Here is a 57,671-nt window from a genome sequence, read left to right as displayed (position 1 = left end):
ATGATAAAACAGTTGGTTCATCTTCCTGAAAAGTGATGCGAGTTTCCGTAAAGTGATATTTCTTTAATTGAATAATTACAAATTTTCTTGATATCTGCCATGGTTACTCATAAGAGTGGATAGTATAATCCAAAAGGAATTGCTGAATTTCGCTATCTTTCATAATGAAGGTAGTCGAGTCAGCAATTCATACCAGCATGATTGAAAGCGCTTGCGAAAATAAAAGAAAGGGGAACCGAAATGGCAGTTAGAAAAGTATTGTTTTTATTGCTATGCAGCATGTTGATCATTTTCGCGGCGGCATGCAGCAGCGGAAGCAACGGAACCGGAGCTGATAACGTCACGGATGTAGAAGGAGGAGGTAATGAAGCAGGAAACACCAATTTAGGCGAGGATGAACTCGAACAGACTAATCCAAACGCGACACCAGAGATGGATTTTGATTTAGGCGGCAGGGTAATTACATGGGTAAGCAGCTATGACGAAACGATCAAGGATGATACTCCTGATGGTGCCAAAAGATTGGCGAATTTGGAGGCGTTGAAGGAGGAGCACAATTTTGAACTGGAATTTGTTACAATCGATCTTGGTGAGTATCAGGAAAAAGTGACGGCATCGCTTATGGCTGGTCAGCCAGTCGGTGATATTATTCGCTTGTCTCGGGGACAGATGATCCCATCGCTGACCAAGCTGGATTTGTTTTGGCCTGTTGACGAATATGTAGCTAATACAAATGTGTTTCTTCAACAAGATACCTTTGAATACTCCTATTACGAGGGAAGAGGATACGGGTTCAAATCAGGGATAAATTCTTCGGCTCGGGGTGTTATCTACAACCGCACTCTCATGAATCAGCTAGGGATGAAACCATTGCAGGAATATGTAGACGAGGATAACTGGAACTGGGAAACCTTTTTACAGGTTGCCAAAGAAGCGAATTGGGATACCAATAATGATGGAAAGCTGGACACATGGGGTCTTGCATCTGCTCCATTCAATTTCATTTTGGCTTCCAATACCGGTGCCAATTTTGTAATTGACGGCCAGTCTGGGCTCGAGGATCCCAAAACATTAGAAGTTCTGGAATTTATGTCAAGGCTTGCGACAGAGCAAGTAGTGAGGCCGACAGAAGGCGGAGATTGGACGGAGCCTAAGCAATTCTTTACGCAAGGAAATACGCTTATGTTCTTTGGAGCAGATTATGACATGGATTCATTGAATATTGACATGGCTGATTATGATCTCGGTTTCCTCCCGACTCCTAAAGGCCCGAGCGCGACGATGTATCATGGCTTCGTAACCTCGCCGAGCTATCTGACAATTCCGAAGACCGTAGAAGATCCAGATAAAATTTTGTATCTGTATGAGAAGATTTTCGATATTGAGTCCGTATATGAATATCCGCATCAGGCAGGGTTTGAAAAACGCTTTGCAACGGAAGAGGATGTCAACAATGCAAGAGAAACAGTCAAAAACGTTAGATTTCTTGAGATTATCGACGGATACCCGAACATGCCTTATTATGAAATAGTGGAAGAGATTAATGAAGGAGTTTCTGTTTCTACTGTTATAGAGAAATATAAAGCCCAAATGGATAGTTCGATAGCCGAGCTTTGGGCGGATTAGTTGGACGCAACGAAGCAGCCAGTTCCCATCTGTAATGATAATGGGACTGGCTGCTTTTTTATTTTTTAAAAGCAAAAAACCTCAACCATAAGGTGAGGTTCAATTCATCAGCTATTAAGCTTGAGCGCTAAGTGCGTTAAGTTTTTTAGCAAGACGAGATTTTTTGCGGGCAGCCGCATTTTTATGAATTAGGCCCTTAGTTACAGCCTTGTCCAACTTTTTCGAAGCAGTGATCAAAGCAACTTTAGCTGCTTCAACATCAGCGTTTGCAATCGCTTGGTCAGCAGTTTTAACAGCAGTACGAAGAGCGGAACGTTGAGAAGCGTTCAACGCACGACGTTTCTCGTTTGTTTTCACACGTTTAATCGCGGATTTAATGTTTGGCATGAAATTCACCTCCTAAACTAGTCAAAGCGTTTCTTTTTCCAGAAACCTTATCAACACAACTTAAAATATATTATCATGCGACTTGGCAAAATGCAAGAGCAGAGCGGGCTAATATCATAATTTCAAGGTGCATGAATTGCAAGTTTTGAGCGAACACTATGCATGCTATGGGTTGACAGCCTGTGCTTTCGAGCTTGTTCGAAAGCAATGATGCTACAAAACGTTTTAGGAGGAACAGCAGATGAGTGAGCTTGATTTATCATTATACCAGGTAAGAACAGATCTTGCCCTGGAAGCAGTGGAAATGGCGACAGAGCTTGGTTCAACGCCGATCGAAGGTGTAGCGAAGGATGTAATCGAGGATCAAGGAATAACGATTACACGCCTGCATGTACAAAATGCTCTAGGCTCGCAAGCGATCGGCAAAATGATCGGCCACTATATTACGATCGAGGTACCGGAGCTGCGCAATGGCGACACCAATTTGCAGGATCGAGTTGCTACACATATGGCAAAAGAATTTGAACAGTTTTTAGTTCGTTTAAACATAGCGAAGGATGCAAAAATATTAATTGTTGGACTTGGAAACTGGAATGTAACCCCCGATGCGCTTGGTCCAATTGTTGTAGAAAACGTTATGGTGACACGCCACTTTTTTGAGCTTATGCCAAATGATGTTGCGCCAGGCTATCGTCCAGTAAGTGCAGTTTCACCAGGAGTGCTTGGCATTACTGGCATAGAATCAAGTGAAATTGTAAAAGGGATTGTTGACCAATCGAAGCCTGATTTGGTCATCGCTATCGATGCGCTTGCCTCCAAATCGATTGAACGGGTCAATACGACGATTCAAATAGCCGATACGGGCATCCATCCAGGCTCCGGCATTGGCAACAAGCGTAAAGGCTTAACCTTTGAAAGCTTGGGTATTCCGACTATTGCAATCGGCGTGCCAACAGTCGTGTATGCTTCGACGATTGTCAATAATACGATTGATCTGATGCGCAGTCATTTGGCCAAGCAAAATGGCGACAATGATAAAATTTTCGGCCTGCTTAATCAAATGAATGAGCAGGAGCGCTTAATGTTTGTAAAAGAGGTACTCGAGCCAGTAGGGCATAATTTGCTTGTCACACCGAAGGAAATTGACGAGTTTATTGAAGATATCGGCAATATTATTGCAAGTGGCTTGAACGCTGCTCTGCATGAAGCGATTGATACGAATAATGTAGCGGCCTATACCCACTAAATATCGCTTTGCAAATTTGCTTCGCTATTTAAGCCCAATTATTTTGAGGATGTACTTCAGAAGGTTGGGCTTAAAGGCGATTGTGATCCTCGCTGTCCTCTCTTGTGCTGGAGACAAATCTATCATTTTTGCAAAATCTATGTTCTATTGCTGCTGGCAGCTTCATAGAGTAGAAGTAGATTGATAGTCTACAACGCCAGAGAGGGAGTAGAGATAATGGAACGTAGAGTAAAGCTGAATGTAGCAATTGAACAGTGGAAGGAAACAGAGGATTGGATCGAATTTAAAGCGCAGGCAAAGCAATATATAATGCTGATGCTGTTGTCTGTAGCATTTATTGTCATAATCGGACTGGGCGCTCAGCTGCGCCAATCGATATTGGAGGAGCATCCGCTGCAGCAGGCGGCCACAGTCGAAGTAAAGCAAGATACGCTGCAGGCTATTTTGGCAGAGGAGATGTCCTATTATCAAGCCAATCAGCAAATCAACAGCTTTACACTGAAAAATTTCAGCATTTGGCTGCTTGAGAAAATAACAAATGCTTCCTTGCTCGATCCTGCAAGCATTGTTGCAAGCGAGATGCTGTACAGCTCAGTGAAGGAGCAATCGACACTTATTCACGGCGGCACAGGCTCCGACCCTTCAGTTGGGCCGCAGGATACCCATCGATACGGCTACGAGCCTACTGATGGCGAATATGTGGATGATTTACTGGCACAAGCGGAAAAGCTTGATCCAGAAAGCTCAAGTGCTGCTGTACCAGACGATGAGAACTCCGGGGAAGATACGGCAGGAACGGATACGCAAGCAAATGCTGCCAGTCAGGACAAGCCTGTTGCATTTATATATCATACGCATAATCGCGAATCATGGAACAGTGTAGAATCGAGCTCTGATGCGCAATCGAGCAACAAAAACATTACGCTGGTCGGTCAGCGGCTGGCAGAGGAACTGGAAAAGCTAGGTTTGGGCGCGATGGTTTCTGATACTGACTACCCGACTGCGGTACCGGATTATGAGTGGGAATACAGCTACAAATATTCGCGCAAAACGGTGAAGGAAGCGATCGCGAGCAATGATGGACTACAGTACATATTTGATTTGCATCGTGACTCACAGGCTCGTAAATATACAACCGCAGAAATTAATGGAGAAAGCTATGCACAGGTATATTTTATTATCGGGCAGCGCAATCCGAATTGGAAGGAGAACGAAGCCTTTGCCCGCAAGCTGCATGACAAGCTGGAAGAGCAGTATCCAGGTTTATCGCGCGGTATTTGGGGGAAAAATGCGAATAGCGGAAATGCGGAATACAATCAATCGTTATCGACGCAAAGTGTATTGATTGAAGTTGGCGGTATTGATAATACGCTGGAGGAATGTTATCGGACGGCGGAGGCACTAGCCAAAGTAATAGCACAAATCCATAAAGAGGAAGCTTAAAAAGCTGGACTTTGATGACGATGCGACTTCTCTGTAGCTTAGTCGACGTCGAATCTTGAACGCTAGCGAAAACTGCGGTGCTCACGTAGCAATTGCTCTACGCTGCGCTCCTCGTTTTCTACTAGCGTCCAAGCTTCTTGGTCCTGAAAGCCCAGCTTTTTAAACCTGATTGGAATGAGGAAGTTTAAAAAGCTGGGCTTTGATGACGGTGTAATTGCTTCGAAGATTAGTCGACGGCGAATATGTCACGCTACCGAAAGCTGTGGTGCTCACGTAGCTATTGCTCTACGCTGCGCTCCTCGCTTTCTAGTATCGTGCCATCTTCTTGGTCCTGAAAGCCCAGCTTTTTAAACCTGATTGAAATGAGGAAGCTTAAAAAGCTGGACTTTGATGACGATGTAGTTGCGCTGTAGCGTATTCGACGGTGAATGTTGTAGGTTGATTTTTTCAAAGAAGGGATGTAATTGCTATGTTTCGGAGCAAAGCTTGGAAATGGCTTGTGCTCGGCAGTGCCATTACGATTATTGTGCTCTATATGATGGAGCTGACAACAGCGGGCATTGAGCGGGTATATGGGCCGCTGGAGCAAGGTGGGGAGACTGCTCAGCGTCAATCGCTTGACAATGTTGAACCGCCAGGCTTAATCCCAATCAATGGGCAAGAGGAGGAGCAGGAGGAGCTTGGTCAAGCAGATGAGCTTTCAAGCGGCTCGGATTCGACAGACTTCGCTGTTGATCAGGAAATCGCTGCGCTTGAAGCGGAAATTGCTGAGCTGAAGCGTCTTGCACTGTTGAAGGAAAAGGAAGAGCTGCAGCAAAAGCTTCTATTGAATGAGGAGCATACTGGCAAGCCTGCAGTGAATCGGATCGCAGATTCTACCTCGGAGGTGCTGCAAAGCGCTTCCTCAAGCGGCATTCAATTTATAGCCAAGCTGTTTAACAATGTAATCAATTAGCAGCATAAGTGGCATGCGCTTCCTCAAGCGGCGTGCCGCTTTTCATTTCTCCATTGATGTGAATTGCGCTTACTGTTATAATAGGTTGATTGATTTTATTCATGGAATGTGTGGGGGTTTGGCATGACCGACGTTCGCGAAAGACAGAAGAAAATAAGAAATTTTTCGATTATTGCTCATATCGACCATGGAAAGTCTACGTTGGCAGATCGAATTATTGAGCTGACAGGAGCACTTAGCTCGCGTGAAATGCAGTCTCAGGTTCTGGACAAAATGGATTTGGAACGAGAGCGCGGCATTACGATTAAATTGCAATCCGTTCGCTTGTCTTACCGGGCAAAGGATGGAGAGGAATATTTCCTTAACTTGATTGATACTCCAGGACATGTCGATTTTACATACGAGGTTTCTCGAAGCCTGGCAGCCTGCGAGGGGGCGCTGCTCGTTGTAGATGCTGCACAAGGGATCGAAGCCCAAACATTGGCTAACGTCTATTTGGCGCTTGATAACAATTTGGAAATTTTGCCTGTTATTAATAAAATCGATTTGCCGAGCGCTGAACCAGAACGGGTAAAGCAGGAAATCGAGGATGTAATCGGGCTCGATGCAAGTGACGCGGTACATGCTTCGGCGAAAGCCGGCATCGGCATCGAAGAAATTCTTGAGCAGGTTGTGGCGAAGGTGCCTGCTCCTGAGGGAGATCCGGACGCTCCGCTGCAAGCGTTAATTTTCGATTCGCATTATGATGCTTACAAGGGCGTTATTGTTTATGTGCGCGTCGTTAACGGATCGATCAAGGCAGGGCAAAATATTCGCTTTATGGCAACCGATGCTGAATTTGAAGTAATAGAGGTCGGCTGCTTTACGCCGAAAACGACTATTATTGACGAGCTGCGCGTAGGCGATGTTGGCTTTGTCGTGGCAGGCATTAAAAACGTGAAGGATACACGTGTCGGGGATACGATTACAGATGCAAAACGTCCTGCCAGCGAGGCTTTGCCTGGCTATCGCAGAATTAACCCGATGGTATACTGCGGCTTGTATCCGATCGAATCACAGGATTACAACGATTTGCGTGAAGCATTGGAGAAGCTGGAGCTAAACGATGCCTCGCTGCGCTATGAGCCTGAGAGCTCCACTGCGCTCGGATTTGGCTTCCGCTGCGGATTTTTAGGGTTGCTGCATATGGAGGTTATCCAGGAACGGATTGAACGGGAGTTCAACATTCCGTTAATTACGACGGCACCGAGTGTTATTTATCGCGTTACAATGACGAACGGCACTGTTATTGAAATCGACAACCCGTCCAATTATCCGGAATCCAGCAAGCTAGATTATGTTGAGGAGCCGTATGTGAAGGCAAGCATAATTGTGCCGAACGATTACGTTGGTGCAATTATGGAGCTATGCCAAAACAAGCGTGGCGAATTCGTCAACATGGAGTATTTGGATGAAAATCGTGTTACGATTACGTACAATTTGCCGCTTGCGGAAATTGTTTATGATTTCTTCGACCAGCTTAAATCAAGCACGAAGGGGTATGCTTCCTTTGATTACGAGCTAATTGGCTATCGCCGCTCAAATTTGGTGAAGATGGATATTATGCTGAACGGCGAGCAGGTTGATGCGTTGTCTGTTATCGTGCATAAGGATCGCGCCTACACGCGCGGACGCATCATCTGCGAAAAGCTGAAAGGACTAATTCCACGCCAAATGTTCGAGGTGCCGGTTCAAGCTTCAATCGGTACAAAAATTATTGCGCGTGAAACGGTTAAAGCGATGCGTAAAAACGTACTTGCCAAATGCTACGGCGGTGATATTAGCCGTAAGCGCAAGCTGCTTGAAAAGCAAAAAGAAGGCAAGAAGCGGATGAAGCAGGTAGGAAGCGTTGAGGTGCCGCAGGAAGCATTTATGGCGGTGCTGAAAATCGACGAGGATTAATTGCGCTCCCTACGCTTTATCGAGGAAGTCAATAAGTTGAGGCTTGCTTCGTCGTCGATTGCATATCGAAGACGGAGCAAGCTTTTTTTACACGATGCATATAGCCATCGTAACCTTCTATAATGAAAGGAGGATATGAATGCAGCAAGCACCTGAGGCATTATATATTCATATCCCGTTTTGCACGAACAAGTGTCACTATTGTGATTTTACTTCATATATATTGAAGGGACAGCCCGTTGACGCTTATTTGGATGCGCTCGAGCTGGAAATGCAGCGTACGGTTGAGCAATGCCCGCCTGCAACCATTAAGACGGTGTTTGTCGGCGGTGGAACGCCTACGGTATTGACACCGCAGCAGATGGAGCGATTTCTCGCTTCTGTGCAGCGCTGGTTTCCGCTAGCGTCCGATGTGGAGTTTTCAATGGAGGCTAACCCTGGCACGACTGATCTTGACAAGCTGCGAGCGATGAAGCAGGGTGGAGTTAATCGCATCAGCTTTGGCGTGCAGTCCTTTGACAATGAGCTGCTCAAACGAATCGGCCGTATTCATGAGGTCGAGGATGTGTATCGCAGCCTGGACTATGCACGCACTGTCGGCTTTAGCAATTTGTCCATTGATTTAATGTTTGGTCTGCCGGGGCAAACGACTGAGCTGCTTGAGCAAAGTGTAAGCAAAGCGCTTGAGCTTGATTTGCCGCACTATTCACTGTACAGCCTGAAAATTGAGGAAAATACGCTGTTCCATAAGCTGTATGAAAGCAATCAGCTGATTTTGCCCACTGAAGAAGAAGAATACAGCATGTATATTCATTTAATGCAGCGAATCGCGGCTGCAGGCTACAAGCATTACGAAATAAGCAATTTTGCCAAGCCTGGCTTCGAAAGCCGCCATAATTCCACGTATTGGCGCAATGAGCCGTACTATGGGCTTGGTACTGGAGCGCACGGCTACGTTAATCGGCTGCGCCATATGAACATTAAAGGTGTACAGCCTTATATTGAAGCCTGCAAAACAAAGCTGCCACGGCTTGAGCAATATGAAATCAGCGAGCAGGAAGCGAAAGAGGATTATATGATGGTAGGCCTCCGTTTGCTGGACGGTGTCACCGCCTCGCGCTATAAGGAACAATTCCCTAATGCTGAATTGGAGCAGGATTTTGGGCATATTATAGACAAGCAGGTTCAACTGGGGCTTATGGAGCGTGTGAAGCAGCAGGGCGATGTTTGTTATCGCCTGACAGCACAAGGGCTGCTGCTCGGAAATGAAGTATTTGCTTCATTTTTGGCTGAATCATAAATTCCACTCAAAAAACCGCAAAAATAGGATTGCAAATTAAGCCGGATTGATGTATATTCATTCATATTGATTGAATAATTATGAATGGATCGCTCACTCGGAGGTGAAGGCAGCTATGCAAACTCTGCATGTTTTATGTAGAAACGCTAAGGCAGATGATGTGGAATCGTTGTATAATTTAATAAATGGCTATGCCGAAAAAGGAATTATGCTGCCGCGCTCGCGAGAAGCGCTCCTGAAAAATATAGATACGTTCGTCATTGCGGAAATAGACGGCAAGTTTGTCGGCTGTGGCGCTTTGACTCGGCTCGGCGATGATTTGGTTGAAATTCGCTCGCTCGGCATGTCGGAAGGCTATAAGGGCTACGGGATTGGCGGATTGCTAGTTGAGCGACTAATTGAAAATGCGCAAAAGCAAGGCATCAGCAAAATTATGGCGCTGACCTACGCGGTTTCATTTTTCGTAAGAAACGGATTCGAAGTTGTGGAAAAAGAGATCTTTCCTGAAAAGGTTTGGACCGACTGCATGTCTTGTCCGAAGCGCCACGCCTGCGATGAAATTGCTGTTATGAAAAAAATACTATAAATTAGACGGAAAAATAGACGGATGCTTACCAAATCGACTTGACAATAATCAAGCCGATTTGGTATTTTTGTATTAATGATTAGCACTCGACTTAATTGAGTGCTAACGAAGTTGGAGAAGCTTGTAACCTTTTGAAACGGAGGATGATGAAATGCTGACAGAGAGACAAAGGTTAATATTAAAAGCGATTGTAGATGACTATATTCGATCTGCAGAACCGGTCGGATCTCGGAGCATTTCCAAGCGCGATGATATCGGCTTCAGCCCAGCAACGATTCGCAATGAAATGGCAGATCTGGAGGAACTGGGTTATTTGGAGCAGCCGCATACATCTGCTGGACGCATCCCTTCTACATTAGGCTATCGCTACTACGTCGATCATCTTATAAAACAGCAGGATGCCGACATAGAGATCGACAAGGCGACGATTCACTCGTTTTTGTTCGAGGAGCTTAATCGAATCGAGCAGGTAATTCAGCACGCAGCGCTTGTGCTATCCAACTTAACCAATTATACTTCTATTTTACTTGGTCCTGAGCTATTCAGCAATTCGTTGCAGCATTTTGGCATCGTACCATTAAATGATCATGCTGCGGTTGCTATCATCGTAACGAACACTGGTCATGTTGAAAATCGCACAATTACATTGCCAGCGGGTTTATCTATGGATCAACTTCAAAAGGTATCGAATATATTAAATGCGAAGCTGGCCGGTGTACCGCTAATTAAGCTGAAGTCTAAGCTTTATTCAGAGGTTAGCCAGGAGCTGGAGCGCTATGTTGGACATTTTGAAGGCTTGGTTCAAGTGCTTGATGATGCGCTTAAGGCTGGAGACGAGCATCGCGTATATTTAAGCGGTACGACTAATATGCTAATTCAGCCAGAGTTTAAAGATGTAGACAAGGTTAAGACGATATTGGATATGCTAGAGGAAACTCCGACGGTTATGAAGCTTTTTTCTTCCTTGCCGCATGGCATTCAAGTTCGAATCGGTGCAGAAAACGATCACCAAGCGATTGCAGACTGCAGTTTAATTACTGCGACCTATGCGCTTGACGGCAAAGTTTTAGGTACGATTGGCATTTTGGGGCCAACAAGGATGGAATATGGAAAGGTGATCCGCTATCTCGACCTGGTATCCAAAGATATGAGCACCATAATGGGTCGATGGTTTTACAAATAAGTTGCACTAATACTAGGAGGTGACAGGGTGAGTAAAAACGAGCAAAACAATGAGTTCGTGGATCAAGAGGAGCAAAATCTTGAGGAAAACGCTCATGAGGAAATGCAGGATACCGCCCAACATGATCAAGAGGATGAACAAGAGCATGCAGCTGAGCCAGAAGGCAATGAAGAGGTAGAGCAGCTAAGAAAGCAGTTGGAGGAAGCTAACAATCGACTGCTGCGCGTACAGGCTGATTATGATAATTTCAGAAGAAGAACATTGAAAGAAAAAGAAGAGCTGGCAAAGTACGCTTCTGCCAAGCTGGTTGAAAACTTGCTGCCTTCTATTGACAACTTTGATCGCGCACTAGCTGCTTCCGCTTCTACAGGTGATTATGAATCGCTTGCCAAAGGCCTGGATATGATTTTCCGCCAGCTAATGGCTACGGTAGAGGCAGAAGGCCTGAAAGCTATGACTACTGTAGGCGAGCCGTTTAATCCTGAATATCATCAAGCGGTAATGACAGTTGAAACCGATGAGTATGAAGAAGGGATTATCGTCGAGGAGCTGCAAAAAGGCTATATGCTGAAGGATAAAGTTATCCGCCCGGCAATGGTTAAAGTAAGCGGCTAAATCGTTAATTCACATATAAAAAGTTCTAGGAGGATATTTAGATGAGCAAAGTTATTGGAATTGACTTAGGTACTACTAACTCCTGCGTAGCCGTTATGGAAGGCGGCGAGGCTGTAGTTATTCCTAACCCGGAGGGAGCCCGTACAACTCCATCTGTTGTCGGATTTAAAAAGGACGGGGAGCGTATCGTTGGTGAAACAGCTAAGCGCCAAGCGATTACAAACCCTGATAGAACGATTATTTCGATTAAGCGTCATATGGGTACTAATCATAAAGAGGTAATCGACGGCAAAGAATATTCGCCGCAAGAAATTTCTGCGATCATTTTGCAAAAGCTGAAATCAGATGCGGAGGCTTATCTTGGCCAACCGGTTACTCAAGCAGTTATTACTGTACCAGCTTATTTTAATGACAGCCAGCGTCAAGCAACGAAGGATGCAGGTAAAATTGCAGGCCTTGACGTGCTTCGCATTGTCAACGAGCCAACAGCAGCAGCACTTGCATACGGCTTGGAAAAAGCAGAAGATCAAACGATTCTCGTTTATGACCTTGGCGGCGGTACATTTGACGTATCGATTCTTGAGCTTGGCGACGGCTTCTTTGAAGTCAAAGCAACAAGCGGCGACAACAAGCTTGGCGGCGACGACTTTGACCAGGTCATCATCGACTATTTGGTTGCTGAATTCAAGAAAGAAAACGGCGTGGATCTTTCCAAGGATAAAGCTGCTGTTCAGCGCTTGAAGGATGCTGCCGAGAAAGCGAAAAAAGAGCTTTCTGGCGTTTTGACAACGACTATTTCCTTGCCGTTCATTACGATGGTGGACAGCGTTCCTGCTCACTTGGAAATGAACCTGACTCGTGCGAAGTTTGAAGAGCTTTCAGCAGAGCTTGTAGAGCGCACTATGGTTCCTACACGCCAGGCGTTGAAGGATGCAGGCCTATCTACAAGTGAAATTGATAAAATCGTGCTAGTTGGTGGTTCAACTCGTATTCCTGCCGTACAGGAAGCTGTTAAAAAGCTTACTGGCAAAGAGCCGCACAAAGGCGTTAACCCGGATGAGGTTGTAGCGCTTGGTGCTGCTGTTCAAGCAGGGGTTCTAACTGGCGATGTTAAGGATGTCGTTTTGCTTGACGTAACTCCGCTATCCCTTGGTATTGAAACTGCGGGCGGCGTATTTACGAAAATGATTGAACGCAATACGACTATCCCGACAAGCAAATCACAAATTTTCTCTACCTATGCAGACAACCAGCCAGGCGTAGAAATTCATGTTTTGCAAGGTGAGCGTCCAATGGCGGCAGACAATAAAACACTCGGCCGCTTCCAGCTAAACGATATTCCGCCAGCACCGCGCGGCGTTCCGCAAATCGAAGTTAAATTCGATATTGACGCGAACGGTATCGTTAACGTATCCGCAATGGATAAAGGAACAGGCAAAAGCCAAAACATCACGATCACTTCTTCCAGCGGTCTAAGCGATGAAGAAATCGATAAAATGATGAAGGAAGCTGAGCTTTATGCTGAGCAGGATGCAAAACGTAAAGAACTGGTTGAAGCGAAAAACAACGCCGACCAGCTTGTATACCAAACTGAAAAAACATTGAAGGATCTGGAAGGCAAGGTTGACGAGGCAGAAGTAGCAAAAGCGAATGAAGCGAAGGAAAAAGTGAAGTCTGCACTTGCAACTGAAGATGTTGAACAAATCAAAGCAGCTACAGATGAGCTGATGGCGATTGTGCAGCAGCTTTCTACCAAGCTGTATGAGCAAGCTCAGCGAGATCAGTCTGGAGCTGCTGAGAATGCAGGCGGTTCTGCGAACGCAAAGGGAAATGATGATGTAGTTGACGCTGATTACGAAGTTGTAGATGATAACAACAAGTAATAGTTAGCTAAGAAGGGTCAAAGCGGGCTCGTCCCCAACTTTGACCTTTCTCATGTGTAGGTACAGATCATTCATTCCAGCAGGGGAGGTGAGATCAATTGGCTGAAAAGCGTGATTATTATGAAGTGCTTGGGGTAGGCAAGGATGCCTCTGGCGAAGATATTAAAAAGGCATACCGCAAGCTTGCGCGTCAATACCATCCTGACGTAAACAAAGCGGCTGATGCCGAGGATAAATTTAAAGAAGTAAAGGAAGCATACGATGTCTTAAGCGATGATGGCAAGCGTGCTACCTACGATCGTTACGGCCATGTTGATCCGAATCAAGGAATGGGAGGCGCAGGTGGCGCTGACTTTGGTGGATTTGGTGATATTTTTGATATGTTCTTTGGCGGCGGTGGCCGTCAGCGTGATCCGAATGCGCCGCAGCGAGGCAAGGATCTGCAATATACGATGACGATCGAGTTTAAGGAAGCGGTATTCGGCAAGGAGACCGAGGTTACCATTCCACGCGAGGAAAGCTGCGATACCTGTCATGGTACTGGAGCAAAGCCTGGGACGTCGCCTAAGGTTTGTTCAACCTGTCATGGAACAGGGCAGCAGGAGGTTGTGCAAAACACGCCATTTGGACGTATTGCCAACCGTCGTGTATGTCAAACCTGTCGCGGAACAGGTAAAATCATCGTCGACAAATGCGGCACCTGCCATGGCGACGGTCGCGTAAGAAAGCAACGTCGCATTAAAGTAAATATTCCGGCTGGTGTTGATGATGGTCAGCAAATTCGCATTAGCGGCGAAGGTGAAGGCGGAAGAAACGGCGGTCCTGCAGGCGATCTTTATATTGTGCTGCGCGTAAAATCCCATGAATACTTCGATCGCGAAGGCGATGACATTTACCTGGAGGTGCCGATCACATTTGCACAAGCAGCGTTAGGCGATGAAATCGAGGTCCCTACACTAACCGAGCGTGTGAAAATGAAAATTCCGGCCGGTACTCAAACCGGGAAATACTTCCGTCTGAAAGGCAAAGGTGTGCCTAAGCTGCGCGGCATCGGCAATGGCGACCAGCATGTTAAGGTAACCGTTGTGACGCCAACTAATTTGACTGAGGAGCAAAAAGAGCTGCTCCGTCAATTCGGTGGGCTAAGCAGCTCCACACCAGCTAATAATGAAGAGCATCACGAATCGATTTTTGAGCGCATGAAAAAAGCATTCCGTGGCGAATAATTTCATGCTGCAAACAGAGTTTGCTCGGTCAGGACAGTATCCTGCCGGGCAGGCTCTTTTTTTAGTACTGATAAGCTGTTCTGCGCCGCGTCCTGCGTACGAGCTTGCCAGTTTACGGGTATAAATGAGATGGCTTTACCTTATACTACCTAAAAAGGCTGGCCAGGAGGTGAACGTATGTACAGCGATAAAAATGAAGTGGAAAAAGTGAATTTCGGAGACCTGCCAATTGACTGGGAGGATGAGGAATTCGCAGATGAAATCTATGATGAACAGCAAGTAGATTTCTATAAGGAAAAAATGAAAAAAGGCAACCGCAAGCTCAATAAATCTAAGCATATTACGGAAGAATAGTGCACCAAGCATACGAGCGCAAGCATGGAGATTCCTTACCGCATCATTGGGCAGACCATTGAGCGGACTCCAGGCTTGCGCTTTTTGTCTATGAATTTTCTCCTTTTCTTTGTCATTAAAAGCAAGCTGTTGTACAATAGAGGTTAGGTCTGCAGCAATAGATGGAGGTAATACATAAATGAAATGGTACGAATTAACGATTGCAACGACGGAAATTGCAACTGAAATGATATCGAATTTCTTGCATGAGCATGGTGCTGGTGGCGTATCTATAGAAGAATCAGGGAACTTGAATAAGCCGAGAGACACTTCCTTCGGACAGTGGTACGATACACCGCTCAACGATATTCCTGAAGGGGAAGCGGTTATTAAAGGCTATTTCCCTGATCAAACCAATATGGAGCAGCTTATTGCTGATTTGAAGCCGCGTATAGAAGGCTTGCGCCAGTTTGATATTGATCCTGGGCAAGTACAGTATTCCTATATTGAGGTAGATGATGAGGATTGGGCAACGGCATGGAAGGCGTATTTCCACCCGATTCGCATTACGGACAAAATTACGATTAAACCGACGTGGGAGCACTATGAGCCTGCAGCAGATGAGCTCATTATTGAGCTGGACCCAGGCATGGCATTTGGCACAGGCACGCATCCGACCACCTCGCTTTGTCTAAAAACATTGGAGAAGGTCATTCAGGGCGGCGAGCAGGTTATCGACGTTGGCACAGGCTCAGGCGTACTGGCAATAGGCGCTGTTAAGCTGGGTGCTGAATCGGTATTGGCGCTTGATCTTGATCCTGTGGCGGTATCCAGTGCTACGGAAAATGTCAGCTTGAATGGCCTGTCTGAGCAGGTAGAAACCCGTTTAAGCGACCTGCTCGGCGTACTCCGTCAGAGCAGCGAGGAGCTTGATAGCCTTAAGGTTAAGCCACCTGTAGACCTCGTAGTAGCAAATATTTTGGCAGAAATTATTTTGCTATTCGTTGATGATGTGTACGAGGCATTAAAGCCAGGAGGCTTGTATATCGCGTCTGGCATATGGAAAAACAAAGAGGAAGCAGTAGAACAGGGCTTGCTCGCAGCAGGCTTTGAGATTCAAGAAAAATATTGGGATGAGGATTGGCTGGCGTTTGTTGCCCGCAAGCCAAAGGTGGATTAGATGGGATTTGATTCTTTTTTAGCATTTCCGTTAGAAGTTCTGCCGTTTATAGTCCTGGTTTTGCTTATACAATTTACGGTGCATGAATTTGCCCATGCCTATGCGGCCTATAAGTTTGGAGACGATACGGCGTACCGCGAAGGGCGCGTTAGTCTCAATCCTATGGTGCATCTTGATATATTTGGCTTTATTCTTATTTTGCTTGCAGGGTTTGGCTGGGCAAAGCCAGTGCCGGTTCGCGCGAGTCGATTTAAAAATCCGCGTGCGATGAGCGTGATCGTTTCACTAGTTGGACCATTGAGTAACTTGCTGCTCGGAATTATATCGATTTTTATTTATGCGCTGCTTATTAAAACCGAATTAATTTTTGCCGGCTCCGCTGGCGTTACAAGTGCGATCGAAGTGTTTTTCAACTATATGATTCATTTCAGCTTCTTGTTGTTTGTATTCAATTTAATTCCGCTTCCGCCGCTTGACGGCTATCGGATTGTTGCTGAATTTTTACCGCTGCAAACAAGATACAAGCTGGAGCAAAATGCGCATTGGGGAACAATTATATTCTTGTTGCTCGTATTTATTGAGCCGCTGCGCAGATATACGATCGGACCTGTCTTAACCTTCGGCTCGGATTTGTCACATCTTATATTTAACTGGGTACTGACATTATTTTATTAAACATTATCCCGTAAAACATGCTAGAATAGGTTGGTCTGCTGCTACAGGTTTTTAGACGCAGCAATTTGCTACAGAACGATTGGCTATAATGTATAGGGAATGAAGCATATGCAAAGATATTTTGTTGAACGGCATCAGTTTCAAGGTAATGAGCTGCTCATTACCGGAGACGATGCTCATCATATTGTGCGTGTGATGAGGATGAGCGAGGGAGATGAGGTCATTGCTACAGATGGTCATTCTCGCTCCGTACGCGCACGCATCGTTGAGCTCGGGAGCAAGGAAGTCAGGCTCGTAGCAGTTGAAGAACTGGATCAGCAGTCGGAAGCGAGCTGGCAGGTTACCATTGCACAGGCGCTGCCGAAGGGCGACAAGATGGAGCTGATTGTGCAGAAATGCACGGAGATTGGCGCAGCTGCCTTTATCCCATTTGAATCGGAGCGGGTCATTGTCCAATATGATCGCAAGAAGGAAGCAAAGCGCTTGGAGCGCTGGCATAAAATTGCCAAGGAAGCAGCAGAGCAAAGTCACCGCAATGCACTGCCTGCCATCCATGAGCCGCTATCCTGGAAGCAGCTGTTGGTGCAGTTATCTTCCTATAACCTGGCGCTGTTTTGCTATGAGCGAGCTGGCGATCAAGGGCACGGTGCAGGCTTGAAGGATGTGCTGACTGAGTATAAGCGCAAATGGGCTGAGGATGGCACGGATAAGCCCAAGCTGCTGCTTATTGCAGGTCCAGAGGGCGGTTTTTCCGAGCGCGAGGCACAGCAGGCCGAGGAGGCGGGAGCCAGGCTGGTTGGGCTAGGGAAACGAATTTTGCGAGCTGAAACGGCAGGAATGGTTGGACTGTCCTGCATACTATATGAATCAGGCGAGATGGGAGGCGTGTGACCAATGTCAACGGTCGCATTTTATACAGTAGGTTGCAAGGTTAATTTTTATGATACAGAAGCTATATGGCAAGTATTTAAGGAAGCCGGCTATGAGCAGGTTGATTTTGAGTCTACGGCAGCAGATGTTTATCTCATTAATACATGTACCGTTACGAATACAGGAGATAAAAAAAGCCGGCAAATTATTCGTCGTGCGATTCGCCGCAATCCAGATGCAATTGTCGCAGTTACCGGCTGCTACGCGCAAACTTCACCAGCAGAAATTATGGCGATCGAAGGGGTGGACCTTGTTATAGGCACACAGGATCGCGACAAAATTATGACGTATGTGGAGCAGATTCAAGCGGAGCGCAAGCCTGTTAATGCAGTGCGCAACATTATGAAAACACGCAGCTTTGAAGAATTGAATGTGCCAAGCTTTACTGAGCGTACGCGCGCATTTTTGAAAATTCAGGAGGGCTGCAACAATTTCTGTACATTTTGCATTATTCCATGGTCTCGCGGACTGTCGCGCAGCCGTGATCCGAAAGTCGTTGTCGAGCAAGCGCAGCAGCTTGTTGCTTCCGGCTATAAGGAAATTGTACTGACCGGCATTCATACTGGCGGTTATGGTGATGATATGGAAGACTACGATTTGACTCGCTTGCTATGGGATTTGGACAAGGTAGAGGGCTTGGAGCGGATTCGCATCAGCTCGATTGAAGCCAGTCAAATTGATGATGCGATGATCGAGGTGCTTAACAAGTCTCCGAAAATGTGCCGTCATCTTCATATTCCGCTGCAAGCCGGCGAAAATTCGGTGCTGAAGCGGATGCGCCGCAAATATACAACTGAGCAATTCGCGGAAAAAGTAAGACGAATCAAGGAAGCGATGCCTGGCGTAGCGATTACGACGGATGTTATCGTCGGCTTCCCTGGTGAAACTGATGAAATGTTCGAGGAAGGCTATCGCTTTATGCAGGAGCTGGGCTTTGCAGAAATGCATGTGTTCCCATATTCGCGTCGTACAGGCACTCCTGCTGCGCGCATGACGGATCAGGTTGATGAGGAAGTGAAGCATGAGCGTGTTCACAAGCTGATTGAGCTTTCAGAAAGCATGCAGCTAGATTACGCGCAGCGCTTTGTCGGCGAGGTGCTTGATGTTATTCCTGAGCGCGAGCAAAAAGGCAATGAAGGCAGCGGCTACATTATGGGATACTCCGACAACTATTTGAACATCGTCTTTGAAGGCTCGCCTGACTTGATCGGGCAAATTTGTCGCGTCAAAGTAACGGAAGCAGGCGTCAATGAGTGCCGCGGCCAGCTTGTTCGCGTACTGGAGGGTGGGGGTGTGGTTCCCCACAAGCAACAACTACCCTTAGCCAAATAATAGAGGATGTTTAAAAATTGGACTTTGATGACGATGTAATTGCGTTGTAGTGGATTCGACGGCGAATATGCCACGCTAGCGAAAACTGCGGTGCTCACGTAGCTTGTGCCTACGCTGCGCTCCTCGTTTTCTACTAGCGTGCCATCTTCTTGGTCCTGAAAGCCCAATTTTTAAACTCTCATTGGAAAGAGGATGTTTAAAAATTGGACTTTGATGACGATGCGACTTCGTTGTAGCGTATTCGACGGCGAATATGTCACGCTACCGAAGGCTGCGGTGCTCACGTAGGTCTTATCTACGCTGCGCTCCTCGCCTTCTAGTATCGTGCCATCTTCTTGGTCCTGAAAGCCCAATTTTTAAACTCTGATTGGAAAGAGGTGGTTTAAAAATTGGACTTTGATGACGATGCGTTGCTTCGTAGTGGATTCGACGGCGAATAAGGCCGGCTACCGAAAGCATCGGGTGCCTACCTACGCTGCGCTCCTCGCTTTCTACTAGCGTGCCATCTTCTTGGTTCTGCACAAAAAAACTACAGCGGAGGAGCAAAGCATCCGAAAAACGGGAGTGTGTCGCCTTTAACATCGTAATGTAACCTTAAAAAAATATAATAAGAGAACATTACGATTTAAAAAGCGACTGGAGGATGCTTTGCTCCGTAGCGCTGAAAAACGAGAGTATGTCGCCTTTAACATCGTAATGTAACCTTAAAAAATATAATAAAAGGAACATTACGATTTAAAAAGCGACTGGAGGATGCTTTGCTCCGTAGCGCTGAGACGCTTTGGAGTGGCTATCGCCAGGCACAGTCAAAAAAAGCAGCAACAGAGGATTCGATTGCGCTTCATGTGGAAGCAGCAGTTGAATCCTCTCCTGTTTTTTGCGCGAATATGCTAAACTTGATCTAGTCGCGTGATCCATTTGGCATAGCAGATTGGCAGGGCGATGAAGCAGCAAATGATGTTAAATAATGTTTGCGAATGGGCGATGGCTGATGGCAATGAATCTGTTGTCCATAGGACTGCGGTTGCCAGCAAGTCGATAAATGGGTAGAACAGCAGTGCGCCAAACACATTTAGCAGTAAATGGGATAAGGCAACGAGCTGCCCTCCTCTCGTGCCGCCTATGGAAGCGAGAATGGCGGTAGCGCATGTTCCGATATTGCTGCCGAGCACAATTGCGATACATAGCTCCAGAGGCAGCGAATCTATTGCTGCAATCCCCATGATCATGGCGATGACAGCCGAGCTGCTGTGAAAGCATGCTGTTAGTATCGCGCCTGTCAGCACGCCCCATAGCAGCGTTGTTTGTGATTGTGCAAGAAACCAGCTGTACATTTCGGTTTGCTTGAGGCTGGGGCCAATGCTTTGCATGGTAGAAATGCCAAGCAGCAGCAGTCCGAAGCCAAATAGTACGATCGCAATTGAGCGAAGCATAACATTGCCGCTCCAACTGCTGAATGAAGGGAATAGTCGGGATTCAATCAGCAGGCTTGATATTCCCCATAAAGCGAGAGAGAAAATTAGAATGGGCTTGGCCAAATGAAAAATGTTCAATCCGATAAGCTCGGTCGTCAGACAGCTTCCGATATTCGTGCCCAAAATAATGCCGAGCGTGCGGGAAAATGGAAGCATCCGGCTATTGACCAAACTAATCGATAATGCAGTAACTGCGGTGCTGCTTTGCAAAAAGGCGGTGCTTGCAGTGCCGAGCAGCAGACCATGCAGCGGCGTTCTTGTTGATCGCTGCAGCAAATTAAGCAGGCTTGTACCGCCCAGCCGAAACAGCGCCAGCTCCATCAGCTTCATGCCGCACATGAAAATGGCAAATCCAAGCAGGCTGGGCATTATTATGGTTGTGAACATGAGGCTTCTCTCCTCTCTAGAAAGCTCTTAACCTTATACGTATGCAACAGTGTGGACGAGCATGATACTGGGTTCACATTTATTCATAAATCGAACATTTCACGATAGAAAGAGGAACGAAGCTATGGCAAATGCAAAAGTAACATTAATAAAGTCGCGCAAAAAGCGTGTGGAGGAAGCACATCCGTGGGTGTATGCCAGCGAAATTGGTGCGATTGACCGTGATGATGTGGAGCCGGGCTCGCTTGTTGATGTCGTTACGCATAGCGGCAAATATTTAGCAACGGGCTATTGGAATCCGGCCTCGCAAATAACGATTAGAATTGTTAGCTATGAGCCAATTGAGCAAATGGATCAAGCTTTTTTTACAGAACGACTGCTGCGCTGCAAGCAGCATCGCGAGCGCTTTGTTGCTGATCAGGATTGCCGCCTTGTATACGGCGAGGCTGATTTTCTGCCGGGGCTGATCGTGGATCGCTTTGCCAATGTGCTGGTCGTTCAGCTGCTGACCCTTGGCATGGAAAAGCATAAGGAGGCGCTAATCGCGGCGCTGATTGATGTATTTCAGCCTGCTGGCATTTACGAGCGCAGCGACGTCGCGGTACGTCAGCTGGAAGGGCTGGAGCAGCGTACAGGCGTGCTATATGGCGAATGTCCGCCGCTTGTAGAAATTTGTGAAAACGGGCTGCATATGGAGGTTGACATCGTCCAGGGGCAGAAGACAGGCTATTTCTTCGATCAACGGGAAAACCGCGCAGCGATCAAGCCGCTTATGACAGGCTGGGGCGAGCGCAGCGGCATTAAGCTGGCGCCGCTTGAAGACGGGCGAATTGCTCCTGTTAATCGCAATGGCAAGGAGGTAACCTTTCCGTATTGGGATGGTGCAACTGTGTTAGAGTGCTTCGCTCATACTGGAAGCTTTACGCTCCATGCCTGTCAATATGGAGCTAAAAAAGTGACCTGCCTGGACGTTTCTGCCCATGCGATTGAAACGGCAAAGCGCAATGTGGCGCGCAATGGCTTCTCAGAGCGAGTTGAATTTGTTGTAGCGGATGCATTTCAATATTTGCGTGATCAGGTGAAGGGGCTGGAGGAGCGAAAGCTGCGGGCAACGGGCAATGCTGACACCTCGAAAAAGCTGGAGCAGGAAGGGCGAACATGGGATGTTGTCATTCTTGACCCGCCTGCCTTTGCCAAGACGAGATCGGCTGTTGATGGCGCGAAGCGCGGCTATAAGGATATTAATTTGCAAGGCTTGAAGCTGGTCAATGAGGGCGGCTACCTCGTTACGGCGAGCTGCTCGTATCATATGCGTCCAGAGCTGTTTTTGGAGGCGATTGCCGAGGCAGCCAAGGATGCAGGCAAGCTGCTGCGGCTAATTGAATGGCGCGCTGCGGGCAAGGATCACCCGCAAATTTTAGGCGTAAATGAAAGCCACTATTTGAAATTTGCTATTTTTGAAGTAACCTCCAAGCTGAAGGCATAGCTGCTGCTGCAGCTTCAATTCGCGTATGAAAGGGGAATTTGCATGACGATCAAATTTATATTGGGGCGGGCAGGCAGCGGCAAAACGCACGCATGTCTTGAACAAATTAGAAATGAGCTGCGTCAGGCGCCGATTGGCGCTCCCCTCATATTGCTAACACCTGAGCAGGCATCCTTTCAAATGGAGTATGAGCTGCTGCAGCAGAGCGAGCTAAAAGGAATGCTGCGCGCGCAAGCGCTCAGCTTTAGACGTCTTGCCTTTCGCGTTATGCAGGAAACAGGGGGCACGGCGCTAGTCCCGATCACCGATACAGGCAAGCAGATGCTGCTGTATAAGCTGGTGCATCGAATGGCCGATGAGCTGGAGCTGTTTCGTGGAAGCGAGCTGCAGTCAGGCTTTATTGAGCGCTTGAACAGCATGCTGACGGAATGGAAGCGTTACGGCGTAACCGCGGCCCAGATTGCAGAGCTGATAGATGAGCTTGGAAGCAGCGCGGGCAAGTCTGATCTGCTCGCGAAAAAGCTGCATGATCTATGTCTGCTTTATCGCATGATGGAGCAGGAGCTGGCCGATAAATATGTTGATGATGAGGATTATTTGTCATTGCTTGTGCAAGGCTTGCCAGAGGCGGCTTCCATGAAGGGCTGCAAGCTGTGGGTGGACGGCTTTCACGGTATGACGCCTACGGAATACGAGGCGCTCGCCGCGCTTATCGGATACTGTGACGAGGTGACGATCGCTTTGACGCTGGATCGACATTATGCTGCCGATGAACCGCTGGATGAGCTGAATTTGTTTTACCAAACGGCGGAAACCTACCAGCACATTTTACGGCTTGCTGAGCAGCAGAATATCGCTGTCGAGCCGCCAGTTGTGCTTGACGGACAGCTTGGCCGCTTTGCAGCTTCGCCTCAGCTTGCCTTTATTGAGCGCAATTTTGGAAAGCGCAAGCAGTATTTGCCGCAGGAAGGCGAGAACAACGCCGTTACATTGCATGCTGCTGCCAATCGCCGCGTGGAGGTCGAGGCGCTGGCTAGAGAGCTGCTGCAGCATGTGCGGCAATACGGCTACCGCTGGCGCGATATGGCGATTATGGTGCGCAATATAGCCAGCTACAGCGATTATATCGAGCTCATTTTCAAGCAGTACGAGATTCCGGTATTTATGGATCAAAAGCAAAAGACATTATATCATCCATTCGTAGAATTTATTCGCGCTGCGCTTGAAACGACGGTGCATGGCTGGCAATATGATGCTGTGTTCAGGCTGGTGAAAACCGAAATGCTGTTTCCGCACGACGGCTCAATGCCGCGGGAATGGTTTGATTTGCTGGAAAATTACGTGCTTGCTGCGGGAATTAATGGCTGGAAATGGAAGGATGAGCGCGCGTGGCGTCCGCTGGCGACGGTTTCGCTTGATGAGGAAGAGGATACAGCCTATTACATTTCCGATCAGGCCAAGGAGCAGCTGGCGATTGCGCTTGCTGCCCGCGGCATGATTGTGCCGCCGCTGGCTGCATTTGGCGAGAAGCTTGATGCTGCTGCAAGCATTAAGGATATGTGTATCGCTTTGTATGAGCTGCTGGAAGAAACAGGATCTGCCTATCGGCTTGAGCAGTGGAGTGTAAAGGAGCAGGCGCGCGGCAATCTGCTCATGGCGCGCACGCATCGCCAGCTATGGGCTAATGTGATGAGTCTGCTGGACGAGCTGGTGGAGCTTGCTGGCGATGAAGCGGCTTCGCCCGAGCTGTTTATGGGCATGCTCGAGGCGGGACTTGATTCACTGCAGCTGGCATCAATTCCGCCAAGCCTCGATGGTGTCGTCGTCGGTACGATGGAGCGCTCAAGATTAGCTAATGTAAAGGCGTTGTTCGTGCTGGGCACCTCTGACGGCGTGCTGCCGATGCGGATGAACGAAGACGGTATTCTGTCGGAAGAGGAGCGGGAGCAGTTGCAGCAGCAGGGGGTGCAGCTGGCGCCAAGTGCCAGACGCAAGCTGCTGGATGAGCGCTTTGTCATCTATCAAGTGCTGACCAAGCCGTCGGAACGGCTGTGGCTTAGCTATCCGCTTGCAGATGAGGAAGGAAAGGGCATTTTGCCATCGGAAATTATTAGACAGCTGCGCTATCAGCTGCCGCAGCTCAAGCTGCGTACAACGGCTGTTGAGCCTAAGCTGGAAATGGAGCTGAACGAGCAGCGCAGCTTCCTTGCCCATCCGAATACAGCGATGACCTACTTGATTGCCAAGCTGCGCGAATGGCAGACAGGAGCTGAGCTGCCACCCTTATGGTGGGATTTATATAACTGGTATGCAGCGCGCACGCAGTATCATCCGAAGCTGCAAGCGCTGCTCGCTTCACTTGATTACGACAATATTGAGCAGCCGCTCAAGCTGGAGACGGCTATGGGGCTTTATGGCAGCAATATGCGAATGAGTGTTTCTCGTGTGGAACGCTTCGTATCATGTCCTTTTCAGCATTTCTCGATATATGGCTTGCGCCTCAAGGAACGCAAGCAGTACAGGCTTGCAGCGCCAGATATGGGCCAGCTGTTTCATGCTGCGCTCGGTAAGCTTGCGAGTCAGCTGGGGGCCAGCTGGGGACGTTTGGCGCAGGATAAAGTAAAGGCCGAGGCAGACGCAATCGTCGAGGAGCTAATTCCAAGGCTGCAATCGGAAATATTGCTCAGCAGCGAACGCTTTAAATATATTGCGCGCAAGCTGAAGGAAATCGTCATGCAGGCTGCGGTTATTTTAGGCGAGCATGCGGCGCGAGCCGAGTTTAATCCGGTGGCGACGGAAATTGACTTTGGTCCGCAAGGACAGATGCCTGGCTTGAAGCTGAAGCTTGATAACGGTCATATGATCGAGATTGTCGGACGAATTGACCGCGTCGATTCAGCAGCGACGGACGAAGGGCTGCTGCTGCGCGTCCTCGACTACAAGTCAAGCAGCAAGGCGTTAAGGCTGTCAGAGGTAATCGAGGGCCTTTCGCTGCAAATGCTTACCTATCTCGATGTGCTGCTGACGCATGGCGAGAGCTGGCTGGGACAAAAGGTGCTTCCCGCAGGTGTGCTTTATTTTCATGTGCATAACCCGCTGCTGCAAGTGAACAACGGGATTAGTGCAGAGGAAGCGGGCCAATTGATGCTTAAGCGATACAAAATGAAGGGGCTGCTTACTGCTGATACGACGGTGGTGCGAATGATGGATACGGAGCTGGAAAGCGGCTATTCGCAAATCGTTCCTGTTGCAGTTAAAAAGGATGACAGCTTTTACTCCAATGCTTCCGTAGTCAGCCAGCAGCAGTGGGAGCAGCTTCGCAGCTATGTAAGGAGTAAAATCAAGCATATCGGCGAGCAAATTCAGGAGGGCGTCGTTTCGATAGAGCCGTACCAGCTTGGCGATCGCACCCCGTGTCAATATTGCGATTACAAAGCAGTATGCCAATTCGACCCTTCGCTGGAAGGCAACCATTATCGCAAGCTGTCCAAGGCAGAAGAAGATGAAATCTGGCAGCGGTTAGGAGAGTGAGAGGATGAGTGGGCAACAAGTAGCGGCTCCCAAGTGGAGCGAGGAGCAGCTGGATGCGATTGTATCAGGCGGCTCTAATGTACTGGTCGCTGCTGCCGCGGGCTCTGGCAAAACGGCAGTTCTTGTTGAGCGAATTATAAGGAAAATCGCCAGTGACACGGATGTTGACCGTTTGCTTGTCGCAACCTTTACCAATGCCGCAGCTGCGGAAATGAAGGATAGAATCAAGGTCGCCTTGGAGCGCAAGCTGGAGGAGCAGCCCGATTCCGAGCATTTGCGCAAGCAGCTGGCACTTATGGGCAAGGCTTCGATTACAACGCTGCATTCCTTCTGTATGGATGTGATCCGCAAATACTACTCTGTGATCGGCCTTGATCCCGGATTTCGCATTGCTAATGAAACAGAAATCGAATTGATCCGTAATGATGTTTTAATGGAGCTTTTTGAGTCAAGATATGCAGATCTGGAGCAGCACGGCGATTTTATTAAGCTGGTTAACGCATTTGGCGGGGAACAGGGCGATGATCCTGTATTCAAACTGGTTGAGCGGCTGTACTTATTTTCGCGCTCGCACCCTTGGCCAAAGGCTTGGCTGGAGCAAATGGCTGCTGCCTTCAAGGTGGCCAGCGTAGATGAGCTGGAGCAGTCGCCGTGGGTCAAGCAAGTAATGGCGGATGTAGAGCTGAAGCTGGACGGGGCGATTGCCAGCTTTGAACAGGCGCTTGAGCTGACTAAGCTTCCAGCCGGTCCTTACGCTTACGCAGCTACGTTTGAAGCGGATATCGAGCTTGTGCAGAAACTGCGTCATGAGCTGCAGCAGCTGCCCTGGCGTTCATGGGGCGGCTGCTTAGCAGAAGCAGCCTTCTCCAAGCTTGCGACGCTTAGAGGGAAGGAGCATGATAAGGAGCTGCAGCAGCTTGCCAAGGATTATCGGGAGCAGGGCAAGGCGACGGTGCTTGCGATAGCCAGCGACTATTTCGGCAGAAGCGCAGAGCAATATGTTGAGGAGCTGAAGGAGCTCGCACCATTGATGCAGGCGTTAATCGACTTGATTATCGACTTCTCGGATCGCTTCGAAGCTTTCAAGCGCAGCAGAGGACTGCTCGATTTTGGCGACCTGGAGCATTATTGTCTTGCGATTTTGCTCGATGCGCGATCTACAATAGAGCAGCCCATTCCTTCAGAAGCTGCGCAAGACTATCAGCGGCAATTTGATGAAATTTTGCTGGATGAATATCAGGATACGAATCTTGTGCAGGAAACGATCGTCGCTTTAATTAGCAACCCGGACAGAGGCAATCGCTTTATGGTCGGCGATGTGAAGCAAAGCATTTATCGCTTTAGATTGGCCGAGCCGCGCTTGTTTCTAGATAAATACAAGCGCTACGGCAAGGCAGCCGAGGTCGATGCTGCATCAGGCAAGCGGATTGACCTGGCCCGCAATTATCGCAGCCGGCTTGAGGTGGTTGATGCTGTAAATCTTGTGTTTCATGCCATTATGAAGGAGAAGGTAGCCGAGCTGCAATATGATGCGGCTGCTGAGCTGGTGCATGGGGCTGCGTATTTCCCAGCCCCGGAGTCGCTGGAGCAATGCCGCGTGCAGTGCGTTGTCATTGACCGCGAGGAACGAGAGCATGAGAGCGAGCAGGCGGAGACAGAAGAGCAGAGCGAGGAGCAGTCGCTTGAGGCGCTGCGGGAAGAGCTGACTACAGCACAGCTGGAGGCTCGTTATATTGTGCAGGAGTTATTGCGGCTAAAGCATTCGGAAGCACTCGTTTATGATGTTAAGCAAGAGCGCTATCGGCCGATGCAATGGCGCGACAATGTAATTTTGCTTCGTTCGACCTCGGCATGGGCACCAGTATTTTTGGAGGAGCTGCAGCTTGCCGGTATTCCTGCCTACTCCAGCATTGGCAGCGGCTATTTTGAAGCAGTGGAAGTGCAAACGATGCTGAGCGTGCTGCAAATTATTGATAACCCTTATCAGGATATTCCGCTTGCTGCTACGCTTCGTTCACCACTGTTTAAGCTGACCGCAGAGGAGCTGTCCCATATTCGGATTCTTTCTATGGACAGCAGCTATTATGATGCGGTTGTGCAGGCAGCAGGCAACGAGCAATTTGCCTATGAGGGCAGAGTTAAGCTTGCTTACTTTCTGGACAAGCTCGACAGCTGGCGCAACTATGCGCGTGAAGGGGCGCTAGCTGATTTGCTGTGGCTCATTTATGAAGAGACAGGCTATTACGATTTTGTTGGCGGCTTGCCGGCCGGCTTGCAGCGGCAAGCTAATTTGCGAGCTTTGCATGATCGGGCGCGGCAATATGAAGCGACTTCATTTCGCGGCTTGTTTCGTTTCCTGAAATTTATTGAGCGAATGCGTGATAACGGCAATGACCTTGGCACAGCGCTGGCGATTGGCGAAGGCGAGGATGTCGTGCGAATTATGACAATTCATTCAAGCAAGGGACTGGAGTTTCCGATTGTGTTCGTAGCTGGACTTGGCAAAAAGTTCAATGAACAAGATTTGAAAGCGAGCTTCTTATATCATAAGGAGCTGGGCTTCGGCCCTAAAGTAATCAACCTTGCGATGAGGACCAGCTATCCGTCTCTGCCTTATATCGCCATTCGCAGAGCGATAAAAATGGAGCTGCTAGCCGAAGAGATGCGGATTCTTTATGTGGCGCTGACAAGGCCAAAAGAGAAGCTCTATCTACTCGGCACAACGGCAAAGCTGGGCAAAAAGCTAATAAAATGGAGCTCGGCGATGGAAGGAGACAGCACCTTGTCGCTTGCAAGCATTGCAGGCGCAAGCTGTTATCTGGACTGGATCGCACCTCTTGTAAGCGAAAGCCTGCAGCAGTCTTTGGCAGCAGAGGCTGCCGACAAGCGAAGCTGTCATACGGACTTTGACTGGCTTGTTGAAGTAATTCCGGCGCAGGAGCTGGCAGCAGCGGCTCAACAAGCGGCTGCTGCTGCGGATGAGCAGCAGGAGCGCTCCAACCAGTTGATGGCAATTGGCGCGTTAGCTCAATTGGAAGGCATTGAGAGCGATGAGCAGCTGCATGAGCAATTATCCTTTGTTTATCCGTATGCTGATGCTGTAAAGCTTGGGGCTAAAGCGTCCATTACCGAAATGAAGCGAATTCAGGCTGCCTTCGAGCAGGAGGAGCAGGATTTTATATTTGAACAGCCTGCTGGCGAAGAACAGCAGCAGGCGGAAAGCGAGCTGACCGGCAAGGACGAGGCGCAGCTAACGTACAGCCTGCATTTGCAGCGACCATCCTTTATGGAGCAAAAGCAGCTGACACCTACTGAGCGCGGCTCCGTCAATCACTTGGTCATGCAGCATATGCCGCTTCACGATCATATTGACCAAGAGGTAATCGATGCTACGATTGAGCATATGGTTGCGCGCAAGCTGATTACCCCTTTTCAGACAGGTGCAATCAATCGCAAAGGTATCGAGCAGCTTTTCCAATCAGAGCTGGGACAGCGGATGCAGCTTGCATTATGGCTGAAGCGCGAGCTTCCCTTCGCTTTCTTGCTTCCAGCGCAGCAAGTATATCGTGATGCAGCAGGCTATAGCGCTGATGAAAATGTATTTATTCAGGGGGTTATCGACTGCTTGTTCGAGGACTCGCAGGGCTTGGTGCTCGTCGATTATAAAACAGATCGCATTTTTAATCGCAACTGGCAGGAAAAGGCGGAACAGCATCGCTTTCAGCTGGAAATGTACGCGAAAGGTCTTGAAATGATTCTTCATCGAAAAGTTGACGAAATCTTCGTATTCTTTTTTGATGGCGGGGTTTCGGTTCGCTTATAATAGAGGGACATGCACTAATATAGTTTATATTTTTTAGTGGGGGGATATTGTGACAGAGCAACTCAACTCGATGCAAGGGTCTGAACAAAAAAAGAAGCCAATTGCTCTGGCAGTTACATTAGTACTGCTCGTAATCAGCTTAATTTTAGTTGTGATGTTTTCCGCCAAATCTATTGGCTACAAGCAGGAGCTTCAGGTGGCAACCGGCGAAAAAATCGTTGAGCACTTCAAGCAGCTTGACGGCAAGCTGGCTCACCTGCAAACCAATACGTCACAGCTTGTTGAGCGTGCTGGCGGTTGGGATGAAGCGGCACAGCTGCTAAGCGCTCATTCTCAAGTTATGCTGCAGGATGTGTACGATCATTTGGCAGCGCTGCTGGAGCTTGGCAAAGACATCGAGCCGGACAAGCTTGGCGACGCTGAAGCAGACAAGCTGGCTGCCTGGCATGAACAGCAGCAGCAGCTGCTTCTCCAGCTGGCAGCAGTAGCGCAGGCCTCCGCTTCTGATCAGGAGCAATTGCAGCAGCTCAGTCAGCAGGCTGCAGAAATGAAAAGCGCCGTAAGCAATTTCAATTTTAAAATGGAAGGCAATCGTAATGCGATGATTCGCCTTGCAGCAGGCTTTGATTGGCTGGAGCTTGTCAAACAAATGGAAGAGGCTGTAAAAGTTGCTGCAAGCCGCTAATATGCTGTAATATAACTGTAAAGCTGGACAAAAGCTTAAGGAGGCTGAACAAGTGGATTGTTTATTTTGCAAAATAATTGAAGGCAGCATACCGTCTACGAAAGTATACGAAAACGAGCATGTGCTGGCATTTCAGGATATTGCGCCAGCAGCGCCTACGCATATTTTGATTATTCCAAAGAAGCATATTGCAACGATGAATGATGTAACGCGCGAGGATGATTTGGCGATTGCTGAAATCTTTGCTGCCGCAAGACATATTGCCAAGGAGCAAGGCTTTGATGAAGCGGGCTATCGCTTAATTAACAACTGCAACTCAGATGGCGGTCAAGTCGTATATCACCTTCATTTCCACTTGCTTGCAGGCAAAAAGCTGGGCGCTTTGCTGGCTGAATAGTTTACTGTTTGTGCAAGTTGACATCTACTTATACGTTGACGTATAATTAAGGTTGATGAACCGTGTAATGACTCTGGACGGTCTGTTTCGGAGGGAGGGAAAACTGGTGTCTGAAATTAAAGTTCGTAAAAATGAATCTATTGATGCTGCGCTTCGTCGCTTTAAGCGTTCCACTGCAAAAGATGGTATACTGGCAGAGGTTAAGAAACGCAAGCACTACGAAAAGCCTAGTGTAAAGCGCAAGAAAAAGTCCGAGGCTGCGCGTAAGAGAAAGTTTTAGGAGGATAATTCCATAATGAACCTGAGCGATAGATTGACCGACGATATGAAGCAAGCTATGAAGGATCAAGACAAGTTTAAACTTGCCACGATTCGAATGATGCGTGCAGCTGTTAAAAATCAAGAAATTGATCTTAAGCGTGCGCTGAATGATGAAGAGGTTCTTCAAATACTTAGTCGAGAAATCAAGCAGCGTAAAGATTCCCTCCAAGAATTTAAAAAGGCGGGTCGAGATGACCTTGTCGAGAATCTTGCAGCAGAAATTGATATTATTAGTAAATACCTTCCCGAACAGCTCACTGAAGAAGAGATTCAAGAGATAGTAAGGCAGACCATCCAAGAACTCGGTGCTTCTTCGAAAGCCGACATGGGGAAAGTGATGGGCGCCCTTATGCCTAAAACAAAAGGTCGCGCAGACGGTAAACTAGTAAACCAAATTGTTCAACAATTTCTGCAATAGAATACGTGCGGACACAAAACACCCTTCGGGGTGTTTTTTTGTGTTATAATAATTGAAACAAGCAGATACCACATACGTATAATAGTAAAGCAGAAAGGAGGTAATGAGATGAGTACGACAGTTATACCTCAAAAAGCGAATCTTGCAAGGAAATTAATTGGATGTATCTCTATTATGATGCTGCTAATGATTTTCCTGCCATTTACACTACATGCCGAGAGTCGCGCCGTCGAGCAATACGGACCTGCAATCTATCACGTTGCTTTAAAAGGCGATGTTGATCCTGCCATGGCTCAGTTTTTAAAAAGGGCGCTTAATGAAGCCGAGGAGGCACGCGCCGATCATATTATCATCACACTAAATACATATGGTGGAAGAACGGATTCTGCGGCGGAAATAGGTGAAGCACTGCGTGCGGTATCGATTCCTACCACTGCTTTTATTGAAGGAAAGGCTGTTTCAGCCGGGACATATATCGCCTTAAATGCGGATACAATTGTAATGCAGGAAGGCAGTACGATGGGCAGCGCAGCAGTAGTCGACGGCTCAGGCAAGCTGATTGACAATCCTAAAACAATCAGCTATTGGGTCGATCAAATGAGCGAGGCTGCCAAGCTGAATGGACGTGATCCGCAAGTGGCTGTTGCAATGGTCGATCCACGAATAGAGGTTGATCTGACCGATACATTGGGCAAGGTTGTTGCGGTAGGCGATGTACTGGCAATTTCAGCTTCGGACGCGCTGCGAATCGGTTATTCCGAGCATACAGCTGCAACTTTAGGGGATGTTATTTCCTGGCTGGACTATAGTGATCGAGATCTGATAGAGGTTGAGATGAGCTTTGCGGAACAGCTGTCACGCTTTGTGCTTCATCCTGCCGTCTCGGTTATTCTCCTCGTCATTGGCTTTGCTGGCATTGCAATTGAACTGTTTGTACCAGGCTTTGGTTTGCCAGGCATTTTAGGAGTATTGGCCATGGGACTGTATTTTTTCGGTTCCTACTTAGGAGGGCTTGCAGGAATGGAATCTGCATTGTTGTTTATTGTCGGGATTGTATTAATCATTCTGGAATTAATTGTACCCGCATTTGGCATACTTGGATTATTGGGAGGAGGTGCCATCATAACTGGCATCCTGTTAGCAGCCCCTGATTGGCAGTCAGGCGTTACAGCCATTGTTATAGCGCTGGTGATTGCAACGATTATCGTTATTATATTCTCCAGAACGAAAAAAGGCAGAGCCGTTTGGAATAAATTTGTGCTGCGTGAAAAGCTGACTACCGAGGAAGGCTTTGTCTCTGCTGAATCCAAAGCGTCGCTTGTAGGAGAAAAAGGTGTAACGGTAACACCACTTCGACCTGCCGGCACAGCCTTGATTAATGATCAACGTGTCGATGTCGTGACTGAGGGTGGATTTGTTGAAAATAATCGCCCTGTTGTCGTTGTCAAGGCAGAGGGAACATGGGTCGTAGTAAGAGAGATTACAAGCAATGAGAAGTGATCCAACTAAAAGAAAATGATAAACTTTGGGAGGTAATGCAATGCCTGGAATTGATCCGATGTTGCTAACAATTATTTTTATTATTTTAGGGGTAATTGTGTTTTTTGTGCTACTGAGCTTTTTCCCTGTCATGCTGTGGATTTCAGCGCTGGCATCAGGTGTTAAAATCGGTATCATTACACTATTTGCGATGAAGCTGCGTCGAGTTACGCCAAGCCGTATCGTTAACCCGCTCATTAAAGCGACGAAAGCGGGACTTGGGGTATCGACCAACCAATTGGAAACCCACTATTTAGCCGGTGGTAACGTAGACCGCGTTGTCAATGCGCTTATCGCAGCTCAGCGCGCCAACATTCCACTGTTGTTTGAACGTGCGGCAGCGATCGATCTTGCGGGCCGTGACGTATTGCAAGCGGTGCAAATGAGCGTTAACCCGCGTGTTATTGAAACAACCTCTGTATCTGCTGTTGCAAAGGACGGGATCGAGGTAAAGGTTCGTGCCCGCGTAACAGTTCGTGCCAACCTTGATCGTCTAGTCGGTGGTGCGGGTGAGGATACTATTATCGCTCGTATCGGTGAAGGAATTGTCTCCACAGTAGGTAGCTCGGGTTCTCATAAAGATGTACTTGAAAATCCGGATAAAATTTCTCGTACCGTACTTGAAAAAGGACTTGATGCAGGGACAGCTTTCGAAATCTTGTCAATCGATATCGCTGATGTGGATGTTGGTAAAAACATTGGTGCACATCTGCAAACCGAGCAGGCTGAAGCAGATAAAAACATTGCGCAAGCTAAAGCTGAGGAGCGCCGTGCGATGGCAGTTGCGAAAGAGCAGGAAAACAAAGCGAAGGTTGTGGAAATGGAAGCGCGCGTTGTTGAATCCGAATCTCAAGTTCCTCTGGCGATGGCAGAAGCACTGCGCAGCGGCAAGCTTGGTGTGATGGATTATTTGAATATGAAAAATATCGAGGCCGATACGGATATGCGCAAATCCATTGGTGACCCTAACGATATTGATCCGAATAAGAAATAGCCTCCTGTGCCAGAACTAGGATAGCTATAGGAGGTGAGCGCAAGTGGGGATCTTTGATCTCATATTCGATAATATCTACGTCGTCGTGGTAGTGCTGTTTGTTATATTTAAATTGCTGGGCAGCTTCTCGAACAAGAACAAACCAACCAGCATGCCAACCTTCGGCGGCGATCATCCGCAGCAGGGTAAATGGAGAGATGAGCAGGAGGAAGCAGATGAGCCCTACAGCTCTCCGTATGCTCCTGAGCAGCAATCAAGGCCACAAGCAACAGCTGCCCACCGTCAGCCGGATGTAGCGGCTTATGAGCAGCCTAGAAGAGAGACAGTCGCTCTTGAGCAAAGCGTGCAAAGCGTGCAAAGCGTGCCTGCAGGGCCTTCCTATGAGCAGCTAAGGCGCGAGCATCAGCGCAAGCAAGCGCTAGCAAGACAAAAGGCACATAAGCAAGGAAGCAGTCGCTCTCCGCAAGCGATTCAGCTGGAGGCGGATGATTTGCGCAAGGCCGTTGTTTGGAGCGAAATATTAGGTCAGCCAAGAGCAAAGCGGCCATTCCGCAGGTCTTAGACAAAAAGCGTAAGCTTTGGGACTTTATTGTCCCCGAGCTTGCGCTTTTTCTTTTATGCGGCTTGGTGAGGCAGGCCGATACTGATAGTTCTCATAAATGTCATAAAACTCGCATATTTTGATAAAGTACCGAACTATGTTGCGTTGTGGATGTTACTGGTATGAGGAAAGGGGAGTTCCAACAATGGGTCGTATGAAGCGTAAGCTGCACAAGCTGACGGCATCCTGGCTTGATATGCCGCAGGATGTTGTATTCGAACTACCTAGATTAACATTAATAGGCGACCGTCAGCTATATATTGAAAATCATCGCGGCGTTATAAATTTTACGGATGAAGTGCTTCGCTTATCGCTTAGCAAGGGAGAACTGGAAGTACGCGGACGAGAGCTGATCATTCGTACGATCTGGACTGACGAAGTGTTTGTGGAGGGCATTATTACAGGCATAGAACTGTTTCCATAATTAAAGTAAAAGGAGGAAAGACAATGCGACAATCGCTCATTGAATGGTTGAAAGGTTCTGTAGAGGTTGAGCTACAAGGAAGTCATGTAGCTCAATTTCTTAATCAAGCTACGCAAGACAAGCTAGAGCTGTCCAATATCCACTGGAAAGGAAGCGAGCGGGTAAGCTTTGAAGTAAGCGTCGAGCAATTTTTTTTATTGCGTAAATATGTACGAGCCTCCGGCGGAAAGCTAAAGCTGAAGCGAAAAAAAGGCTTTCCATTTTTGCTTTCCTTGCTGGAGAAGCGGCTATGGTTTACGATCGGCATCGCTTTATTTTTTGCGATCATTTTTTGCCTGTCCTCGCTGGTTTGGAGGATTGAAATTACCGGCAACAAACGGATTCCGAATGATGTAATAATGGCTGCTGCCAAGGAGCAGGGTCTCCATCTCTATCAATGGTCCTTTAGATTGCAGGATACTGATATTTTGTCCAAAAAGCTCGTTTCGGCAATTCCGGGCACAACGTGGATTGGCGTTGAAAAAACGGGTACGAAAGTAAAAATACAAATCGTAGAGGCAACGATTCCCGAAGAGCAGGAGCCGCATAGCCCGCGGCATCTTGTTGCAACGAATGATGCAGTTATTACGTACATAATAGCTGAGCAGGGAAAGCCGCTTGTACGGAAAAATCAACGAGTCAAGGCTGGCAACATTTTGATTTCAGGCGTAATTGGCAATGAGGCGCATTCACAAATCGTTGTCGCGCAAGGCGAAGTAAAAGGGCTGGTGTGGTATGAGTATGAGGTTAAGGCTCCGCTCGTGCAAAAATACCGTGTATTTACCGGAGAGCGTCAAGCTCGCTCATACATTGTGCTCGGCAACCGTGCCCTGCAAATTAGCGGCTACAAGCAAGAGCCGTATGAAAAGTCGGAGATCATCAAAACGACTGAGATGCTTTCGATTGGAAATTTCACATTGCCAATTGGCCGAATGAAGGAAATGGAGCAGGAAGTTGGCTTTGAGCAACGAGAACTGACCATGGAAGAAGCAAAAAAGGAAAGCTTGGAGCAGGCAAGATTGCGAATTTTAGCGCATGCTGGCAAAGATGCGGAAATTGTTAGCGAAATTGTTTTGCATGAAGCGACGGACAATGGTAAAGTGGTAATGAAAGTACTTTACGAAGTGAATCAGTCTATTACAAAAGAACTACCAATAGTCCAGATGCAGGGAGATTGAGTTTTATTGCAAAATGAAATGAAAACAGTTAAGATTCCAGTCGAAAATGCGGCTGAGGCATTAGCCGTTCTAGGACCACAAGATAAGTTCTTACGTATTGTTGAAGAACGCGTTGAGGCACGAATTTCATCAAGAGATGCAGAAATTTCAATTACTGGTCCAGCAACGCAAGTGGACTCTTTGGAGCAGCTTTATCAAGTGCTGCTGCAGCTTGTGAGGGAAGGCTATACGCCTTCAGAGCGTGATGTTACCTATGCGCTAGACCTTGCTTTGAACATGCAGGCAGAGGAATTGCTCGATTTGTTCAAAAAGCCAATTGCTACAACATACCGTGGCAAAAAAATATTAGTTAAAACGATAGGTCAGCGTCATTACACGAAGCTGATTAAAAAGCATGATATTGTGTTTGGCATTGGACCAGCAGGTACAGGCAAAACGTATTTGGCTGTTGTACTGGCCGTCACCGCTCTTAAAGAAAACATTGTGAAGCGAATCATTTTGACAAGGCCTGCCGTTGAAGCGGGAGAGAATTTAGGCTTTTTGCCAGGTGATTTGCAGGAAAAGGTCGATCCTTATTTAAGGCCGCTATATGACGCCTTGCATGATGTGCTTGGCGCTGAGCAAACGGTTAAGGCGATTGAGCGGGGCATGATCGAGATTGCGCCGCTAGCCTATATGCGTGGTCGTACGCTGGACGATGCATTTATTATTTTGGACGAGGCCCAAAATACGACACCGGAGCAAATGAAAATGTTTTTGACTCGTCTCGGCTTTGGCTCGAAAATGGTCATTACCGGCGATGTAACGCAAATTGATTTGCCACGCGGAAAAAGCTCCGGCTTAATTGAAGCAAAGCGCGTTCTGAGCGAGATTGAAGAGATCGGAATGATGATATTTTCCGAGCAGGATGTCGTTCGCCATACATTAGTGCAAAAAATTATTATGGCTTATGACCGCGATGCAGAATCAAGAGCTGTGGATTCACGGAAATAGATGTGTGTCCTAGTATTGAAGAAAGGACTGAGAGCGAATGACTACAAAGAATGACCTTGGTCAGATCAAAAAGCGCAGTTTGAAGGCGACTGCTGGCTGGAGGCAAAGCACAGCTATGAAATGGACATTCATGGCGTTGTTCGTCATTCTTTTCTACTTCAATCTCGCGCCGCATATTATTCCTGAGACGTATAACATTACGGAAAACTCAATGAGTGACAAGGATATAAAGGCGCCAACGCAAATTCGCGACGAGAAAGCTACAAGAGCAGCTGAGGAGCAGGCGGCAAATGCGATAGAAGATATTTACTTGACTGTCGGCATGCGTAATGAGCAGCTTGTGGAAACGATTTTTCTGCGGATTGAAGGGCTTAACGCTGATGATCAGGTCACCGAGCAAAACAAAATCGATATTTACCGGACTGAAATTCCGAAAAAGTATGACGAGCATGTTGAAAATCTTGTGAAATCGGGCTTGGCGAACGAAACGCACAATGAGCTGCTGCTTGAAGAAATGGCTCGCGTTACAGCTGAGCAAAAGTATACGATTCCAGAAGAAACCTTTTACAAGCTGCCGAAGCTGACACAAGATGAATTATCCGAGATGCGGCTTGTTGCCAGGGATATTGTGCGCAAGCTGATGAATGAACAGCTGCGGGATGCTGAAACGGCTCGCACTCAGGTAGCCGAGATGGTCAATTCCAGCTCGATTTCGAATCGTACTGCACGAGAAGTCGTATCGGAAATTGCCCGATTCTCGATTACACCCAACAAGTTTTTTGATCGGACCGCAACCGATGAAGCGCGTGAAAATGCTCGGCTTAACACGCAGCCAGTTGTTTACAAGGAAAATGAAATTATCGTAAAAAAAGGCGAGGTCATTACGCCAGATACATATGAAATGCTTGTCGAGGCCAATTTGCTGCAGGATACTAAGCATAATTGGGCCAAGCTGGGAGTTGTGATGACAGCAGTGCTGCTTGCTGCGTTTTTGTATATTTACTTTACGCAGTCAGCAGGCTCGCATTTGCAACAGACGAGGTACAACAATTCACAGCTGCTCATGCTGTTTTTAATTACGCTGCTTAATTTGGGAATTATGCAAATTGTGGCGTTGATACAAGGTGAAACGTCAAGCATTGCGGGCTTTATGGTGCCGGCAGCGCTTGGAGCAATGCTGATTACATTGCTTATTGACGAGCATTTGGCGCTTGCTTCCACGTTCATAACGAGCGTCGGAGGGGCGATCATATTAAACAGCACCAACAGTGGATTGTTTGATTATCGCTTCGGTTTTTATACGATGGTCATTTCGCTAGCGGCGATTTATTCGATTAAGCATGCCAGCCAGCGCTCGGTCATTTTGAAAGCGGGCATTATGGTCAGCTTGTTTGGCTCGGTCAGTGTGCTGACGATATATTTGATGGCAGAGCAGCTGGATCGCATGCCGCTTATCTATTCGATCGGCTTCGCATTTGGCGGCGGCTTGCTTACTTCGATTCTAGTAATCGGCCTTATGCCGTTCTTTGAAATTTCGTTCGGAATTTTATCGGCGCTTAAGCTGGTTGAGCTGTCGAGTCCGAATCATCCGCTATTGCGCAAGCTGTTGACTGAAACGCCTGGCACCTACCATCATAGCGTTATGGTGGGCAATTTGGCAGAAGCGGCGGCAGAAGCGATTGGCGCAAACGGGCTGCTATGTCGTGTGGGCGCGTTTTACCATGATATTGGCAAGACGAAGCGGCCAAGCTATTTTATCGAAAACCAAAACAATATGGAAAATCCGCATGACACGATCGATCCGATGCTGAGCAAATCGATTATTGTTGCTCATGCCAAGGATGGCGCGGAAATGCTGAAGGCGTACAAAATGCCGAAGCAGCTGCGCGATATTGCCGAGCAGCATCATGGCACAACGTCCTTGAAGTTTTTCTATTACAAGGCGAAAAAGCAAGCAGAGGAAGCGGGCATCGAGCCTGACTTTACCGAGGATGATTTCCGCTATCCTGGTCCTAAGGCGCAGTCGAAGGAAGCGGCAGTTGTTGGTATTGCAGATTGTATAGAGGCTGCTGTACGGAGCTTGCGTAACCCGACGATTGACCAGGTTGAGGATATGATTCACAAAATTATTAAAAGCCGTGTCGATGACAATCAATATAATGAGTGCGACTTAACGATGAAGGAATTGGATAAAATAGCTCAATCGTTAAAGGAAAGCCTGATGGGGATTTTCCATTCGCGCATTGAATACCCTGAAGACGCAAAAGCAAAAGATAAGCAGAAGGAGTCATAATATGAGTCTGGTATTGGATTGGAACAACAATCAAAGCAAATTTGAAATTCCTGAGACATGGATTACGATGCTCAATGAAATTTTGCAGCTTGCCGCGGCGAATGAAGGGCTTACCTCAGGCGAGGTTACGCTAACCTTTACGGATAATGAAGAAATTCATGAGCTGAACAAAACGTATCGCGGTATTGATCGTCCGACTGATGTGCTGTCTTTTGCGATGAATGATGATGGCGTAGATGAGCTTGATATTATTTTCGAGGTGGATAGCGAGGACGAGCTTGATCCAATATCAGGCATGCTTGGTGATATTATTATTTCCGTGGAGCGTGCAGAGGAGCAACGGCTGGAATATGGTCACAGTCTTGAGCGGGAAATCGGATTTTTGTTCGTGCATGGCTTCCTTCATCTGCTAGGCTATGATCATCAGGATGAGCAGTCTGAGGCTGAAATGACAGCAAAGCAGGAGGCTGTGCTTCAGCAGGTAGGTTTAACGCGATAATGCATAAGCTATTAAATAGTTTTAAGCATGCTTTTTCCGGCATCTGGTATGCTGTGCGTACACAACGAAATATGAAGATACATGTAACGGTGGCACTATTAGTAATACTACTAGGTGCCATCGTTTCACTTACTTGGCTGGAATGGTGTTTGGTCATACTGCTAATATGCGCTGTTACAGGCCTGGAACTGGTTAACACAGCGATAGAATCGACAATTGACCGCTTTAGCACCGAGCCGCATCCGTTAGCGAAGGTCGCTAAAGATACGGCTGCAGGAGCTGTGCTGGTCATGTCGATTGGAGCGGCTATAATAGGTATTATAATCTTTGCACCAAAGCTGATTGAATGGTTACGATGAGTGTAGGAGGAATGAGCATATGAGTCAGCAGCTTGAGCAATTGCTGGATGAAGCAAAGGCCGCGATGGACCTTGCGTACGTGCCTTATTCACAATTTCGCGTAGGTGCGGCCTTGCTGCATGAGTCTGGCCACATTTATCGCGGCTGCAATATTGAAAATGCAGCCTATGGTCCGACCAATTGTGCTGAGCGGACAGCGTTGTTTAGCGCAATTGCTGATGGAGCAAAGCCGGGCAGCTTTACGGCAATCGCTGTCATCGGTGAAACAACGGAGCCGATTACACCATGCGGTGTTTGCCGCCAGGTGCTGGTTGAGCTTTGCTCGCCAGATATGAAAGTGATTATGAGCAATTTGAAAGGGGATCGTACAGTGATGACAGTAGCTGAGCTGCTGCCAGGGGCATTTACGCCCTCGTCACTGGCTAAGGAGGAGCATTCATGAATCAACAGGAAGAGCGCAGCAAATTCCGTTCAGGCTTTGTTGCGATAATTGGAAGACCGAACGTTGGCAAGTCGACCTTAATGAATCATTTAATTGGACAAAAAATTGCGATCATGTCGGACAAGCCGCAAACGACGAGAAATAAAATTCATGGCGTATATACCGAGGAAAATATGCAAATTGTTTTTCTCGACACACCGGGCATTCATAAGCCGAATTCTAAGCTGGGCAACTATATGATGAAGTCGGCAGAAAGCGCCTTGAAGGAAGTAGAGGCTATTCTGTTTTTAATCGATGCTTCTGAGGAATTGGGCGGCGGTGATCGTTATATTATCGAGCAGCTTGGCAAAGTAAGCACGCCAGTGTTTTTAGTTATTAATAAAATCGATAAAATTGATCCTGAAGCGTTAATGAACAAAATTGTACAGTATAAGGATTTATATAATTTTGCGGAAATTGTTCCGATTTCGGCAATGAACGGCAACAATATTTCGACGCTGCTGCAGCAAATCGGCAACTATTTGCCAGAGGGGCCGCAATATTATCCAGCCGATCAAGTAACGGATCATCCTGAGCAATTTGTATGCGCCGAGCTGATTCGCGAAAAAATATTGCATCTTACGCGCGAGGAAATCCCGCACTCGATCGCAGTGCAAATCGAGGATATGCGTGTGCAGGATAACGGCGTCGTCTATATCGGAGCGGTCGTATTCGTTGAGCGTGATTCGCAAAAAGGAATTATTATCGGCAAGCGCGGCGCCTTGTTAAAGGAAGTTGGCAAAAATGCGCGCATCGACATTGAAAATCTGCTTGGCTCAAAGGTATTTTTAGAGATATGGGTCAAGGTAAAGAAGGATTGGAGAAATCAGGATCGCGTGCTCAATGATTTGGGCTTTAAGCATGAGTAAACACAAAAGTCAAGCTTGAGAAAGCAGTAATTTTTGCTACGGATATAATTCTTAAGAGTGTTCATCCTATTACCATCTGGAGTTGCATTTCCGAGGCGGAAAGGATGGATACGAATGAAGGATTTTTCGTGGAAATATTTTGCGTTAACCGGGGATGTCGAATCTTATTTACTCTACAAGGAAGTGGAGCGATTTAGAGATTCGATCGATACCGTGGCAGTAGGTCTGGGTGATGATGAAGAAGAGCTGCCCCTGGAGGGAGTAGAATAACCTCTAACTGCTGCTAATCGTCGCAAGTCAAGTTGGGGGAAATGACATGCTTTATCGCGTGGAAGGTATCGTTGTTCGAACAGTTGATTATGGTGAAAATCATAAAATCGTGACACTTATAACGAATAATAGCGGCAAGGCTGGTGTTCTCGTACGGGGTGCGAGAAAGGTTCGCAGCAAGCACGCCTCGCTTGCGCAGCCTTTTACATATGGAGAGTACAGCTATACACGACAGACTGGTTTAGGTACGCTGCAGCATGGTGAATTAATTGCTTCTAATCATTTGCTGCGTTCCGACCTTGATCTTGCCGCACATGCCTCTTATATCGCCGAGCTTATTGATCGCTGCATAGCCGATGAAGAGATAGGGCTGGTTCATTTCGAGCAGCTAAAGGCTTGCTTTGCAGCGCTGATGGAAGGCAAGGACGTAGTTGTGCTCACCGCCATTTTTGAAATGAAAATGCTGATGATGAGCGGCTACAGCCCCATTGTAGAGGAATGCATACATTGCGGCAATCATGTTGGGCCCTTTAAGCTTTCAAGCTACGCAGGCGGAATTGTATGCTCCAGATGCGCAGCACAGGATGCTTCCTTACTTACAGTAAGTGAGACGGCATTGAAGCTGCTGCGCTTATTCAAACGTCTTGATTTGCGTCAAGTCGGCAATATTAATTTATCTCCTGAGACAAAGCAGGAGGTGAGCGGTTTAATCCGCCAATTAATTGACATGCAGCTAGGCATAAAATTTAAAACGCGCAGCTTCTTAGATAATTTAGGCAAATTAGTTTGACATTCTTGTCAGAGTTGAATAAAATATGAGAAGTTCAATAAGTGGCTGTGAAAGAGAATTGTACATGAATTCGCCCAAAAGCGAGCCGGGGATGGTGAAAGCCTGGCGGGGTCTGAGCATGCTGCATGGCGCTCTGGAGCCTATCGAGTGAAAGTGGATTATTCGTATCTGAATAATCAAGTAGGGTGGAACCGCGGGAATATACTCTCGTCCCTACGTCTGGGAACAGGCGTAGGGCGGGAGTTTTTTATTTTGCCTGATAAGCCTGTTCAAATATAAGAGGATGCTCAAAAAGCCAAGCTTTTTAGAAGCGAACTTACAAAGGAGTTGTAGAGGAATGAATTTTCAAGGCATGATTTTAACGCTGCAGCAGTTTTGGGCTGAGCAAAATTGTATTCTCGTGCAGCCGTATGATGTGGAAAAAGGCGCGGGCACGATGAATCCGATGACATTTCTACGTTCAATTGGGCCGGAGCCGTGGAACGTCGCTTATGTAGAGCCGTCCCGTCGTCCAGCCGATGGACGCTATGGCGATAACCCGAATCGTCTATATCAGCATCATCAGTTTCAGGTTATTCTCAAGCCGTCGCCAGACAACATTCAGGAGCTTTATCTGGAAAGCTTGAAGCGCCTGGGCATTGATGCCAAGGATCATGATATTCGCTTTGTTGAGGACAACTGGGAATCTCCAACATTGGGTGCTTGGGGATTAGGCTGGGAGGTATGGCTGGATGGCATGGAAATTACCCAGTTTACTTACTTCCAGCAAGTAGGCGGTATTGATATGCATCCGGTCGCAGTAGAAATTACGTATGGCATGGAGCGTTTGGCTTCCTATATTCAGCAAAAGGAAAATGTATACGAGCTGGAATGGGTAGATGGCGTAACGTACGGAGATGTATTCCATCAGCCGGAGTTCGAGCATTCCAAATATACATTTGAAACTTCTGATTCAGCTATGCTTTTCTCGCTATTCAACATGTACGAGGAAGAAGCAAAGAAAACGATGGAGCAGCATCTAGTATTTCCTGCCTATGACTACGTGTTGAAATGCTCGCATACGTTCAACCTGCTTGACGCGCGCGGCGCAATCAGCGTAACTGAGCGTACAGGCTATATTGCCCGTGTCCGCAATCTGGCTCGTTCCATTGCGACAACCTACCTGGAAGAGCGTGAAAGACTAGGTTTCCCGCTGCTGAAGAAAGGAGAGAAATAAGATGGCAAAAGATCTACTGCTGGAAATTGGTTTGGAAGAAGTGCCGGCTCGTTTTGTGCGCGATGCGATGGAGCAATTGCAGCAAAAATATGAAAAATGGCTGGAAGAGCAGCGCATTTCCTTTGAACGGATTCAGTCCTATGCTACACCTCGCCGTTTAGCAATATTAGTGACTGGTGTTGCGGAAAAACAAGCAGATATTGAAGAGGAAGCAAAGGGGCCTTCTCGCAAAATTGCCCAGGATGAAAACGGCAATTGGAGCAAGGCTGCACTAGGCTTTGCCCGCAGCCAAGGCGTGGAGCCGGAGGCATTGTACTTCAAGGAGCTGGCTGGCGTTGAATATGTGTATGCGAAAAAAAGCAGCATCGGTGTCGAAACATCCAGTTTGCTTGCACAAGGCTTTGTTGATGTGATTCAATCTATGTCTTTCCCGAAAAATATGCGCTGGGGCAGCTATGAAATGCGTTTTGTTCGTCCAATTCGCTGGCTTGTTGCTTTATATGGTCATGATGTCGTGCCATTTGAGCTGGCAGGGGTAGCAAGCGGTCGCATTTCGCGCGGACATCGTTTCCTTGGCTCAGAGACAAGCTTGGCTGCAGCAAGCGACTATGCAGAAAAGCTGCGTGAGCAGTTTGTTATTGTCGATGTCGCGGAGCGGGAAGCCTTAATTGTGAAGCAGATCGAGGAGCTGGCTGCACAAAAAGACTGGAAAATTGCAGTTAAAGAGGATTTGCTTGAGGAAGTTCTATTCCTTGTCGAATATCCAAGCACGTTGTTCGGCACCTTCGAGGAATCGTTCCTGAACATTCCGCAGGAGGTTTTGATTACTTCAATGCGCGAGCATCAGCGCTACTTCCCGGTGCTTGATCAGGAAGGAAAGCTGCTGCCATATTTCGTAACCGTGCGCAACGGGGATCAGCGCTCGCTGGATATCGTAGCAAAGGGTAATGAGAAGGTGCTTCGTGCGCGCTTGTCGGATGCGAAGTTTTTCTATGAAGAAGATCACAAGCTTACGATTGAGGATGCGCTTGCCAAGCTGGAGAACATCGTTTATCACGAGGAGCTGGGCTCTGTTGGCGACAAGGTGCGTCGCGTTACTCGCACAGCATCGCTTATTTCCTCGAAGCTTGCAGTTGGGCAAAGCGTTCAGGATAAGGTGGAGCGTGCAGCAGCCATTTGCAAATTCGACCTCGTATCACAAATGGTTTACGAGTTCCCGGAGCTACAAGGCATTATGGGTGAGGATTATGCTTCGCGTCTTGGTGAGGATGCCGAAGTGGCAAAAGCGATTAACGAGCATTATCAGCCGCGCTTTGCCGGTGATGCAGTGCCTTCGCAGTTGGTCGGTGCAATCGTCAGTCTTGCGGACAAAATCGATACAATTGTAGGCTGTTTCTCAATTGGCATCGTGCCAACTGGCTCGCAGGATCCGTATGCACTTCGCCGTCAAGCGGCAGGCATAGTACAAATATTGCTGGCGCATAATTTGCCAATGTCCTTGACCGAGCTGTTTGAGCTATGCTTGACGGTCCATGCAGAGCGCGGTACGAAACGCAGCTCGCAGGAAATCAGCAAAGATTTGCAAGATTTCTTTGCGCTTCGCGTTAAAAACTGGCTAGGCGAGCACGGAGCCAAATATGATGTTATCGATGCTGTTATGGAAGCAGGCTTTACTGATTTGCAATTGACCAAGAAGCGTGCGGAACTGCTGGCAGCGCAATTGCAGGATGTCAATAAAGCTAGCTTCAAGAGCAATGTAGAAGCGTTCAACCGCGTCTGCAATCTAGCAGCGAAAGCAGAAAGCAAGCAAGTAAATCCTGAACTGTTCCAAGAGGAAACAGAGCGTAATCTGTATAACACTTGGGCCGCTATTCATAGCAGCTTTGTCGAAGCGATGGCAGCACGCGATGTAGAGAGCGCATATGAGAAATTGGCAAGCCTGCGCGAACCAATTGTCGCTTACTTCGATTCTGTAATGGTTATGGCAGAGGACGAGGCAGTGAAGCAAAACCGTCTCGCTACACTTGCGGTAATTGCTGATGATGTATCAGCAATAGCAGATCTATCAAAATTAGTCTGGGCTTAGAGGTAGTTTAAAAAGCTGGACTTTGATGACGATGTTGCTTCTATGTAGCTTAGTCGACGGCGAATCTTGAACGCTAGCGAAAACTGCGGTGCTCACGTAGCTCTGCTCTACGCTGCGCTCCTCGTTTTCTACTAGCGTCCAAGCTTCTTGGTCCTGAAAGCCCAGCTTTTTAAACTCGATTGGAAGGGGTTGTTTAAAAAGCTGGACTTTGATGACGATGTTGCTTCTATGTAGCTTAGTCGACGGCGAATCTTGAACGCTAGCGAAAATTCCGGTGCTCACGTAGGTCTATCTACGCTGCGCTCCTCATTTTCTACTAGCGTCCAAGCTTGTTGGTCCTGAAAGCCCAGCTTTTTAAACTCGATTGGAAGGGGTGGTTTAAAAAGCTGGACTTTGATGGCGATGCTTAGCATTGTAGCATAGTCGACGTCGAATATGTCACGCTACCGAAAGCTGCGGTGCTCACGTAGCTTGTGCCGCAGCTAGCGCTCCTCGCTTTCTACTATCGCCCAAGCTTCTTGGTCCTGGCTGCAAAGAGGAGCAATGCATCCGGAAAACGAAGAGGGTCGCCTTTAACATCGTAATGCAACCTTAAAAAATTTAAATAAGAGCATTACGATTTAAAAAGCGACTGGAGGAATGCTTTGCTCCGGAGCGCTGATTTAAAAAGCGACTGTAGGATGCATTGCTCCGGAGCGTTGAGTCAGCGTTAAAAATTTTTTAATAGATGGGAGCTTTAATGATGAGTAGAGAGTCGGATGTTATTGTGTATGTTGTGTCGGACGCAGCAGGGGATACAGGGGAATATGTGGTTCGGGCGGCGTTGGCTCAGTTTCACCCTATTCATACGGATATTCGCAGGGCGCCTTTCGTCACTAGCAAAACTGTGCTTGAAGGAATTGCGATGAAGGTGAAGCAGCTTGATGCGATCGTGATGTATACGCTTGTTATTCCCGAGCTGCGTGAGCATATGCGTCTGCTCGCAGAGCAGTATGACATTCAGGCGATTGATCTACTGGGCTCTCTGATTGAAATGCTGGAGCTTCGCACGGGCAGAAAATCGCGTCAAGAGCCTGGCTTGAATCACGTGCTTGACGCTGATTATTTCAAAAAGGTGGAGGCGGTCGAGTTTGCCGTGCGCTATGATGATGCGCGTGACCCATCCGGTGTTAAAAAGGCCGACATTGTGCTCGTCGGCGTATCGCGAACATCGAAAACTCCGCTTTCCATGTACTTGGCTCACCAAAAGTTTAAAGTGGCCAATGTGCCGCTCGTGCCTGAAATCAAGCCGCCGGAGGAGCTGTTTCAGGTGCCGCGCTCCAAAATTATCGGCTTGACGATTAACGTCAATTATTTAAATATTATTCGCAAGGAGCGCTTAAAGGCGCTTGGCTTGCCGGATACGGCTTCCTATGCGACAACGGATCGTATTGAACTCGAGCTGGACTATGCTGAAACGATTATGAAGAAATTGCAGTGTACAGTAATTGATGTGTCCCATCGTGCAGTTGAGGAAACGGCAAGCCTCATTATGGAAAAAGTGAAGCAAGCATAATAAATAAAGGATTTTTCGCCAGCGTAGCGTATATAATATTTAGTATCCAAATGACAAGCCAGCCTACAAGCTGCCAAAGAGAGGTGTTTGAGTTGAAAATTATTGTGGATGGTGATGCATGTCCGGTTAAAAGCGAAATTATCGCGACGGCCCGCATCTTTTCGACTCCAGTTTGCATGGTCGCTTCATTTGATCATCGCTTGCCTCAGGTGGAAGGCGTTGAAACGGTTCAGGTGGATCGCAGCAGCCAATCGGCGGATATGTTTATCGCCAACAAGGTGAAGGCTGGCGATCTGGTCATTACTCAGGATTTTGGGCTTGCTTGTCTCGCTATTGCCAAGCATGCCTATACGCTTTCTTTTCGCGGCGAAACCTATACCGACGACAATATTGATTACTTGCTGGAGCGGCGTGCCGAATTTGCCAAAAGGCGGCGGCAAGGCGCCCGAACTAAAGGGCCGCGGCCGTTAACTGACGATGACCGCAAAAGATTTCAACAAAACTTGACAAAACTTTTGCAAGAAAAGCAGGAGAAACGTGAAGTTTAGCGAATAATATTATTGTGCTACAATTTTGAAGGTGATGTAAAATGGCTGGAGAGTTAATACCAGATGAAGTAATTGATGCAGTCCGGAATCACCATGACATCGTAGAAGTAGTCGGTAAATATGTACACCTGACTAAGCAAGGGAAATACATGAAGGGGTTATGCCCTTTTCATTCTGAAAAGACTCCTTCATTCACGGTTACTCCCGAACTTCAGATTTTTTATTGCTATGGCTGTGGTAAAGGTGGTAACGTTATTCGATTCGTCGAAGAAATGGAGGGATATACATTTCCGGAAGCTGTTCGAACGCTTGCGGAGGATGCTGGAATTCCAGTCACCTGGTCTTCTAACGTAGGTGGTCACTCTCATGATCAAGACAATGTTCGCAATAAAATCATAGAGGCACATGAGCTCGCTGTAAAGTTCTATCATTATATATTGAACAATACACGACAAGGTGATGAAGCAAAGCGCTATTTGATTGAGCGAGGATTGACGGATAAGCTGATTGATCAGTTTATGATCGGTTATGCGCCCGGTGATTGGGATGTGTTGACTCGATTTCTAATGAATCGAGAATTTGACCCGAAGCTGTTAGAGAAGGGTGGCTTAATTTCTGCCAAAAATGAAGCTGAGGGCTATTTTGACCGTTTCCGAAATCGAATTATGTTTCCGATTTGGGACAAAAATGGCAAGGCTATCGCATTTGGTGGCAGAATAATCGGCGAGGGACAGCCGAAATATTTAAATTCTCCAGAGACGATGCTGTTTACAAAAAGCAAAATGCTCTATAATTTGAATTTTGCTAGACCGGCAATTAAAAAAGCGAAGCAAATTGTACTCTTCGAAGGCTATATGGATGTCATAAAGGCATGGTCAGCAGATGTTCAAAATGGAGTTGCAACTTTAGGGACAGCATTGACGGAGGAGCATTGCATGCTGCTTAAGCGTCATGGCGATGAAATTATTATTTGCTATGACGGAGACAGCGCAGGCCAAGCCGCAGCTTACAAAGCAATTCCTATGCTGGAGCGGGTAGGATTAAAGGTGCTTGTAGCTCTTCTTCCTAAAGGAATGGACCCTGATGAATATATTAAGAGCCATGGCACGGATGCGTTTCGGTATGAAGTGATCGAACAAGCCGTATCTATAACAAAATTCAAGCTTATATATTCACGAAAAAACCATATACTGTCAAGAGAAGAAGATCGGAATCAATATATCGTCGAAGCGGTAAAAATTGTGGCAGAGCTTGATTCATCGACAGAAAGAGAAATTCATCTAAAGGAATTGGCAAAGGAATTCGATATTTCTTTAGATGCTTTAAAGCAGGACTGCCATGAATTTCGACTGCAGCAACAAAATTTAAAGGACCAAAGGGATAATAACCAATTTTCGTGGAATAATGGTAGGAATGAAAAACGGAAAACCGAGAGAAGCTCGACCGTGCTTCCTGCATATGTTAATGCAGAACGCCGTTTGCTCAATGTGATGATGAGAAATAGAGATGTCGCATTGGCAGTTCACGAACAATTAGGTGATGCCTTTAATATTCCGAATCATGAAGCGATTGCTGCATATTTGTATGCATACTACGCTTCGGGCTATGATGCTGATGCTGCGCGTTTCATTTCCACCTTGGAGGATGAAGCTTTGGAGCGGACGGCAACAGAGCTGCTTATGATGGACGGAGGGTTTCCTTTTGACGAGGATATAATGAATGCTTGGATTCAAGACATTCAAAAGGTTCCTAGGCTGCGTGAAATCGAGAAAAAGAAAGAGCAGATGATGCGTGCCGAACGTGCTGGGGACGCAATCTTGGCAGCGCAATTAGGTATTGAGATTATTTCCCTAGAACGTGAACTGAAAAATTCTCTTCGGTAAAGTCTAGGGAGGAGGGAGTCGCAAAATGGCGAATGATCAGCATACTGAATTAGATACTGAGCAAAAGTTGGATCTTGCGAAGGATCAATTGATTGAGCAAGGGAAGAAGAGAGCTTCTCTTACTTATAAGGAAATTATGGAGAAGCTGTCTCCATTTGATCAAGATCCTGAACAAATCGATGAGTTTTTCGAGCAGCTTGATGACCTGGGCATTGAGGTACTGAACGAAAGCGACGATGACCATCCACTTTCGCCTACAGGAGATGATCAGGAGCGGGATGGGGATGATTTTAATTTTGATGACGATTTGGCATTACCTCCAGGCATCAAAATTAATGATCCTGTTCGTATGTATTTGAAAGAAATCGGGCGTGTTCCTTTGTTATCCTCTGAGGATGAAATTGAACTGGCTATTCGTATAGAAAATGGCGACGAGGAAGCGAAAAAACGGCTTGCCGAGGCGAACCTGCGTCTCGTTGTAAGCATCGCCAAGCGTTATGTGGGGCGCGGCATGCTGTTTCTCGATCTTATTCAAGAAGGCAATATGGGTTTGCTGAAGGCTGTTGAGAAGTTCGATTATCAAAAAGGCTTCAAGTTTAGTACGTATGCGACTTGGTGGATTCGTCAAGCGATTACGCGCGCAATTGCCGATCAAGCGCGTACGATTCGTATCCCGGTTCATATGGTTGAAACGATCAACAAGCTGATTCGTGTATCTCGTCAGCTGCTTCAAGAGCTTGGACGTGAACCGACGCCAGAGGAAATTGCTGCAGAGATGGAGCTAAGCACAGAAAAGGTTCGCGAGATTATGAAAATTGCACAAGAGCCGGTATCCTTGGAAACGCCAATCGGTGAAGAGGATGATTCGCATCTTGGTGATTTTATCGAGGATCAAGAAGCGCTTGCGCCTGCAGACGCTGCGGCATACGAGCTGTTGAAGGAGCAATTGGAGGATGTGCTGGATACACTGACAGAGCGTGAAGAAAACGTGCTGCGCTTGCGTTTTGGCTTAGATGATGGCCGTACGCGTACCCTTGAGGAAGTTGGCAAGGTGTTCGGTGTTACTCGCGAGCGTATTCGTCAAATCGAAGCGAAGGCATTAAGAAAGCTTCGTCATCCGAGCAGAAGCAAACGACTTAAAGATTTCCTTGAATAGTTAGTACGAATCGATGACCTTTCTGCATTGCAGTAAGGTCATTTTTTCAATAAGCTTGCGTGATCATTCTTACTTGCATGAACATTCTTAATAGAAAGGAATAGGTCTATGAAAGCAGAGCGTAGAACGATCATCGTTCGCGAAATTGAGCACTGGAGAAGATCCAAGCTGCTGCCTGATCATTATTGCGATTTTCTGCTAAATTTATATGCCGATCCAGTTCTAGCACCTAAGTCCGAAGAGGAGCAGCCCAAGCATCTTGTTGGCAAAGCAATTATGGCTGTTTCCAAAGCAACAGGCAAACAATGGTTTTATACGATTGGTCTTTTTACGTTAATTTCATTTATTGTGCTTTATTTTAGCGTTTTTCATCCCGCATTGCAAATTTCCATCATATTGCTTGGCACATTTGCCTTGCTCTGGTTTGGAGAAAAAATTCGCAAGCAGCATGCTCCATTTGGTTTTTTAGCAATTTTCCTCGGGCACTTATTGCTGCTGTGCGGCGGATTATATTTGATTTCCCAGCATCAGCTCAGCGATTGGTATTGGACCTTTGCATTAATAGCAGTCTGTTCCTTGTTCTGGATCGTTTATGGCATGAAGAGCCATTTGAGCATGCTGCATATTTGCGGCTGGCTTGCTTTTTTGCTCGCTTACGCGATGCTGCTGCATGAGCTGACGAGCGGCCAGCAATGGTATGAGATTCAGCTGTACTGGATTCCGCTGTCGATCCTGTTCTTTTGGATTAGCTGGTTTATTCATCGCTGGTTCAAGCCGTCATCTGCCGTACTGTTTGTAATTGGCATCGCGACATGGTTTATGCCGGAAATTTTCCAGCTCGTATTTATTGGCGAAATGGGCTACTTGCAGCTCCAGCTTATTAGCAAAGTTATCATAGGCAGCTTATTATTATTTGTATTGAGAAAACAATGGATGGTGTGGGTAATATAATGATTCAGCTTTCAAAACGGCTTCAAACCGTAGCAGACTACATAACAACTGGACATCGACTGGCCGATATTGGCTCGGATCACGCGCTGCTGCCCGTATACGCTGTACAAAGCGGCAAGGTGCCGCTCGCGGTTGCGGGAGAGCTGAACAAAGGGCCCTGGCAGGCAGCCTGTCAGCAGGTCACTAATGCCGGGCTGTCAGCAAGCATCGACGTTCGCCGCGGCAATGGGCTTGAAGTCATCGAAGCTTTAGAAGCAGATACGATAACGATTTGTGGAATGGGTGGCGCTTTAATCTGTGCGATATTAGAGGCTGGCCATCAGCAGGGCAAGCTAGAAGGAGTAAAGGAACTTATCCTGCAGCCTAATATTGGCGAGGATGCCGTTAGGATTTGGCTGCTGGAGCATGACTGGCTGCTCCAGGATGAGTCAATCGTTGAAGAGGATGGAAAAATATACGAGGTGCTGCATGCTGTAAGCAGCAAGCAAGCAAAGCAGCAAAACGATAAGCTATACAAGGGAGAGGGGCTGCCTTTTGCAGAGCCGATTAATCGCGCGATTTTGCTGCGAATGGGCCCTTATTTATTACAGAAGAAAGATCCTGAGCTTAAGCGCAAATGGCTGGCTGAGCTGGAGAAGCTGGACTATATTGCAGCTTCTTTAACGCAATCCGAGCAGGAGAGCGCCAGGTTCAAGCTCGCATCCGTCAAGCAGGATCAAAAGCTGATCAAGGAGGTACTGGAATGGCTATACACGGTCAAACTTTAATTCAATATATGGAGCAGCTCGCGCCAAAATATTTCGCGGTTGAGCATGATCGCATCGGCCTGCAGCTAGGAACGCTGAACAAGCAAGTGAAGCGAGTGCTCGTGACGCTCGATGTTACGGATGAGGTTGTGCAGGAGGCAATCGAGCAGCAGATCGATCTTATTATTGCCCATCATGCAATCATCTTTCGTCCGCTTGGCAGCATTGACACGTCAACACCAGCCGGCAGACTTTATGAGCAGCTGATCAAGCATGATATCGCAGTTTATATTTCCCACACTAATCTTGATGTTGCAGTTGGCGGCGTAAATGATTTGCTGGCTGATTTGGCAGGCATGGAGAAGGAGGGACGCAAGCTGCTGGAAACGGTCTATGTTGATCAACTAAGCAAGCTGGTCGTCTATGTCCCGCAATCGGCTATAGCAGCTGTCGAGCAGGCCGCGTGGCGCGCAGGAGCCGGACATATTGGCAATTACAGTCATTGCAGCTTTCAGAGCAGCGGCACAGGCACCTTTATGGCCGAGGATGGAACGAATCCGTATGTAGGCGAGCAACACAAGCTGCATCGCGAGCCTGAGATCCGCTTTGAATGCATTGTTCCTGCCAGCTTGCAGCGCAAGGTAGTAAGCAGCGTTATAAAGGCTCATCCTTATGAGGAGGTTGCCTATGATTTGCTGCCTTTGCAGCAGCAGGGTCAAGCGTACGGCCTTGGAAGAGTGGGCAGGCTGCTTGAGCCAACTACGCTGGGCGAGCTGGCAGAAAGGCTCAAGCGGACTTACAGCGTGCCAGCGCTGCGCGTTGTCGGCAAGCTGGAGCAAAAGATTAGCAAAATTGCAGTATTGGGCGGCATGGGCGCGAAATATGTGCGTTCAGCCAAATTTGCCGGAGCGGACGTCATTATCACGGGCGACATAGATTTCCATACGGCACAGGATGCGCTGGCAGACGGCATATCGATTATCGACCCTGGCCATCATATCGAAAAGGTTATGATTCAAGGTGTTCAGGCTTGGCTGACGGAAAAATGCAAGGCTGAGCGCGTCGAGGTTGAGATTATCGCCTCTCAGGTGCATACTGAGCCGTTTACCTTTTTGTAAGGAATGAGCGGCAATTTACGCATTTTCCAGAAAAGAGGTATTGAGTTCTTGTAAAAAACTCGGTATACTGTAATTTGCATTGGAAAGTTTGACAGACAATCGCTGGCAGCCATGATGCTGCGAGAGGAAAGTCCGGGCTCCACAAGGCAGGATGCTGGATAACGTCCAGTCGGCGCGAGCTGAAGGATAGTGCCACAGAAATGGACCGCCGATGGCTGATTGATCAGCACAGGCAAGGGTGGAACCGTGGTGTAAGAGACCACGAGGAGCGTAGGTGACTACGTTCCTGGTAAACCCCATCTGGAGCAAAACCGAGAGAACACGGCAGCTTATGCTGCAACCTTAGCCTGAGGTGTGTTCGGGTGAGTTGCTTGAGCTATGTAGCAATATATAGCCTAGATAGATGATTGTCGCTCATCGTGGGAGGGTCGTTCCCGTTATAACCACTAAGAGTACAGAACCCGGCTTATGGCAAGCTTTCCGCACGAGCAATGGCAATACAATGAGAGCCCACGTTAGCGCTTCTACTAGATGCGCTAACGTGGGCTCTTTTTTTATTCCTGAAAATTGGAATTGACTTTTGACAAACAGATGTCTAAAATTTTTTTTATGTTAAATCATGTATGATTTTAGGCAAAACAAATTTATGAAATGAGGTTTTATATGAAGACAGAGCATAAGAAACCGGAAGTATGGTCGATAATTTTACAAGGACTTCTCGTTATTGCAGGCGCATTTATTACGGCCTATGGACTTGAAGCTGTATTAATTCCAAACAACGTTTCTGACGGTGGCGTGACGGGGCTAAGCATCGTAGGCTCACAGCTATTTGGACTGCCATTAGGGCTATTAATCCCGATTCTCAATATACCGTTCGTATATTTAGGATATAAGCAAATCGGAAAAAGCTTTGCCATTTATTCCGTGCTGGGCATTGCTTCCCTGGCGATCAGCACATTTTTCATGCATCATATGAAGCCGATTGTTGAAGGCGATACGCTGCTGGTTACAGTAGTTGGAGGTATTATAATCGGGTTTGGAATGGGTCTTGCTCTGCGCAACGGAGGCGCGCTGGACGGAATTGATATGTTGGCCGTGCTGCTTTCACGCAAGCTGCCGTTCGGTACAAGCGACCTGATCTTATTCCTGAACATTTTTGTCTTTATCGTCGTTTCAAGCGTATTCGGCTTGAAAGGCGCTATTCTATCAGGGATCGCCTACTTTATCGCTTCAAAAGTGATACATATCGTTGAGGAAGGCTTGAGCGGAGCTAAAACGTTCAAAATTATTACGAAGCATCCTGAAGTGATGGTGGAAGCGATTCGTGACCGACTTGGCCGCGGTGCGACGTACAACACCGTGCAAGGCGGCTATACGAACGAGTTTTTCAAAGAAATTACTTGCGTCATCAACCGTTTGGAAGAACGGAAAATGAAAGAGATTATACGTGAAATTGATCCTGATGCATTTATTGCGGTATACGAAGCGGCAGAGGTAAAAGGCGGTAACTTTAAGAAGCACGATATTCACTAAGGAGCAACCGTACAAAGAAGAAGAGGGCTTATTCAGATCGTCAGTTGTCACTAATAATCTGAATAAGCCCTTTTTAATGCCGCAAAAGCTATATATCGCTTTGCTTTACTGCTGCTGCTTTACTAACTGGTCCAGCTTGTTTTTTACAGTTTGCGGGTAGGTTTGCAGCGTGCCTGCATAGCTTGCTGCTGTAGCCAATGCTTTCTGTACATTGATTTCCCCATAGCCAAAATATTGATCGTAGCCAGGGTCGCCAAGATCTGTTGCCGTTTGACGCATAATGTCCATTACCTGCTCATTCGTCAATGTTGGATTAACCGAGCGGATCAAGCCTGCCAAAGCAGCGACATGCGGAGAGGCCATAGAGGTGCCTGACAATGCCGCATACTGCCCGCCGATATAGGTGCTTGCTATCGAGTCGCCAGGCGCTACTACGTCAACGTAGTCGCCGTAATTAGAGAACGAAGCGCGTTGCTGGCTGCTGGTCGTTGCTCCAACTGCAAATACTTCCGGGTACGCAGCCGGGTAGCCAGGGCGATTGGTATTGTCATTGCCAGTAGCTGCGATCAGCACAACATCTCGATCATAGGCGTATTTAATCGCTTCATGCAAAAAGTCAGCAGAAGCATAGTTGCCCAGACTCATATTAATAACTTTAGCGCCATTATCAGTCGCCCAAATAATGCCTTGCGCTACACTGTAGGTTGAACCTGCGCCAGAGCTGTTCAAAACTTTAACCGGCAGCAAGGAGTTAAACCAGGAAAGTCCAGCGACACCCTCATAGTTATTGACAGAAGCGCCGATAATGCCGGCTACATGCGTGCCGTGGCCAAGATCATCACTGGCATTGTTAGAGCTGTCATTGACGTTAAAGCCTGTCATGAGACGATTTTGCAAGTCTGGATGATTTAATTGCACGCCTGAATCGAGAATGGCAATAATAACATCCTCACTGCCCTTGCTTATATTCCAGCCTGTTTCAGCTTGAATATTTTTCATATTCCATTGATATCGCAAATATAAAGAATCATTAGGAATGATCTCTGCTGCTGCTTCCTCATTAGTTAAATAGATGTAATGGGGCTCAATAAAGGAGATTGGCCAGTTTTTGCGGAAATAAGCGATCAATTCCTCTGTAGAAAGCGAGCCGGAAATAAAAATATACGTGCTGTCCATTTTCTTTACACTAGTGCAGTCAATTTGCTTTTTAAGCTGCTTCATTTGACTATCGTTCAGCTTCTCGCTGAATTGGACAACGACTTCATTTTCATAGTAATGGCTGGCATTGCCGTTGTCTTCACCCGTTTGGACAGTCGTATCGACGGTTGAATTTGGCTTGACCGATTCAATATTCATTGTTCCTTCGCTTGGATAAGGTATTAATCGCAAATTTTTACGCTGATGCTGCTCGACTTGCGAAATAATTGAAGCCTTTACGACAGCTGTCACCTTGACATCATCGAAAACATGACTCAGAATGCGATATCTGTGATTATCATCGCCATAATACAGCTCTGAGCTGTAGCGGTCACCCGGCACATAATGCTTTTCTGCTTCCTTCATATAGAGCTTTGAATCCTCTGTTTTGGAGCTGGGGAACGAACCGCGCTGAATTTTCGCTTTGTCATGCTCCCATTTCATATACACATAATGGGGATGCTCCGCTTGAAGCTGTTTAATAAAATCATTTGCTTGCTTGGCATCATTGTAGGAAGCCAGTTTTTCTAAATCTGTTTCAATTTCACCAAGCACGAGCAGCTCGCTATTGCTCATATCCTTTTGCAAAATGCTTAGCTTTTGCTCTTCCTCCAAATTTGCGCTTAGCTGATCATGAATGGAGGTTTGAGGAAGCTTGGCGATTTCAGGAGTTTGATCCTGTTTGTTGTTGGATTGATACAATTGCAGCACTAAAAAGATAGCTGCTGCAGCTACAATTGGGATGAGCCATTTTTTTCTCATATTCCATCATCACTCCTAAAAGCTGTTGTTTTCTCCTAAACAATTTCGTTAGCATTAGCTACAATTACTGTTTCGTAAAACCATCCAAAATATACAGTTTGCAGGGCGAAACAGTACCGTTTTGCAATTATTTATGTTACGATAGAAATGAATAGTTTTTGGTTTGGAAAATGAAAGGGGATCTACCAACATGCCATCGACTAATGTGAAGTCGCTAAGTGAATCTA

Annotated in this window: 51 protein-coding genes and 1 other RNA gene (2 of these 52 running past the window's edge); 49 read left to right on the top strand and 3 right to left on the bottom strand. The window is 47.1% G+C overall.

Annotation, left to right across the window (positions count from 1 at the left end; all coding sequences use genetic code 11):
- Both KJS52_RS04945 and KJS52_RS04940 read left to right on the top strand, forming a co-directional pair.
- Positions 1-29, top strand: the end of a protein-coding gene (locus tag KJS52_RS04945) for an MFS transporter (protein ID WP_246563131.1). The gene continues 1,267 nt to the left of window position 1, outside the view; the window shows 29 of its 1,296 coding nt (coding positions 1,268-1,296); its start codon lies off the left edge, out of view; it ends in the stop codon at positions 27-29.
- A 211-nt stretch (positions 30-240) separates the two neighbouring features.
- Entirely contained in the window at positions 241-1,626 is a 1,386-nt protein-coding gene (locus KJS52_RS04940; protein WP_213513569.1) for an ABC transporter substrate-binding protein, read from the top strand.
- Positions 1,627-1,740: 114 nt separating this feature from the next.
- On the opposite strand, the gene rpsT is transcribed toward KJS52_RS04940, so the two are convergent.
- A complete protein-coding gene (gene rpsT / locus KJS52_RS04935) occupies positions 1,741-2,013 on the bottom strand; it encodes a 30S ribosomal protein S20 (RefSeq protein WP_213513568.1) in 273 nt (90 codons plus the stop codon).
- A gap of 241 nt (positions 2,014-2,254) precedes the next feature.
- Between rpsT and gpr the strand changes: the two genes are divergently transcribed.
- The 15 genes from gpr (at position 2,255) to mtaB (ending at position 18,841) form a co-directional block, all read left to right on the top strand.
- Positions 2,255-3,259, top strand: a complete 1,005-nt coding sequence (gene gpr / locus KJS52_RS04930; protein ID WP_213513567.1) for a GPR endopeptidase — start codon at positions 2,255-2,257, stop codon at positions 3,257-3,259.
- A gap of 216 nt (positions 3,260-3,475) precedes the next feature.
- Positions 3,476-4,702 (top strand): stage II sporulation protein P, encoded by a 1,227-nt coding sequence (spoIIP, locus tag KJS52_RS04925; RefSeq protein ID WP_213513566.1) that lies wholly within the window; start codon positions 3,476-3,478, stop codon positions 4,700-4,702.
- A gap of 469 nt (positions 4,703-5,171) precedes the next feature.
- Positions 5,172-5,657 carry a hypothetical protein gene (locus KJS52_RS04920; protein WP_213513565.1) on the top strand — a complete coding sequence of 162 codons (486 nt, stop codon included), beginning with the start codon at positions 5,172-5,174 and terminating at the stop codon, positions 5,655-5,657.
- 123 nt (positions 5,658-5,780) lie between these two features.
- Complete coding sequence (gene lepA, locus KJS52_RS04915; protein ID WP_213513564.1) at positions 5,781-7,598, top strand: translation elongation factor 4; 1,818 nt, start codon at positions 5,781-5,783, stop codon at positions 7,596-7,598.
- A gap of 139 nt (positions 7,599-7,737) precedes the next feature.
- Positions 7,738-8,898 carry a radical SAM family heme chaperone HemW gene (gene hemW / locus KJS52_RS04910; protein WP_213513563.1) on the top strand — a complete coding sequence of 387 codons (1,161 nt, stop codon included), beginning with the start codon at positions 7,738-7,740 and terminating at the stop codon, positions 8,896-8,898.
- 115 nt (positions 8,899-9,013) lie between these two features.
- Positions 9,014-9,484: an N-acetyltransferase gene (locus tag KJS52_RS04905; RefSeq protein WP_213513823.1), complete on the top strand. Its 471-nt coding sequence runs from the start codon at positions 9,014-9,016 to the stop codon at positions 9,482-9,484.
- Between the two features lie 151 nt (positions 9,485-9,635).
- Positions 9,636-10,667: a heat-inducible transcriptional repressor HrcA gene (hrcA, locus tag KJS52_RS04900; protein WP_213513562.1), complete on the top strand. Its 1,032-nt coding sequence runs from the start codon at positions 9,636-9,638 to the stop codon at positions 10,665-10,667.
- A gap of 27 nt (positions 10,668-10,694) precedes the next feature.
- A complete protein-coding gene (grpE, locus tag KJS52_RS04895; RefSeq protein ID WP_213513561.1) occupies positions 10,695-11,282 on the top strand; it encodes a nucleotide exchange factor GrpE in 588 nt (195 codons plus the stop codon).
- A 41-nt stretch (positions 11,283-11,323) separates the two neighbouring features.
- Positions 11,324-13,165, top strand: coding sequence for a molecular chaperone DnaK (gene dnaK, locus KJS52_RS04890; protein WP_213513560.1), 1,842 nt, complete (start codon positions 11,324-11,326; stop codon positions 13,163-13,165).
- Positions 13,166-13,263: 98 nt separating this feature from the next.
- A complete protein-coding gene (gene dnaJ / locus KJS52_RS04885; RefSeq protein ID WP_213513559.1) occupies positions 13,264-14,391 on the top strand; it encodes a molecular chaperone DnaJ in 1,128 nt (375 codons plus the stop codon).
- Between the two features lie 177 nt (positions 14,392-14,568).
- Entirely contained in the window at positions 14,569-14,745 is a 177-nt protein-coding gene (locus KJS52_RS04880) for a hypothetical protein (RefSeq protein WP_213513558.1), read from the top strand.
- Positions 14,746-14,923: 178 nt separating this feature from the next.
- Positions 14,924-15,904 carry a 50S ribosomal protein L11 methyltransferase gene (gene prmA / locus KJS52_RS04875; protein WP_213513557.1) on the top strand — a complete coding sequence of 327 codons (981 nt, stop codon included), beginning with the start codon at positions 14,924-14,926 and terminating at the stop codon, positions 15,902-15,904.
- On the top strand, positions 15,905-16,579 hold the full coding sequence (locus KJS52_RS04870) for a site-2 protease family protein (protein ID WP_213513556.1): 675 nt from the start codon (positions 15,905-15,907) through the stop codon (positions 16,577-16,579). It begins immediately after the preceding gene.
- A gap of 108 nt (positions 16,580-16,687) precedes the next feature.
- Entirely contained in the window at positions 16,688-17,470 is a 783-nt protein-coding gene (locus KJS52_RS04865) for a 16S rRNA (uracil(1498)-N(3))-methyltransferase (protein ID WP_213513555.1), read from the top strand.
- Positions 17,471-17,473: 3 nt separating this feature from the next.
- Positions 17,474-18,841 carry a tRNA (N(6)-L-threonylcarbamoyladenosine(37)-C(2))-methylthiotransferase MtaB gene (mtaB, locus tag KJS52_RS04860; protein WP_213513554.1) on the top strand — a complete coding sequence of 456 codons (1,368 nt, stop codon included), beginning with the start codon at positions 17,474-17,476 and terminating at the stop codon, positions 18,839-18,841.
- An 890-nt stretch (positions 18,842-19,731) separates the two neighbouring features.
- On the opposite strand, the gene KJS52_RS04855 is transcribed toward mtaB, so the two are convergent.
- The gene (locus tag KJS52_RS04855; RefSeq protein ID WP_213513553.1) at positions 19,732-20,703 is read right to left on the bottom strand and encodes a Na/Pi cotransporter family protein; all 972 of its coding nucleotides are present in this window, start codon (positions 20,701-20,703) and stop codon (positions 19,732-19,734) included.
- Between the two features lie 124 nt (positions 20,704-20,827).
- On the opposite strand from KJS52_RS04855, the gene KJS52_RS04850 reads away from it, so the two are divergent.
- From KJS52_RS04850 to KJS52_RS04700, 31 genes are all read left to right on the top strand, one after another.
- Positions 20,828-22,189, top strand: a complete 1,362-nt coding sequence (locus tag KJS52_RS04850) for a class I SAM-dependent rRNA methyltransferase (protein WP_213513552.1) — start codon at positions 20,828-20,830, stop codon at positions 22,187-22,189.
- Positions 22,190-22,231: 42 nt separating this feature from the next.
- Positions 22,232-25,720, top strand: a complete 3,489-nt coding sequence (addB, locus tag KJS52_RS04845) for a helicase-exonuclease AddAB subunit AddB (RefSeq protein ID WP_213513551.1) — start codon at positions 22,232-22,234, stop codon at positions 25,718-25,720.
- A gap of 4 nt (positions 25,721-25,724) precedes the next feature.
- A complete protein-coding gene (gene addA, locus KJS52_RS04840; protein ID WP_213513550.1) occupies positions 25,725-29,543 on the top strand; it encodes a helicase-exonuclease AddAB subunit AddA in 3,819 nt (1,272 codons plus the stop codon).
- A gap of 49 nt (positions 29,544-29,592) precedes the next feature.
- Positions 29,593-30,228: a hypothetical protein gene (locus tag KJS52_RS04835; RefSeq protein WP_213513549.1), complete on the top strand. Its 636-nt coding sequence runs from the start codon at positions 29,593-29,595 to the stop codon at positions 30,226-30,228.
- 52 nt (positions 30,229-30,280) lie between these two features.
- Positions 30,281-30,625: a histidine triad nucleotide-binding protein gene (locus KJS52_RS04830; protein ID WP_213513548.1), complete on the top strand. Its 345-nt coding sequence runs from the start codon at positions 30,281-30,283 to the stop codon at positions 30,623-30,625.
- A gap of 106 nt (positions 30,626-30,731) precedes the next feature.
- Positions 30,732-30,905, top strand: coding sequence for a 30S ribosomal protein S21 (gene rpsU / locus KJS52_RS04825; protein ID WP_213513547.1), 174 nt, complete (start codon positions 30,732-30,734; stop codon positions 30,903-30,905).
- A 15-nt stretch (positions 30,906-30,920) separates the two neighbouring features.
- Positions 30,921-31,364 carry a GatB/YqeY domain-containing protein gene (locus KJS52_RS04820; RefSeq protein WP_213513546.1) on the top strand — a complete coding sequence of 148 codons (444 nt, stop codon included), beginning with the start codon at positions 30,921-30,923 and terminating at the stop codon, positions 31,362-31,364.
- Between the two features lie 108 nt (positions 31,365-31,472).
- Positions 31,473-32,864 carry an NfeD family protein gene (locus tag KJS52_RS04815; RefSeq protein ID WP_213513545.1) on the top strand — a complete coding sequence of 464 codons (1,392 nt, stop codon included), beginning with the start codon at positions 31,473-31,475 and terminating at the stop codon, positions 32,862-32,864.
- Between the two features lie 40 nt (positions 32,865-32,904).
- Complete coding sequence (gene floA / locus KJS52_RS04810) at positions 32,905-33,897, top strand: flotillin-like protein FloA (protein WP_281425548.1); 993 nt, start codon at positions 32,905-32,907, stop codon at positions 33,895-33,897.
- Positions 33,898-33,940: 43 nt separating this feature from the next.
- Positions 33,941-34,459 (top strand): YqfB family membrane protein, encoded by a 519-nt coding sequence (locus KJS52_RS04805; RefSeq protein ID WP_213513544.1) that lies wholly within the window; start codon positions 33,941-33,943, stop codon positions 34,457-34,459.
- Between the two features lie 184 nt (positions 34,460-34,643).
- The gene (gene yqfC, locus KJS52_RS04800; protein ID WP_213513543.1) at positions 34,644-34,922 is read left to right on the top strand and encodes a sporulation protein YqfC; all 279 of its coding nucleotides are present in this window, start codon (positions 34,644-34,646) and stop codon (positions 34,920-34,922) included.
- 23 nt (positions 34,923-34,945) lie between these two features.
- A complete protein-coding gene (gene yqfD / locus KJS52_RS04795; protein ID WP_213513542.1) occupies positions 34,946-36,139 on the top strand; it encodes a sporulation protein YqfD in 1,194 nt (397 codons plus the stop codon).
- An 18-nt stretch (positions 36,140-36,157) separates the two neighbouring features.
- Positions 36,158-37,132: a PhoH family protein gene (locus KJS52_RS04790; protein WP_213513541.1), complete on the top strand. Its 975-nt coding sequence runs from the start codon at positions 36,158-36,160 to the stop codon at positions 37,130-37,132.
- 115 nt (positions 37,133-37,247) lie between these two features.
- A complete protein-coding gene (locus KJS52_RS04785) occupies positions 37,248-39,425 on the top strand; it encodes an HD family phosphohydrolase (RefSeq protein WP_246563130.1) in 2,178 nt (725 codons plus the stop codon).
- A gap of 1 nt (position 39,426) precedes the next feature.
- Positions 39,427-39,924, top strand: coding sequence for an rRNA maturation RNase YbeY (gene ybeY, locus KJS52_RS04780; RefSeq protein ID WP_213513539.1), 498 nt, complete (start codon positions 39,427-39,429; stop codon positions 39,922-39,924).
- A complete protein-coding gene (locus KJS52_RS04775) occupies positions 39,924-40,283 on the top strand; it encodes a diacylglycerol kinase family protein (protein WP_213513538.1) in 360 nt (119 codons plus the stop codon). The genes ybeY and KJS52_RS04775 overlap by 1 nt, the downstream gene beginning before the upstream one ends.
- A gap of 19 nt (positions 40,284-40,302) precedes the next feature.
- The gene (locus KJS52_RS04770; protein WP_213513537.1) at positions 40,303-40,725 is read left to right on the top strand and encodes a cytidine deaminase; all 423 of its coding nucleotides are present in this window, start codon (positions 40,303-40,305) and stop codon (positions 40,723-40,725) included.
- Positions 40,722-41,633, top strand: a complete 912-nt coding sequence (gene era, locus KJS52_RS04765; protein WP_213513536.1) for a GTPase Era — start codon at positions 40,722-40,724, stop codon at positions 41,631-41,633. The genes KJS52_RS04770 and era overlap by 4 nt, the downstream gene beginning before the upstream one ends.
- Positions 41,634-41,747: 114 nt before the next feature.
- Entirely contained in the window at positions 41,748-41,903 is a 156-nt protein-coding gene (locus KJS52_RS04760; RefSeq protein ID WP_213513535.1) for a YqzL family protein, read from the top strand.
- A gap of 46 nt (positions 41,904-41,949) precedes the next feature.
- Positions 41,950-42,693: a DNA repair protein RecO gene (gene recO / locus KJS52_RS04755; RefSeq protein WP_213513534.1), complete on the top strand. Its 744-nt coding sequence runs from the start codon at positions 41,950-41,952 to the stop codon at positions 42,691-42,693.
- Positions 42,694-43,030: 337 nt separating this feature from the next.
- Entirely contained in the window at positions 43,031-43,909 is an 879-nt protein-coding gene (glyQ, locus tag KJS52_RS04750) for a glycine--tRNA ligase subunit alpha (RefSeq protein ID WP_213513533.1), read from the top strand.
- Between the two features lies 1 nt (position 43,910).
- The gene (gene glyS / locus KJS52_RS04745) at positions 43,911-45,995 is read left to right on the top strand and encodes a glycine--tRNA ligase subunit beta (RefSeq protein WP_213513532.1); all 2,085 of its coding nucleotides are present in this window, start codon (positions 43,911-43,913) and stop codon (positions 45,993-45,995) included.
- Positions 45,996-46,734: 739 nt separating this feature from the next.
- Positions 46,735-47,550, top strand: coding sequence for a pyruvate, water dikinase regulatory protein (locus tag KJS52_RS04740; RefSeq protein WP_373871335.1), 816 nt, complete (start codon positions 46,735-46,737; stop codon positions 47,548-47,550).
- Between the two features lie 50 nt (positions 47,551-47,600).
- Positions 47,601-48,098: a YaiI/YqxD family protein gene (locus tag KJS52_RS04735; RefSeq protein WP_213513530.1), complete on the top strand. Its 498-nt coding sequence runs from the start codon at positions 47,601-47,603 to the stop codon at positions 48,096-48,098.
- A 41-nt stretch (positions 48,099-48,139) separates the two neighbouring features.
- On the top strand, positions 48,140-49,981 hold the full coding sequence (gene dnaG / locus KJS52_RS04730) for a DNA primase (protein ID WP_213513529.1): 1,842 nt from the start codon (positions 48,140-48,142) through the stop codon (positions 49,979-49,981).
- A 25-nt stretch (positions 49,982-50,006) separates the two neighbouring features.
- Positions 50,007-51,137, top strand: a complete 1,131-nt coding sequence (rpoD, locus tag KJS52_RS04725) for an RNA polymerase sigma factor RpoD (protein ID WP_213513528.1) — start codon at positions 50,007-50,009, stop codon at positions 51,135-51,137.
- Positions 51,138-51,245: 108 nt separating this feature from the next.
- Positions 51,246-52,088, top strand: coding sequence for a hypothetical protein (locus tag KJS52_RS04720; protein WP_213513527.1), 843 nt, complete (start codon positions 51,246-51,248; stop codon positions 52,086-52,088).
- Positions 52,067-52,855 (top strand): tRNA (adenine(22)-N(1))-methyltransferase, encoded by a 789-nt coding sequence (locus KJS52_RS04715; RefSeq protein ID WP_246563125.1) that lies wholly within the window; start codon positions 52,067-52,069, stop codon positions 52,853-52,855. Before KJS52_RS04720 ends, KJS52_RS04715 begins: the two co-directional genes overlap by 22 nt.
- Positions 52,831-53,952, top strand: a complete 1,122-nt coding sequence (locus tag KJS52_RS04710; RefSeq protein ID WP_213513526.1) for a Nif3-like dinuclear metal center hexameric protein — start codon at positions 52,831-52,833, stop codon at positions 53,950-53,952. The genes KJS52_RS04715 and KJS52_RS04710 overlap by 25 nt, the downstream gene beginning before the upstream one ends.
- Before the next feature lie 83 nt (positions 53,953-54,035).
- Positions 54,036-54,436: RNase P RNA component class A (gene rnpB / locus KJS52_RS04705), an RNA gene on the top strand.
- A 179-nt stretch (positions 54,437-54,615) separates the two neighbouring features.
- Positions 54,616-55,485 (top strand): YitT family protein, encoded by an 870-nt coding sequence (locus tag KJS52_RS04700; RefSeq protein ID WP_213513525.1) that lies wholly within the window; start codon positions 54,616-54,618, stop codon positions 55,483-55,485.
- Positions 55,486-55,590: 105 nt separating this feature from the next.
- On the opposite strand, the gene KJS52_RS04695 is transcribed toward KJS52_RS04700, so the two are convergent.
- On the bottom strand, positions 55,591-57,444 hold the full coding sequence (locus KJS52_RS04695) for a S8 family peptidase (RefSeq protein ID WP_213513524.1): 1,854 nt from the start codon (positions 57,442-57,444) through the stop codon (positions 55,591-55,593).
- A gap of 190 nt (positions 57,445-57,634) precedes the next feature.
- Between KJS52_RS04695 and KJS52_RS04690 the strand changes: the two genes are divergently transcribed.
- On the top strand, positions 57,635-57,671 hold the start of the coding sequence (locus KJS52_RS04690) for a DUF3907 family protein (protein ID WP_213513523.1). The gene runs 464 nt beyond the window's last position; the window shows 37 of its 501 coding nt (coding positions 1-37); the start codon lies at positions 57,635-57,637; its stop codon lies beyond the right edge, outside the window.

The organism is Paenibacillus montaniterrae (assembly GCF_018403185.1).
GTDB classification, from domain to species: domain Bacteria; phylum Bacillota; class Bacilli; order Paenibacillales; family Paenibacillaceae; genus Pristimantibacillus; species Pristimantibacillus montaniterrae.
Note: the sequence above shows the minus strand (reverse complement) of the source record. Positions and strands in the feature narration are given on the sequence as shown.

Coding starts and splice junctions, on each gene's coding strand:
- KJS52_RS04940 (WP_213513569.1), top strand. CDS start 241: ATGGCAGTTAGAAAAGTATTGTTTTTATTGCTATGCAGCATGTTGATC.
- KJS52_RS04715 (WP_246563125.1), top strand. CDS start 52,067: ATGGATGGTGTGGGTAATATAATGATTCAGCTTTCAAAACGGCTTCAA.
- KJS52_RS04720 (WP_213513527.1), top strand. CDS start 51,246: ATGAAAGCAGAGCGTAGAACGATCATCGTTCGCGAAATTGAGCACTGG.
- KJS52_RS04710 (WP_213513526.1), top strand. CDS start 52,831: ATGGCTATACACGGTCAAACTTTAATTCAATATATGGAGCAGCTCGCG.
- glyS (WP_213513532.1), top strand. CDS start 43,911: ATGGCAAAAGATCTACTGCTGGAAATTGGTTTGGAAGAAGTGCCGGCT.
- lepA (WP_213513564.1), top strand. CDS start 5,781: ATGACCGACGTTCGCGAAAGACAGAAGAAAATAAGAAATTTTTCGATT.
- dnaG (WP_213513529.1), top strand. CDS start 48,140: ATGGCTGGAGAGTTAATACCAGATGAAGTAATTGATGCAGTCCGGAAT.
- recO (WP_213513534.1), top strand. CDS start 41,950: ATGCTTTATCGCGTGGAAGGTATCGTTGTTCGAACAGTTGATTATGGT.
- prmA (WP_213513557.1), top strand. CDS start 14,924: ATGAAATGGTACGAATTAACGATTGCAACGACGGAAATTGCAACTGAA.
- KJS52_RS04865 (WP_213513555.1), top strand. CDS start 16,688: ATGCAAAGATATTTTGTTGAACGGCATCAGTTTCAAGGTAATGAGCTG.
- addB (WP_213513551.1), top strand. CDS start 22,232: ATGACGATCAAATTTATATTGGGGCGGGCAGGCAGCGGCAAAACGCAC.
- ybeY (WP_213513539.1), top strand. CDS start 39,427: ATGAGTCTGGTATTGGATTGGAACAACAATCAAAGCAAATTTGAAATT.
- KJS52_RS04700 (WP_213513525.1), top strand. CDS start 54,616: ATGAAGACAGAGCATAAGAAACCGGAAGTATGGTCGATAATTTTACAA.
- dnaK (WP_213513560.1), top strand. CDS start 11,324: ATGAGCAAAGTTATTGGAATTGACTTAGGTACTACTAACTCCTGCGTA.
- KJS52_RS04820 (WP_213513546.1), top strand. CDS start 30,921: ATGAACCTGAGCGATAGATTGACCGACGATATGAAGCAAGCTATGAAG.
- mtaB (WP_213513554.1), top strand. CDS start 17,474: ATGTCAACGGTCGCATTTTATACAGTAGGTTGCAAGGTTAATTTTTAT.
- spoIIP (WP_213513566.1), top strand. CDS start 3,476: ATGGAACGTAGAGTAAAGCTGAATGTAGCAATTGAACAGTGGAAGGAA.
- yqfD (WP_213513542.1), top strand. CDS start 34,946: ATGCGACAATCGCTCATTGAATGGTTGAAAGGTTCTGTAGAGGTTGAG.
- yqfC (WP_213513543.1), top strand. CDS start 34,644: ATGGGTCGTATGAAGCGTAAGCTGCACAAGCTGACGGCATCCTGGCTT.
- KJS52_RS04695 (WP_213513524.1), bottom strand. CDS start 57,444: ATGAGAAAAAAATGGCTCATCCCAATTGTAGCTGCAGCAGCTATCTTT.
- KJS52_RS04760 (WP_213513535.1), top strand. CDS start 41,748: ATGAAGGATTTTTCGTGGAAATATTTTGCGTTAACCGGGGATGTCGAA.
- KJS52_RS04770 (WP_213513537.1), top strand. CDS start 40,303: ATGAGTCAGCAGCTTGAGCAATTGCTGGATGAAGCAAAGGCCGCGATG.
- addA (WP_213513550.1), top strand. CDS start 25,725: ATGAGTGGGCAACAAGTAGCGGCTCCCAAGTGGAGCGAGGAGCAGCTG.
- KJS52_RS04850 (WP_213513552.1), top strand. CDS start 20,828: ATGGCAAATGCAAAAGTAACATTAATAAAGTCGCGCAAAAAGCGTGTG.
- hemW (WP_213513563.1), top strand. CDS start 7,738: ATGCAGCAAGCACCTGAGGCATTATATATTCATATCCCGTTTTGCACG.
- glyQ (WP_213513533.1), top strand. CDS start 43,031: ATGAATTTTCAAGGCATGATTTTAACGCTGCAGCAGTTTTGGGCTGAG.
- KJS52_RS04880 (WP_213513558.1), top strand. CDS start 14,569: ATGTACAGCGATAAAAATGAAGTGGAAAAAGTGAATTTCGGAGACCTG.
- KJS52_RS04870 (WP_213513556.1), top strand. CDS start 15,905: ATGGGATTTGATTCTTTTTTAGCATTTCCGTTAGAAGTTCTGCCGTTT.
- KJS52_RS04785 (WP_246563130.1), top strand. CDS start 37,248: ATGAAATGGACATTCATGGCGTTGTTCGTCATTCTTTTCTACTTCAAT.
- hrcA (WP_213513562.1), top strand. CDS start 9,636: ATGCTGACAGAGAGACAAAGGTTAATATTAAAAGCGATTGTAGATGAC.
- KJS52_RS04815 (WP_213513545.1), top strand. CDS start 31,473: ATGAGTACGACAGTTATACCTCAAAAAGCGAATCTTGCAAGGAAATTA.
- KJS52_RS04855 (WP_213513553.1), bottom strand. CDS start 20,703: ATGTTCACAACCATAATAATGCCCAGCCTGCTTGGATTTGCCATTTTC.
- era (WP_213513536.1), top strand. CDS start 40,722: ATGAATCAACAGGAAGAGCGCAGCAAATTCCGTTCAGGCTTTGTTGCG.
- KJS52_RS04735 (WP_213513530.1), top strand. CDS start 47,601: ATGACAAGCCAGCCTACAAGCTGCCAAAGAGAGGTGTTTGAGTTGAAA.
- KJS52_RS04775 (WP_213513538.1), top strand. CDS start 39,924: ATGCATAAGCTATTAAATAGTTTTAAGCATGCTTTTTCCGGCATCTGG.
- KJS52_RS04740 (WP_373871335.1), top strand. CDS start 46,735: ATGATGAGTAGAGAGTCGGATGTTATTGTGTATGTTGTGTCGGACGCA.
- rpoD (WP_213513528.1), top strand. CDS start 50,007: ATGGCGAATGATCAGCATACTGAATTAGATACTGAGCAAAAGTTGGAT.
- KJS52_RS04790 (WP_213513541.1), top strand. CDS start 36,158: ATGAAAACAGTTAAGATTCCAGTCGAAAATGCGGCTGAGGCATTAGCC.
- KJS52_RS04905 (WP_213513823.1), top strand. CDS start 9,014: ATGCAAACTCTGCATGTTTTATGTAGAAACGCTAAGGCAGATGATGTG.
- KJS52_RS04920 (WP_213513565.1), top strand. CDS start 5,172: ATGTTTCGGAGCAAAGCTTGGAAATGGCTTGTGCTCGGCAGTGCCATT.
- gpr (WP_213513567.1), top strand. CDS start 2,255: ATGAGTGAGCTTGATTTATCATTATACCAGGTAAGAACAGATCTTGCC.
- rpsT (WP_213513568.1), bottom strand. CDS start 2,013: ATGCCAAACATTAAATCCGCGATTAAACGTGTGAAAACAAACGAGAAA.
- floA (WP_281425548.1), top strand. CDS start 32,905: ATGCCTGGAATTGATCCGATGTTGCTAACAATTATTTTTATTATTTTA.